Here is a 56,856-nt window from a genome sequence, read left to right on the forward strand (position 1 = left end):
GCGCACGCACCGAGCCGCTCCGCCCCGGCGCGAGGAACCGCTCCGCCGGCCTGCCATCCAGGTGCACCACCCGCCAGGGCCGCGCCTCGTGCGCCTCCGGCAATGCCAGCTCATACCCCTCCGCGCTGCGCCACAGCGCCCGCGACCAGGGCAAGCCCTCCACCTCCACCACCTGCCCCGCCTCCATCCGCGCCACGTAGTCCTCACGCGAGCGCGCCTGTCCCCCCGTCCCCTCCAGGTTGTCCGCCGCCACCTTGCGCCGCAGCACCTCCATCAGGTGCGCCCGCCCCGACTCCGGCGGCTCCCACATCAACAACCCATTCACCGCGTCCGTCCGGAACACCCGCGCCGCAAGCAGCGCCCCCAGCCGCAAGCCATGCACGAACACCGGCACCCCGGGGCTCGCCGCGCGCAGGTGCTCCAGGCCCGTGCGCACGTCCTCCTCCCAGCGCGGGAAGGTCATCTCATCGAAGCGGCCCGTGCTCTCCCCCGAGCCCCGGTAGTCCAATCGCAGCACCTCCACGCCCCGCTCCGCCAGGTAGCGGGCCCACCTCACCCACACCACGTAGCCATGCGCGCGCTCCAATCCCAACGGCCCCGCGAGCAACACCGCCGCGCGACGCTCCGCCCGGGCCCGATGGTGGACGTAATAGAGCGAGTCCTCCCCCTGGGTCAGGAACCCAGGTGACTCAGTCAAAGCCGGCATGTGAGTGGAGAGTCCCCCGCTGCGATATCCCCGGATGCTAGGAACGCGCCGCCAAGCGAGTCAAACGGTCCTTGTCCGCCCGCCCGCTCCAGCATTCCCAGACATGTCGCGCGCAGTCCCGGCGGACCCGTTGACACGCCGTAACACGTGCAAATCAGGAAGAAGAGGAGTCCTGTTGCTCGCGGCGGAAGCGCTCGGGGCTCTGGCCCCACCAGCGCTTGAAGGCGCGGTGGAAGGCGGCGGGCTCGGCGTAGCCCAGCAGGAAGGAGACCTCCGCGATGGACATGCGACGTCGCAGGTAGATGCCGGACAGCTCACGTCGCAGGGTGTCGACGATGCCCGCGTACGAGTGGCCCTCCTCGGCCAGACGACGCTGGAGGGTGCGGGGAGGCACGCGCAGCGCCCGGGCCACGGCCTGGAAGGACGCGTCCCCACCCGAGAGGGCCTGCCGCACCTGCTCGCGCACGCGATCCGCCGTGGTGCTCAGCGCCGGGAGCTTCTCCAGGGCGCGCTGGGCCAGCCGCTCGAACATGGCGTGCAGCAGCGTGTCCGCGTGGACGAAGGGGCGGCTGGCGTCCTCGTGGGAGAACTCGATGTCGCTGAAGGGCGCGTCGAACTCCAGCGGCGCCTGGAACAGGGCCTGGTGCTCGGACACGTCCTGGGGCGCCGGGTGGGCGAAGCGCACGCGCAGCGGGTGCACGTCCTCGCCGGTGAAGGCGCGCACGCCGGTGACGAACTGGCTCAGCGCGGCCTCCACCAGGTGCCGGTGCGCGGGCCGCCACGCGCCCACGGGCGTGAAGCGCATGCGCACGCCGCGCGCGGTGTCCTCCATCCGGAAGCGCTCGCCGTCGCCCCACACGCGCTGGTAGCGGACGCCGCGCTCCATCGAGTCGCGCAGCGTGGCGCTGGTGAGCACCACGAAGGTGGCCGGGTCGTCCAGGTCCACCATGTCCACGCGGGCGAGGTGCAGCCCCAGGTTGGCGTCGCCGGACAGGGACTCCATCTCTTCCAACAGGTCGTCGAGGACCGCGTAGGGGACGCGCAGCTCCGGGTCGTCCAGGTCCTCCAGGCTCAGGCCCACCGCGCGCCGCAGCAGCGTCTCCACGGGCAGCCCCATCCGACTCGCGATGCGCAGGGCCTGGCGCGCCAGTCGGGCGGAGAGTGACGGCACGCCACTGGAGGACGGCTTCGGCACACGGCGGACGGTAGTCGCCGGCTGGCGCGCGCGGCAAGCCGTTCTGGCGCGGGCTGTCACTGCGGCCGGGCGCTCGGGACGGCACCCTTGGCGCATGAACGACACCGTCACCGCTCGCGCATGCGTGCCCCGGCTGCACCTCTTCGAGTTCATCGACCAGGACTGGTTCCCCCACGCCCTGAGGGACCTGGCGACCGACTACCTGCACACCGTCAGCTCGCGCCTGGGCCTCTTCGACGGCGCCACGGAGGTGCTCGCGCGAGGCTTGAAGGCCTCTGGGAGCGACGCGCTCTTGGATCTGGGCTCGGGGGGACGCGGACCGCTGCCCCGGCTCAAGCGCCTGCTGGCGGAGAAGCACGGCGTGGAAGCGCGCGTGCTCCTGTCGGACAAGTATCCCAACGCGGAGGCCGCCGAGCGGGCGCGCGGCGAGGGCGTCACCTACCTGGAGCGCTCGGTGGACGCGCTCCAGGTGCCCTCGGACCTGCGCGGCATGCGGACGCTGTTCAACGCGCTCCACCACTTCCGTCCCGAAGAAGCCCGGCAGGTGCTGGCGGATGCACAGGCACGAGGTGTCCCCATCGCGGCGTTCGAGACGGTGCGCCGCACGCCGGTCGGGGTGCTGTCCATGCTGCTGGTGCCGGTGCTGGTGCTGCTCTTCACCCCGCTGGTGCGGCCCATGACGCCGCTGCGCCTGCTGCTCACGTACGGGGTGCCGGTGGCGCCGCTGCTCATCTTCTGGGACGGGCTGGTGTCCGCGCTGCGGGTGCACCATCCACGTGAGCTCGCCGCGATGACCGAGTCCCTCGCGAAGGAGGGCTACACCTGGGAGGTCGGCGAGGTGAAGGCGCCGGGCAAGGCGGCCATCTCCTACGTGCTGGGGATGCCCACGAAGTGAGTTCAGCGGATCTGCAGCAGGATCGCCAGGACGATGATGCCATTGAGGCCCAGGCCCACGGAGAAGTAGCCACCGCTGGCCATGGAGACGCCCGCGGCCATGTTGATGTGGCCGATGTCCTCCCAGGCGACCTTGGCCCCGGCCTCGCCGCCGACGTTCAGTGCGCTGCCCCCGGCCACCGAGCGGGCCCCCATCATCAACCGCGCGTAGGGGATGAGCCAGGGCGACACGTAGTGCTGGTAACCACCGAAGCCGTTGAGCTCGAACAGGTCGGGAGGGCCCAGCACGGTGTTGAACCCGAAGCCCAGGCGCCGGTGGTGGAAGGCCATGGGCTGCAGGTTGAAGGACAGCTCCGTCGCGGCGCCCGCCTCGGTCGTCACGCGCAGGGCGAAGACCACCTCCGTGGCCGGCTTGTTCAGCGCGAGGGCCTCGTGTCGGAAGTCCGACGCGAGCTGGAGGTCCCTGGGGCCGCCACGGGCCTCGTGCACCTCCGCCAGCGCGATGGCGGCGGACTCCTGGCCCGTGTCGTAGACCTTGCGCAGGGGGCGCTCGGCGCCGTTGTAGTCACCGGCCTCCTTGCGCAGCTCGCCCTCCGTCATGCATGCGGACAGGTCGCCTTCCTCACACGCCTTGGCGAAGGCCTCGGTGGCGCGATAGCGGTCGCCCTCGCGCAGGAGCTTCCGCCCCCACTCCGCGCAGGGCAGCAACGCCCCCGGCTCGCACGAGGGAGGCGCCGCAGGGGTCGTCGGTGTCGTCGCGCACGCCGTCGCCCCGAAGAGACACATCACCAGCAGTCGCCACCGCGTCATTGTCTGGAACATAACGAATATTCCGATGGCGCGGTATGGCCTCCGAGCGCGTGGGGGGCTGTCGATTTCCTGCAACGGTGTCTCGCGGCCTGTCTCCTCTCGACAAGAGGGGGCGCTGCCGCCCCCGTGACTCCTCGGGAGGACGACATGAAGGCGACGGCGAAGTACCTGGTGCTTCTCTCCATGCTGGTGGTGGGTTGTGGGAGTGACTCGAAGGGGGACGATGGGAAGGAGGACGGCGGCAACACGTCCTTCCCGGAGACCGTCGAGTGTGGGGACACGCGCTGCAAGCGCGCCACGGAGTACTGCGGCACCATCGTCACAGCGACGACGAGCCACGTGTGTCTGAAGAAGGAGGCAAGCTGCCACAGCTGCGAGTGCGTGAACCTGGACGCGGACCTCATCTCGCAGACGGGGCGCCGGGACTGCGCCGACAGGCCCGACGTCAACGTGTACTTCACCTGCGCGTATTACGACGACGTGGACTTCATCAAGACCTCGTGCACGGTGCGCTCGCGCTGAGCACCTTCGACGGCCCTGGCCCCGGACGGTAGGCTTCGCGGCCATGAGCGCTGGGAGCCGCGAGCACGCCGACGAACAGGATGAGTGGTCCCACGGCCTCCGGCCCTATGTGCCGCTGTGCACGCTCAAGCCGGTGGCGGAGGGGCTCTGGTGCGTGGACGGGCCCGTCATCGAGATGAAGGTGGGGCCCATCACCCTGCCCTTCCCCACGCGCATGGTCATCATCCGCCTGCGCTCGGGGGGACTGTGGCTGTGGTCCCCCATCGCGCCCACGCCCGAGCTGTTCGCGGAGGTCGACGCGCTCGGCCCCGTCGAGCACCTGGTCTCACCCAACCGGCTGCACTACGTCTCCATCGCCGCGTGGAAGGCGCGCTACCCCGCCGCGACGGCCTGGGCGTCTCCGGGAGTGCGTGAGCGCGCGCGCTCGCAGAAGCTCGAGGCGCCGTTCGACGCGGACCTCGCCGACGGCGCGCCGGGGGTCTGGGCGGGGGACCTGGACCAGCTCATCTTCCGAGGCAGCCGCTTCATCGAAGAGGTCGTGTTCTTCCATCGGGACTCGTCGACATTGCTGGTCGCGGACATGGTCATCGCGCTGGAGCACGAGCGCGTCCAGCCGCGCTTCCGCTGGATGCTCACGCTCGGCGGGGCGATGTGGCCGGGACAGACGCCCAGGGAGGTCCGGCTCACGGCCTGGGGACGCAAGGCCGCCGCGCGCGCCTGCTACCAGCGGATGCTCGCGTGGAGGCCCCAGCGCGTCGTCGTGGGCCATGGGCGCAGCTACCTCGACGATGCCCTGCCCCGGTTGGAGCGCGCCTTCGCCTGGGTGCGTTGAGCCGTCGCCCGGACGCCGCACACCTGCCCCGCGGTACGAGGCGACCGAAGATATCGGACAAGCGCCGTCTCCTCAGGGGTCGACCCGCCGTCGCCGTGGGACAACGACGGTCCGGATCGAGCCCAGGCCGTGGGGGGACACATGAGAACGATGCTCGTGGCGCTGTTCGTCGGAGTCTGCTGTGGGGCCGGAGCCGCCATGGCGGCCGAGGACGCGCCTCCACGGGTCGAGGTCGAGCAGATGGAGCGGCTCGCGGCCGCGTGCTGCGATGACTGCGACGGGACCTTCGGCACCTGCTGGGACGCCTGCGAGGGCGAGGCCGATTGCCAGGCGGTGTGCACGTCGCGCCTGCGCTCGTGTCGCCGCACCTGCTGCTGAGGACCTGTCCCCGGTCCCCTGCCCCGAGTCCCGGGAAGGAAGGTGGTGCCCTCCTGCCCGCATGCTCTCCGTCCCGGCGAGGAAGACAACCCCGCGTTTCGGGGGGGCTTGCCCCTGGCCAGTCGGAGGATCCGCACCGAACTTGAGGGGCACTCAGGAGGATTGGTGGATACCGTCGCTCGCCAGCTCGACTCGCTGCCCCGCGCCCCGCGCGCATCCCGGGAGGCCGTATGAAGGTGCCCGAGGTCCTGGAGCACCTGCCCGGCGTGGGCCCCCTGCTCGGCCGGATGGCCACCCCGATTGATGAGCCGCATCCGCGGAGGGACTCGACGCTCGTCCTGCCGACGCTCGATGCCCTCAAGCTGCCCGCCACGGAGCGCCAGCTCGGCGACGGGCGCGCCATCATCGTCCGTCACCCCGAGCCCCGCCCCGCCACGGGCCCGGGGCTCACGGTGATGACGTACAACATCCTGCTCGGGGGCCAGCGCCGCGCCGCGCTGCTGGCGTACTTCGACGAACTGGAGGCCGAGGGCCGCATGCCCGACGTCATCGGCCTGCAGGAGGCCAACGTCCCCATCTCCGTGCTGCTGGCGGCGCGCTACGGCTTCCACCTGGCGTACCACGGCAGCGACGGGCTCCACGGCACTCGGCTGGTCAACGGCAAGGCGTTCCTGACCCGGCATCCGCTCGCGGACGCGGCCCACTTCACCTACGTCATCTCCGACGCCGAGCGCGCCGCCGCCATCCAGCGTCGCGGCGGGGACCCGTGCGAGATTCCCGAGGACCGGGGCGCGCTCATGGTCCGGCTGGAGGTCGCGGGGCTGCCCGTCGTTCTCTACAACGTGCACCACACGCTGGGGGACTCCGGCATCAACGCGCACAACATGCGCCAGCTGAACCTGCTGGTGCGTCACCGGGAGGCCCCCCACGCGGTGGCGCTGGGTGACTTCAACGCCAACACCGCCATCAAGACGGGCGGCTCCTGGCTGATGGCGCACCTGAGGACGTACGACGACACGGACACGGTGGAGGAGTACGCCGTGCGCTACGGCGAGCCGAACACGAGCGTGGGCGACAAGGGCGTGGGCAACATCTCGGACCCGCGCCTGCGGCACGAGCTGCACATGTTGGAGCAGGGGCTGCCGGAGACGATTGCCCACGCGGCCGTGACGCGGGTGCGCCTGCCCGGCGGAGCGATGATGACGCCGAAGCAGGCCTGCGCGGAACTGCGCTCGGGCAAGGTGCAGCGCGGCAGCGAGCACTGGCTGCGATTGCAGGACATCGCGGACAGCGCGACGCTCACGTCCCTGCCGGACGAGTCCGGCGTGGTGCCGGCCACGGGCAAGCGCTTCGACAACTTCTACGCGAGCCCGGAGCTGGAGCCTGTCCTCTTCGAGGTGGACCGGAGCACGGAGTCCTCGGACCACCAGCCCGTCGTGGCGCACTACACGCCACGCCCGGCGAAGGGCCAGAACGGGAAGCCGGCATCCACGAAGGCGACGTGAGGGTTTCGGGACGGCGGATTCGAACCTCGGGGTTCGAGTCCGCCCTCACCGTCACTCATCATCAAGGACACCGCGGCCCGAAAATTCAGGAAGTCCCCAACGAAAATAACAACCCAGGCCCCCATCCCGTCTCCTGCTCGCGGAATTCACGCTGGGAGAGGTCAAAGCAATGGGTCGGATTGGCAGGAAGCTGCTGGGGTGCCTCACAACACTCGCGATGGGCTGTCAGGGTGAAGTCCTGGAAGAAGGGGCGGAGCTCAGCCTCGCCTCCCTCCAGCGGGAGCTCGCCTCCCCCAGGGAGGAGTCATGTCTGGACATCCAGCAGGCCCGGCCCTCGGCTCCGGATGGGGAGTACACGCTGTATGTGCTGGGGGACCCGGCCTGGCCATGGCGCGTCTACTGCCACGGGATGACAGGAGTACCCAAGGAGTACCTGCCCCTCCAGGAGCGCACCCTCTTCTCCAACTTCTCCCAATACACCGCGGGCGTCGCCTCACCGGGCACCACCGTGCGCAGCCGGTACTCCAGGCTCCGCATCAATCCCTACACCCTAGAGGTGGACACCTCCGACACGACCTTCGCGACCAGCACCGGTGAGCTTGCTCACGCCGGCCTGCCCGTCACCTCCATGCCCTTCGCCACGGCGATGTCCTGCGATTGGGCTGACTCCGGCCGGGCCAACATCGACCTGCGAGGCACGCCGTTCCGGGTCGCCCCGGAGGCGTTCGCCGTCACCGGCTGGGGACAGGTCGGCTCCCAGGTCTACAGCTTCGCCGACCAGGTCGTCTCGCTGAAGGGCGGCGGTTACTGCGGCTCGAACGCCCCGCTCAACGCCGACGGGCTCACCGGCGGGAAGCTGCCCCTGTTCTACACCCTGGCCGACAGCCCCTGGACGCCCGTCGCCCGCGTCTATCCCGTGGACGGCTCGGAGGCCACCGCGAAGCCGCTGCAGCCCGGCTACTACCTCACCCAGGACCTGAACCTGGGCCCCCAGGGCCTCGGCGCCGTCCATGTCCCACGAGGCTGGAGCGTCGTGCTCCATGCCGGCCCGGGCTTCACCGGCACCAGGCACTTCCTCGGCGGCGACGCCGAAATCGTCGGCAACCCATGGTACCGCCAGGCCCGCGGCATCGAGGTGAAGGCCGAGGTCACGCTCCACGCCGGCCACGGCTATCAAGGCGCCCGTCAGACGCTTCGCGCCGGCCGCTACGATCTGTCGCAGCTCACCATCGGCAACGACGCCCTGCGCTCAATCGAGGTGCCGGAGGGCTTCCAGGTCACCCTCTACTGGCATGGCGGCTTCCAGGGCGGTCGGCTCATCCTCACAGAGAACACCGACCTCGCGGGCCACGAGTTCGACGCGCAGACCTCCAGCATCATCGTCGAGTCCACCACCGCCCGGCACAACAACATCGTCCACGGCCGCTGGCTCTCCTCGGGAGGACAGGACAAGGGCAGCACTCGCAACCGCGCCTTCACCGTCGACTACACGGGCCGCCCCGATGTCGTGAGCTTCGAGCTGGAGGCCGGCGTCGACCCCTACCTCTACCTCCTGGATGCCAACGGGCAGGTGCTCCTGGAGGGCGGGGAGACGCTGGGAGACGGCCGCGCGCGCCTCGCGTACTTCCTGAGCCCGGGCACGTACAAGCTGGTGGCCGCCACCGCCCAGGCGGGGCGGACGGCGGACTTCACGGTCCGCTCGGACAAGGCGCGCCTGAGCTATCCCCAGAAGCTCTGGGTGAGGACGGTGAACACCTTCACGTGGGCCTACGACGACAGCGGCACGGGCTCCCATGACGATGTCTCCGTCTGGCGTCCCGACCTCAGCCAGCACCCCGGCTACTACTCGCTGGGCGACATCGCCATGCCCGGCCATGGACAGGCACCGCGGATGACGTTCGCGGTCTCCGGCGAGGGAGACCTGCTCGCCAGGCCGCTCTATTACAACCGGATCTGGGAGGACGGCGGCACGGGAGGCAACCACGATGCCGCCTTCTGGCAACCCGTGCCTCCCCCTGGCTACACCTGTCTGGGTTCCGTCGTGGAGCTGGGCTACAACGCGCCTCCCACGGACCGCATCCGCTGCGTCAAGGATGAGTACGTGCTGCCCGCGGGCGCCAGCTGGGTCTGGAACGACAAGGGCTCCGGCAAGGCGAGTGGAGACATCGCGCTGTGGCAGGCGGACCCCAGGGACCACCGCACGCTGGCGACGTCCACCTTCGTCGGCCAGGGGAACTACGACGGTCCGGATGGCTCGCGGTTCTGGGCCCTCAACAACAGCGCGCTCGCCAACCCGGAGCTGCAGGGCGGCTTCGTCGACGACCTCACGGTGCTCCGCTACGCCCCGCGCATCCGGCTCCACCCGAACGAGACGTACTTCCCCGCCGGGATGAATGACTTCGTGCCGAACATGGTGGACGACGGCACGCGGCTGAGGACCCGTGACGCGCTCGCCTGCCCCGAGTGCACGAACCTGCCGTTCCTCCAGGGCAAGCGCCCGGACCAGCACAGCGTCCCCGTCTACGCGCAGATCATCCCGCGCACCCAGGCGGGCCTGCCTACCAACACCACGGACGTCGTCTATTGGCTGTTCTATCCCTACAACCGTGGCAAGCCCATCTGCACACAGTGGCATCACCTCCTTCGTACCTGCATGCAATACACGACCTTCGACAACCACGTGGGGGATTGGGAGCACCTCACCCTGCGGTTCGTCGACGGCCGACCGACCCAGCTGGCCATGAGCCAGCGCGCGGGACGTCCGCCCACCCACTTCGCCAGCAAGGACCTGGCGCTGGTGGACCTCCACCCCGAGGTCTACGCGGCCCAGGGCTCCCATGGCCTGTATCCAGCCCCTGGCCGATACACCTACGCCCAGGCCAACTTCAGCGAGTACTACCACGATGACACGGGGCCAGGCCTCGCCTGGGACGGCTGGAGCAACGCCGTCATCTTCCCCTGGCAGCCGGCGGGGACGTACACCACGCCCGGGCTGGAGCGGTTCAACCTCACCGTGGACTGGGGCAATGACAAGGCCGGCTGCGGCAACCCGAACCTGATCTACGTGAGCGACTGCATCCTCAACCCGGGCCCCAAGGCCCCCATGGCCCGACCGTTCACCCAGCCGGGCAACCTGTCGATGCAATAGTCGCCGGAAATAACACGCGCTCCACCCCGCCGTCCTTTCGTCGAAGGAGACATCACTCCTTGGATGAAAGGACGGTCTTGCAAGAATGCCTCGGCGTCTTGGATGGAAGCAGTGGAGCGCCCTCGTCGTGCTCTGTATCGGTTGTCAGCCGGTGTCACCCGACGAGGTGACCCCGGAGGAGCCAGGGCCCGGAGAGCTGGACGCGCTGCAAGTGGTGGAGCAGCCGCTGGGGCCCGTGAGGGAGAAGTCCTGTCAGGAGATTCGCGCGGCCCGTCCCACCGCGGGAGATGGCGAGTACGCCCTGCACTTCATGGGAGACCCCGCGCGGCCGTGGATGGCCTGGTGCCATGACATGGCGGGGACGCCGCGTGAGTACCTCACGCCGCGTGAGAAGGGACAGCTCGCCAACTTCGCCCAGTACACCGCGGGAGGCGCGACCCCTGGCACCACGGTTCGCACCGTCTACTCGAGGCTGCGCATCAATCCGCACACCCTGCACGTGGACACGACGGACACGACCTTCGCGACCTCCACCGGACAGGTCTTCCATGGTGGCCAGCCCGTCACCTCCATGCCGTTCGCCAACGCGATGTCCTGCGATTGGGCGGACTCGGGCCGGGCCAACATCGACCTCCGGGGCACCGCGTTCAAGGTGGCCACCGAGGCCTTCGCGGTGAAGGGCTACGCCCAGCACGGCGCGAGCGTCTACTCCTGGGGAGACCAGGTCGTCGCGCTGCGGGGTGGTGGCTACTGCGGCTGGATCGGCCCCGCGGACTCCAACGGGTTCGACGGCGGAAGCCTCCCCCTGTTCTACGCTGGCGCCGCGACGGCATGGACGCCCACGGTCGGCGTCTACCCCGCGAGCACGTCCACCGCCCTGCCCCAGACGCTCCAGCCCGGGTTCTACGACGCCGCCGAGCTGTCGGTGGGCGAGGACGCCATCCACTCGGTGCGCGTGCCGCGAGGCTGGGTGCTCACGCTCTATCCGGACCGGGCCTTCAAGGGCACACCGGCCACCCTCACGTCGGACACGGACCTGACGGGCCAGGCGATCGACTTGAAGGCGTCGAGCCTCAAGGTGGAGGCGCCGGTCATCCTCTACACGGGCAATGGCTTCCAGGGGGCGCAGCAGACGCTGCTCGCGGGCCGCTACGACCTGAGCCAGTTGACCCTCGGCAACGACACGCTGCGCTCCATCCGCGTGCCCGAGGGCTACCGCGTCACCCTCTTCTGGCACGGCGGCTTCCAGGGCGAACAGCTCGTGCTCACCCAGGACACGGACCTCGCCGGACAGCCGTTCCAGGCGCAGACGTCCAGCATCATCGTCGAGTCCACCACCGAGCGGAATGACCACAACACCCTGCACGGACGCTGGACGCCGTCCGGCGGCCAGTTCCCGAGCAGCCTCGACAACCGCCAGTTCATCGTCGACTACACCGGAGCGCCGGACGTCGTGACGTTCGAGCTGGAGGCCAACGTCGGCCCCTATCTCTACCTGCTGGACACCAGCAACCGGGTGCTCGCGGAGGTCAACAACCGGGACGGGGGCCCTGTCGCGCGCATCTCGTATTACCTCAACCCCGGCACGTACAAGCTGGTCGCCGCGACGACGCTGGTGGGACGCCCGGGGGAGTTCACGCTCCGCTCCGACAAGGCGCGCCTGCGAGCCCCGCTCCGGCTCTGGGTCCAGGCGACCAGTGGGTTCGATTGGATCTACGACGACTTCGGGACCCACGCGGACAACGACGTCTCCGTCTGGCGTCCCAACCTCAGCCAGCTGCCCGGCTACTACTCCCTGGGCGATGTCGCCATGCCGGACCACAACCCGGCGCCGAGGATGACCTTCGTGGTCAAGGGCGAGGGGGACGTGCTGGCGCGTCCGGTCGACTACACGTTCGTCTGGAATGACCGTGGCACGGGCGGCAGCCACGACGTCGGCTTCTGGCACCCCGTGGCGCCCCCGGGCTACACGTGTCTGGGTTCAGTGGCCCAGCTGGGTTACGACAAGCCTTCCACCGACCTCATCCGCTGCGTCCGCTCGGAGTATGTCCTTCCGGGCACCTCGAGCTGGATCTGGAACGACCAGGGCTCGGGGGGACACAATGACGGCTCCGTCTTCCAGACGGGCGGCGTGGACCATCGCGCGCTGACAGTCCCCGTCATGGTGGGCCAGGGAGGCTACGGCGGCGCGGACGCCTCGCGCTTCTGGGCGCTCAACAAGAGCATGCTCGCCAATCCGGAGCTGCAAGGCGGGCTGGTCGACGAGCTGGCCGCGTTCCAGTACGCGCCGCGCATCTACCTCCACCCGGGGGAGTACTACATGCCCTCCTCGGTGGAGTTCTTCCTCGCGAACGTGCACGACACCGGGACCCACCTGAAGACGAACCAGTCGCTCGGGTGCCCGTCGTGTACGGACCCCGCGTTCCTCGACGGTCAGCGGCCGGACCAGACGCACGTGCCCGTCTACATCCAGAAGGTCCGCCGCACGTCGCTGGAGATGCCCACGAACGTCACCGACCTCATCTACTGGACGTTCTACCCGTACAACGCGGGCAAGGAGGTCTGCATCGGCTACGACACCGGAGGCGGCTGTCTGGGCGTGGGCAAGTCCACCTTCGGCAACCACGTGGGGGACTGGGAGCACCTCACCGTGCGGTTCATCGACGGGCGGCCCGCGTATGTCTACATGAGCCAGCACTCGCACGGCGGGCTCTTCGAGTTCGGGCACAAGGACATGGCGCTGTCGGGCTTCCGTCCCACGGCCTACGCGGCGCAGGGCTCCCACGCGCTCTACGCAACCCCGGGCAAGCACACGTACGAGTACCTCCCCAACAACGGCACGCTGGATGACATGACGGGCCATGGCGTGAGCTGGAACGCGTGGGACCGGCCGGTCATCTTCCACTGGCAGCCGATGGGGACTTTCACCGGCTCGCTGGCGTGGCTCAACATCACGTCGGACTGGGGCAATGACAAGGCGGGCTGCGACAACATCGTCTCGGAGCGCTCCGGCGAGTGCATCCTCAACGGAGGCCCCACCGCTCCGCTGAAGAAGGGCTTCGCGCACCCGAGCGCCATGACAATGGAGTAGCCAGCGCGCCGGCTCACCCGAAGAGCTTCGACCAGAAGGACTTCTTCTCCTTCGGCCGAGGCTCTTCGGCCGTGGGCCGGCGCCCCGCGTCGAAGTCGATGCGAGCCACCTGGAGGAGCCCCACCAGGCCGAGGCCGCCGTCCTCGTGCGCGAGGTTGAAGTCCCGCTGGCCGAACGCCACGGCATAACCGTGGGGCTCGTGCTCCCAGAGGGTCATCTCTCCCAGGCGCACGGCGGCGTTGCCGTGCAGACCGGAGCCCGGATACCGCGAGGGCACGCGGGTCTCGAACTGCTGCCCCGTGAGCGTCTGGAAGACGGCGGGGACCCACACGGCATCCATGGAGCTGCGCGGCCGCTCGAACTGGATGGAGGCGAGCTCGTTGTAGGGGATGTCCAGCACGGTGCCGGCCTGGAAGCATGGCAGGTGCGGTCCCGTCAGGTCATCTGAGTCGATCATATCGGTGAAGCGGACGCGGGCGCCGTTGGTGCGTGTCAGCGTTCCAGGGACCTTGGGTGCGGCGCCCGCGATGTCCTTCAGGACGCGGGCCGCGTCGGAGAAGTCGCCCTTCGCGTGGGAGACGGCGGCCTGGAGGTAGGCGCGGGAGAACGGCTGCGGCGCCTGCAGCGCGCCTCGCTCGTTGGCCAGGGCGGGGTCCTTCCTGCGCAGGGAGTGCAGGCGCTCCAGGTTGGCGCAGTGGCCCAGGAACGTCGCTCCATCGGAGATGCCAGGGTCCAGCTTCACCAGGGCGTCGAGGGCGCGCAGGGCTCCGTCGAAGTCCTCCAGGCGCACTCGCACGTTGAACGCCATCAGCCACCGGTCCGCGGATGGCGCGGAGGACAGCTCCGCGTCGATCAACTGGAGTGCCGCCTGGAAGTCACCCTTCGCGAGGTGTTGCTCGATCTGCGCCATGGCTCATGTCCCCCGTTCGCCGCGCGGCGACCATAGCGTGCGCGTCGAGGGCGTGGGAATGCGGGAGCCGGACTCAGACGCTCATCGAGCGCATGCCGTCCGAGGGCCTCATCATCGGCATGTCCGAGACGGGCATGGACTGCGTGCCGCTCGCGGGCTGCGTGCGGCCCATCAGCTTCTCCATCTCCTGGTTCGGCGGAGCGTCCTCGAAGGTGGACATCTCGTGGGTCATCGCCTGCTGCTTGCCGTACGGCGGCGTCTGCCCGGCGCGCTCGGCCGCGTCGTTCGCCTTCTTCTTGGCCTCCTCGGCGCGGCGCGTGGCCTCGGTCGTCTTGGCGGAGGCGGCCTGGAGCTGCTTCTTCGCGTCGGTCAGCGTCGCCTCGGCGGCCTTCTCCGCGGCCTGGGCTTCCTTCAGGGCCTGCCTCGACAGCTCCTGCTGCTCGGGCGTCTGTCCCGGCGCCTTCGCCTTCTTCTCCGCCTCCTCACGCGCGCGGGAGGCCTCCGCTTCGGCCTTCTGGGCAGCCTCGGCCTGGCGACGGGCCTGCTTCTCCGCCTCCTTCGCCGCGTTCGCCGCGCGAACCTCCGCCTCCGCCCGCTTGCGTGCTTCGTCCGCGCGCTGTGCGTCATCCGTCTTCGGGCCCTGCTGCTGCCGCACCGACGAGCGATTCTCCACCTTGCTCAGCATGTTCACGGGTCACTTCCTTCCGAGCGCAATGAGGGACAGACACCCCTTCTTCGCCAGAAGCGCCCACATGGTTACAGCGGGGATTTCCCGCGGATTTTCGGGCCACGTCCGGCCCCTCGCCCACCCGGCTCCCTGGGACGAGCGGCTCCCGCCTCGGGCTCGCGCGGTATAGGGTGCCCGGGTGCTGCTCAACGATGGCTATGTGTACCGCGAGAAGCTCGGGCGTCAGCCCGGCCGCAGCGCGCTCGCCCACCTCACGAACAAGTACCGGCACTCGACGGAGGAGGAGTGGCGCCGGCGCTTCGAGCGCGGCGAGGTGCGCCTCGATGACCGCGTCGCGGATGGCTCGGAGCCGCTGAAGGCGGGGCAGTGGCTGTGCTGGCACCGCCCGCCCTGGGAGGAGCCGGACGCGCCACAGTCGTTCGACGTGGTGCACGAGGACGCGGAGCTGGTCATCGTGGTGAAGCCGAGCGGACTGCCGACGCTGCCCTCGGGCGGGTTCCTCAAGAACACCCTGCTCTCCCGCGTCCAGGAGCGCTGGCCCGAGGCGGTCCCCATGCACCGGCTGGGACGCGCGACGTCGGGCCTGGTGCTCTTCACCCGGACGCGCGACGCCGCGGTGCGCCTGTCGAGCGACTGGCGCGAGGGCCGCGTGAACAAGCGCTATCGCGCGCTCGCGCAAGGCCTCGCCGTCGAGGAGACCTACGACATCCGCGCGCCCATCGGGCTGGTGCCGCACCCCAGACTGGGAGAGGTGCACGGCGCCTGTGCGACGGGGAAGCCCTCACACAGCACGGCAAGGGTGCTGGAGCGACGCGCGGAGGACACGCTCTTCGAGGTCGACATCCACACGGGGCGCTCGGAGCAGATCCGCATCCACCTGGCCTTCATCGGCCACCCGCTCGTGGGAGACCCGCTCTTCGTCGCGGGAGGACTTCCGCACGCGGAGCACCCGGGCCTGCCCGGAGACGGCGGATACCTGCTGCACGCCGAGTCCCTCGCCTTCACGCATCCGGGCTCGGGCGAGCGACTCCAGTTCCAGGCGACGTTGCCGCCCGCGCTGCGGCTCGGCGGGTGACGCGCGGCTGTCCGGGGGCGTGCTTCCACCCGGACAGCCGTGACAGCGGACCGCTAGTCGATGGACTTGACCTTGTCGTCCTGGTCGAACGTCACGCGCACCTTGGCGAGCGACGACTTCCAGTAGGTCCAGGTGGTGGAGTTGAAGGACGCCGTCTCGTGCGGAGGCGGCGGGCCCCAGGCCATGCGCACGGCGGCGCGCGACATCCCAATCACCACCTCCGACGCGGAGACCTTCTTGCGGTCCTCCGGCGACAGCTCGGCGAGCTTGCCGGCCTGGTCCTCGGCGGCGAACGAGGCCTGGAACAGCGCCCACGTGTCCGCGCCGGAGCGCGAGTCGTTCTCGAACACGAACTCCTTGCCCGTCTCCACGACCTTGAACTTCACCTTCGAGCTGCCCTTGTCCAGCACCTCCACCTTCGTGTTGAACGGGAGGATGGGGCCCTTGAGGTAGTTCACCCACGACACCGTGTCGTCCTGGAAGTGGAAGTTCGCCGTCGCGTGGAAGAACTTCGGCGCCGGCGCGGGAGCCGGCTCGGCGGCCGGCGCGGGCTCGGGCTCACCGCCGTACGAGACGACCTTGCCGTCCGCGTCGAAGATGACCTCGAAGGTGGAGAACTTCGAGCTCCAGTAGGTCCACTTCGTGCTCTCGAGCGACAGCGTCCGGTGCGGCGGCGGCGGGCCCACCGTCAGCAGCACCGCGTCCCGCGACATGCCCTTGGCGAGCGTGCCCGCCTTGACCTGCTTCTGCTCCTCGGGCGTGAGCGCCGCGATGCGCGCCGCGGGGTCCTTGGCGGAGAAGAAGCCGGGGAACAGCGCCAGCGCCGTCTTGCCCAGGCTCTTGTGCGAGACGAACCGGAACTCGGCGCCGGAGTCGACCACGCGGCAGCGGACCTCGTCGTCATCCCGCTCGAGGACCTGCACCTTCGTGCCCACCGGAAGCGACAGCCCCTTGCCCCGGTAGTTCACCGCGGAGAGCTGGTTCTTGTTGAGCAGGAGGTTGGCCTGGGCGAACACCACCTCGGCGTGAGCGGTCAGGGTGGTCAGCAGTCCCAGCGCGAGCAGGGTGCCGAGCGCGTTCTTTCGATTCATACGGTGGGTGTGCCTCGTCGTGAATGAGGGGCGTGCTTCTAGGCGCCCTTCAGGGGGTTTTCCAGTACCCCCGGGCCGCTTCCGACGAGACCCGGCCCACCGCATTCACAGACGTGGGCTCAACTCTCCTTCTTGGAATCTGAATCGAGCTTCGGGAGCCCGACGCTCCGGGAGAGGTGCTTGAAGGCGGTGAGCCACATCTCCACCTCGCGCCGGGACAGCGCCGCGCGGGTGAGCGAGTGCATCATCTCCGCGAGCAGCGCGTCCGGGGCCTGCGTGTTGAGGAAGCCCACCTTCAGGAGGACCTGTCGCATCCAGGCCTGGAGGGCCTGCACCAGCCGCAGCGGGGCACCTTCCACGGCGCCGGGCGTGGTCTGCTCCACCTGCTCTCGCGCGCAGAGGTAGAGCAGGACGGCGGCCGCCTGGGCCAGGTTCATGGAGGGCTGCTCGGGCCGGGTGGGGATGACCAGGGCCTGCTGGCAGTGGCTCAGGTCCTCGTCGGACATGCCGCGCTTCTCGCCGCCGAGCACCAGGGCCACCTTGCCCCGCTGCGCGTGCAGCGACAGCAGCGCCACGGCGTCCTCAGGGGAGAGGGTCGACATGCCGCGCAGGTTCTGGCGCGAGGTGGTGCCCATGGCGAAGACCACGTCCTCGAGGGCCTCGGGGAGCGTGGGGTAGATGCGCGCGGACTCGAGGATGTGGCCGGCGTGCACGGCCATGCGGCGCGCGCCGTCCATCTCCTGGAGCTGGGGGTCGGAGAGCACCAGTTCCGCCACACCGAAGTTCGCGGCCAGGCGCGCCACGGCGCCGAGGTTGTCCGGGCCCTGGGTCTGGTGCAGCACGACGCGCAGGTGGGAGGTGAGAGCCATGCGGCCACCTTACCCGCCACGTGTGGACCCGTCGCGGACATCCGCACGGGCGCGTTCCCAGGTCTATTTCTTCCAGCCTGGTCCCACGGACATCTCGTAGTCGAGACGAACGGCTTGCCCGGACTCGACGCTGAAGTCCGTGCAGCGCTCGAAGCTCGTGCAGATGACGTAGTCCCCCGAGGCCAGCTCGGCCTCGTAGAACCCGTCGCCGTCCGACTTCACCGAGGTCACCAGCTCACGGTCCGGCTGCGTGCGAATGCTCAACTCCATCGACCGCGGCTCGGGGTCGCAGGAAGAGGAGCACACGTCGTCGACATACTCGGTGAGCCCGTAGACACCCTGGGAGATGGTCCGGGCCGATTCGGGGTCGAACTCGCCACAGGCCACACCGCAGGCGACGACCGCGGTGAGTGCAGCCTTCTGGAGAAGAGAGGACGATGTCATGAGCGAGACCCTAGCGCAGGTGCCTTTACGCTGTCCGAGGAAGACCGGGCCAGCCACAGCGCGCTCGCGACGAACGCGGAGATGGCTGTCCAGTAATAGAAGCGGTACTCGGCGCTCACGCTGACGGGGAGATACGCCAACGCATAGCAGGCGCCCGAGGCGGCCACGCAGAACATCAACCCACCATCCAACGCGCGACGACGCCAGCCCACGACCGCCAGCGCCAGCGTCAACGCCAGCCACGGTGCGCCACTGGCCGCGACCCACGGGAACTCCTCGCGCATCGCCGACAGGGCCCGATGGACCGCGGTGTGGGTTCGCAGCGTCAAGCCCAGGTCGTTGGGATCGATGACGCGGTGGAAGCTCCCGATGTCCCGATAGTAGCTGTCGGAGGAGTCTCCCAGGCCGAGGCTCGCGGAGTACGTCGACAAGCGATGCCGCAGATACGCGCCTGGATGCGTGCGCACGACCCGGAGCCACTCGCGTGTCAGGGCATCCCTTGCTTCGAGCACCTGCGTCGTGGAGATGGAGCCACGCGCCGGTTCTCCCCATAGAAGCGGAGTGATGGACCGGGGGTCATACAGTCCGCCCAGCTGCTCCGGAGTCCATTGCCACCGCTCCACGAGCGGCGAGCCATCCATCGCCGAGGGCTCGCGCACGTAGACGCCCACCACGTCGAACACCAGCAGCGCGCCGGCGATCCACGACTTCTGCGCGCCCATGGCTCGCTCGACGAAGCCCGGGGCGCACGCCAGGATTCCGAGCAGGATGCCACCGGCGATGAACGGGCGAGCCCGCTCCTTCATCAGCGCGGGGACGCGCGCCACCACCATGGGCACCAGCAACACACTGGCGACGATGGCGTTGTGCCGCGTCAGGGTCGCGAAGACCAGGCAGGCGAAGGCCCAACCCGGACGCCCTCGGGTGAGCAGCACCACCGTCCCCAGCAGCATTACCGCGTTGAACACGTCCTTCCAGAGCGTCACCCCGACGGCCCAGGTGCTCGGCAGCAGGCAGTACACGACGAGCAGCGCGAGCGCCCCCAGCCCGCGTCTTCCGGAGACACGCCCGAGCAGGAGGACAGGGCCCAGCGACAGCACCAGGAGCTGGAGGGCCAGCACCGGCCAGGTCGACCCCGTCAGCGCGAAGGACTTCCCCAACACGAACGAGAAGAAGGGAGAGTGCCAATCCGAGTAGCGACCCGCACGCCCCTGCGCCAGCATGTCGAGCGAGTCGCTGGAGAGCAGCCCGGGCTGGAAGGCCACGAAGAGCAATACGCCCCAGACGCTCATCAGCGCCAGCCGCGCGCGCCAGCTCCCGAGCACCGCGAGCAGGCGGCTGCCGGCCGACATCGAGGCGGAGGGCGTCTGCTCGACCTCGGGCGCCGAACCCTTCGGAGCGGGCGTCGACGGTTCCACCTCCGGCAGGGGCCGGACTTCCATCCCCATGGGGGCCTGTCCTCCGCGTGGTTGAATCCATCCGAAGCCTGTCAGGCCAGGCCCATGGAGCCAAAGGGCTCATCACCTCGGGAGCGTCGCCCAAACGACATTCGCCGGGCCGATATCCATACGCCAAGCCCGCGCCCGAGCGACCGTACGCCTCCCACGAACTCCAAAGACTACACTGCCCGGCTCCTTTCCCAGGAGGCTTTATGAGCAAGCATTGGAGTGGAGTGACGGCCACTGTCGTGGCCACCCTGGTCCTGCTGGCGTGCGGTGGAGTGGCACCGGAGTCAGACGCGTCGACGGCCGACGGACCTGGCTCTACGAAGGCGGACTTCTACTACCAGTGCGGCGACGGGAGCTGTGATGGGAACGAACCCACCACCTGTCCCGCGGACTGCGCAGGACTGTGCGGAGACGGCTACTGCGCACCCTACGAGAATACGTCGACGTGTCCGAGCGACTGCTGGTCTGGTCCTATCTGTGGCAACGGCGTCTGCGAGTCGGGAGAGCACCCCGGCAACTGCTCGTTCGATTGCTGGCTGTCACCGACCTCCTGCGGAGATGGCATCTGCGACGCGGGCGAGAACAGCAACATGTGTCCCCAAGATTGTGGCTCGTGTCCCATGTCCTCATCGCCGACGCGCGAGGTCCCTCCGGATGGGGCGTTCTACTACCAGTGCGGCGACGGGAGCTGCGACGGGAATGAACGCGTCACCTGCCCCGCGGACTGCTGTGCGTAGCAGGGACGGATGAACTCCTGAGCGTTCCGGTCGAAACGGAGGAGCACGAAGATCGCGAACAGCGCTCGGAGCCCTTCGTGGGCCTGAATCGGCACCTTGCGAGGAGGCGCCTCCTCGCCGAGCATCCGTTCGTGTCTTCGCGCTCCTCCAGGTCATCGCACCGCGCGCAGTTCGTGGACAAGTCCACGGTGAGCGCCAACGTCCCGACTCGTCACGTCCTGACGGACATGTTCGTCCGGACACGAACCCACGAGGTCGCGGTCATCCTCGGCGCGGCGCTCTGCACGGCGTTGTTCGCGCAGGTCGCCATCTCGGTGCCGGGTTCACCGGTGCCCGTCACGGGACAGACGCTCGCCGTCGTTCTCACCGCCGCCGCGCTCGGGCCTCGACGCGGGCTGCTGGGACAGCTCGCCTATCTGCTGCTGGGGGCGGTGGGCCTGCCCTTCTTCGCCAAGGCGTCGAGCGGCTGGGGTGCCCTGCTCGGACCAACGGGCGGCTATCTGGTGGGCTTCATCCCCACGGCCTTCCTCGTGGGACTCGCGGCCCAGCGTGGTTACGACCGGCGACTGTGGACGGCGGTGCCCCTGTTCCTCGCGGGACAGCTGCTCGTCCTGGTCATCGGGATGTGCTGGCTGAGCGTGGCGAAGTCGCTCGACCTCGCGACGGCCTTCCAGAAGGGCTTCGTGCCCTTCCTCCCCGGCGGGCTGCTCAAGGCGCTCATCGCCGGGGTGCTCACGCACTTCGCCTGGCGGTTCGCCCGCGCTCGCGAAGTCTGACATCCGTCACACCACGACGAAGTCCACGTTCTTGAAGCCCCGGGTACGCGCGCAGACCTCGTAGCCCTCGTGCGCGCCTTCGTCGTTGGTGTTCGCCTCGATGGTCTGGAACGTCTCCTCATCCACCTCGGTGACGATGCCCGAGTGGGACCAGTCCCCCGGCGTGCGCCTTCGCAAGAACAGACTCCCGGGCCGGATTCGCGCGCGGTCCGGCGGAGCGCTCAGGCTTGACACGAAGCGCTCGCGCGCCCTGCCCTGCGCCGCCAGCAGGTCACTGGAGAACGTGCGCTCCAACGGCATCGGCGTCCCCAGCGTCCTCGCGGCCTGGTTCAGACAGAAGGTCGCGAACCCCGCGGACCAGCAGAAGGACGCACCCTCGTTCCCATCCAGGTACAGCCGCACCCACGGCCCCCGGTTGCGTCCGCCCACCTCGCGCGGCAGTTGCCGCAGGTGCTGCGCCGCGTACGCCACCGTCAGCGCCCCCAACGTGCGCCCCGCCGGCGGAATCGTGGCCAGCGCCGCGCGCAGCGGCCCCGTCAGCCGCTCGAACGTCGCCGCATCCGCGACGCCCGAGACGGGCAGCCCCACCTTCGCCTGGAAGCGCTTGAGCGCGGCCTCCGTCGCCGGACCGAAGTCCCCGTCGATGGCGACCGCGAACCCGCTCAACGTCAGCCATTCCTGGATGCGCCGCACACCGGAGGACTCCTCACCCCGGCGCAACACCTTGCCCAACTCGACTTCGCTCATGGGACACCCGCGCGCCAGCTCGTGGCCGCGGGGCACATCCTGTCACCCCGCGAAGCCATGACGCCACCGAGCCTCCCGCAACGTCAGCGAGCAGGCGTTTCGGCGGGCAGCTCGTGGTCTTCCAGCGAACGTTCCCGCGCGTCCGGAGTCTCTTCCACCTCACCCGCCTCGCCGGCGCCGCCCATGCCTTCCTTGAAGCCCTGCGAGGCCTCCTCGGCGGCCGTCTTCATGTCCTTCGCCGCCTCGCGCGTGCCCTCGCGCACGTCCTTCGCGGCCTTGCCCACCTCACGCCCCACCTGCCGCGAGTTCTCGCGCACCTCCCCGTCCTCGCACCCCGCGAAGGCCACCAGGGACGTCCCCAAGCCCAGCAGCGTGAGCCACTTCCATCGTGTCCGTGCCATCTCGCCTCCCGTGCTCGTCGCGTTCGTTTCTTCCGCCGACCAAGCTAGGCACCCCCACCCCTGACAGCGGGCACTCAGCCGAGCCCCCTCCCCCTCGTCCCAGGGGCAATCCATCACCATGACGCAGTGCGCCCGCGCGCAAGCACATCCATCCCCGACACGGCTTCTTCCTGGAACTCGACAGAACAGCGGCCCTAGGCTCCCGCCATGGACCTCATCGTCGAGAACGGACTCGTGTTCGATGGTCTGGGCAACCCACCCCGCAAGCTCCACGTGGGCATCCAGGCAGGCAAGGTGGCGCGCCTCTCCGAGGGCCCCATCGAGCGCGGCCCGGGCACCCGGGTCATCGACGCCGCGGGGCACTGGGTGACGCCGGGCTTCATCGACTTCCACACCCACTACGACGCCGAAGTCGAGCTGGCCCCGTCGCTCTCCGAGTCCGTGCGCCACGGCGTCACCACCGTCGTCGTGGGCAGCTGCTCGCTGAGCCTCGCGGTGGGCAAGCCCGAGGACCTGGCGGACATGTTCTGCCGCGTCGAGGCCATCCCCTACGACACCGTCCGCTCGCTGCTCGAGGAGCGCAAGTCCTGGGACACGCTGGGCGGCTACATGGAGCACCTGGACCAGCTCCCGCTGGGTCCCCATGTCGCGTCCTTCCTGGGACACTCCGCGCTGCGCGCCCACGCCATGGGACTGCACCGCAGCCTGGACTCCACGGTGCGCCCCAGCGAGGACGAGCTGCGCCGCATGGAGTCGCTCGTGCGCGACGGCTTGGACCTGGGCTACCTGGGCCTGTCCATCATGACGCTCAAGTGGGACAAGATGGGCGGCTCGCGAGACATCCGCAGCCGCCCCCTGCCCTCCACCTACGCGCGTTGGAGCGAGTACCGTCGGCTCACGAAGCTCTTGCGCGAGCGCGGCCGCGTCTTCCAGGGCGTGCCCAACATCAGCACCAAGGTGAACGTGGTGCTGTTCCTGCTGGAGAGCATGGGCCTGTGGCGCAAGACGCTGAAGACCACGGTCATCTCGATGATGGACCCGCGCGCCAGCCGAGGCATCCACCGCCTCATCGGCGTGCTCTCGCGCGCGGCCAACACGCTCTTGGGCGCCAACTTCCGCTGGCAGGCCCTGCCCGAGATCTTCGACCTGTGGGCGGACGGCATCGACCTGGTCGTCTTCGAGGAGTTCGGCGCGGGCGCCGCGGCGCTGCACCTGCAGGACGCCACTTCCCGCGCGGGCCTGCTCAAGGACCCCGTCTACCGCGCGCAATTCCGAAGCCAGTGGACCAACCGCTTCCTGCCGCGCGCCTTCCACCGCGACTTCAATCAATCGCAGATCCTCGAGTGCCCGGACAAAAGCGTGGTGGGCAAGTCCTTCGCGCAGGTGGCGAAGGAGCAGGACCGCGACGCGGTGGACGTGTTCCTGGACCTCATCGCCACGCACGGGGACGCGCTGCGCTGGTACACGGTGATGGCGAACGACCGGTTGCAGGAGCTGGAGTACATCTGCAAGCACCCGGACATCCTCATCGGCTTCTCGGACGCGGGCGCGCACCTGCGCAACATGGCGCACTACAACTTCCCGCTGCGCCTGCTCCGACTGGTGCGCGAGGCCGACAAGCGCGGCGAGCCGTTCATGACGGTGGAGCGCGCGGTGCACCGGCTCACGGGTGAGATTGGCGAGTGGCTGGGCATGGACGCGGGTGTGCTCGCCGAGGGCAAGCGCGCGGACCTGGTCATCGTCAATCCCGAGGGCCTGGACGCGAAGCTCGACGCCATCGCGGAGGCGCCCATGGAGAACTTCGGCGGCTTCGTGCGCCTGGTGCGCCGCAACGACGCCGCCGTGAAGAGCGTGCTCATCTCCGGCCGCGAGGCGGTGAGTGACGGCGCGGTGTCCCCGGCGCTCGGCCGCGAGCGGGGCTTCGGCGGCGTGCTGCGCGCCAACGCCTGACGGCGGAAAATGCCGCGGGAATATCCGCGCGAAGGTCCGTTCCAGCCAGCGACACCGGGATTGAACCCCCGGCGAAGCACTCGACTGGAAAGGCACTGAATCATGACGCGTGGAACGAACCTGCTGTGGACCCTGCCGCTCACCCTGCTCGCCGTGGCCTGCGGCGAGGGCATGGAGGTGGCGCAGACGCCGGAGAACACCCCGGCGATGGAGGAACTGGGCGAGGCGAAGCAGGGCCTCGTCGTCACCGGACGCTGGGGCTGGGGCACGCCGGGCAACAGCGGCCCGGACCTGGACCTGGGTCCCTCCAACACCCAGACGTGCTTCCTCACGGGCGTGCGCGGAAACCTCAAGGGCCAGTCCGCCCACCCCTACAACCCCATCTCCAGCGTCGGCGTGTACGAGGAGGGCGGCCGCTGGAAGCTCAAGACGCGCGACGGCATCGGCACGGGCGTGGTGGGCGAGGCGACCTGTATCGCCAACACCGCCAACCGCGTGTCCATGAGCTGGTCGGAGTGCACGTCCTTCAGCTGTGCCTTCCCCTACGTGCCGGTGAACACGAATCGCCGCTGCTTCATCACCAGCATCTGGTCGCGCGCCGGCATGACGTTCCACTACCAGGGTGACTCCAAGCCGGGTCTGCTCGTCAGCAAGCAGACCATCTTCCCGCCCAACGGCGGCGCGTCCTACGACGCGTGGGTGCTCAAGGGCTGGTCGTCCGACGACGCGAGCGAGCCGGCCAACATGGGCGGCACCGCGCACTGCGTGGACTTCCCCGGCGGCGGCGTGGCGGATGGCTCGTGGGAGGGCAACGCCACCGTGCAGATGTGCAACGGCGCCTCCACCGTGGGCCTGCTGCGCGGCGTCTTCGGTGACTTCACCGGCGGCTACGCGGACGGCGTGACGCTCACCAAGAACGACGCCACCGGCTGGACGGACCTCAAGGTCACCAACGGCAAGACGGGCTACGTCAGCTGCGTCTGGTGAGCGGCGACCAACGCCACCACCTCCTCCGCGCAACCCCACGAAAGCGTGACGCCCGCGCCTCCGTGTCCGTAGTCATGCACCACCCAGCGCCCCGCGATCACCTCCGCCTCCAGCCTCACGGTGGGTCGTCCGGGGCGCAGCCCCACCTTGTGCTCCACCACGTCGAACACCGCGCCCGGCGGCAACAGCGGCGCGTTGCGAGCCAGGATGCCGCCCGCCGCGGCCGGGTCCGGAGTGAGTGAGCCGTTCCCCTCCTCCACCGTGCCGCCGAGGATGCAGTCGGCCGAGCGAGGAATCACGTAGGCGATGCCGCCCTCGTGCTCGTCGTCGAAGAGGAAGCGGTCCGTGGGCGGCGGCGACACGCGCAGCACCTCGCCCCGCACCGGATAGAGCGTCGAGTCCCCCACCACCTCGCGCGCTCCCAGCCCCGTGCAGTTGACCACCAGCGACGCGCGCGCCCAGGCCTCGTCGAGCGAGCGCACCTCGCGCTGGACAATCCTTCCGCCCAGCGCGCGCAGCCGTGACATCAGGAACGGCAGGTAGCGCGGCATCTCGATGACCGGCGCGGTGAAGTGATAACCCTCCAACAATCCTGGCGGCAGCTCCTCCGGCCTCGCGCGGCGGAAGTCGGGCACGCTGTCGCGCCACCACGGGTCCTCCACGTGGCGACGGAACAGCTCGACGCCGGAGACTTGCAGGATGCCCGCCTCGGGGTGCTCGTGCGCGAGCGAGGCCAGCACGGTGTATGTCCTCCTGGCCCAGGCGTTGACGCGCTCCTGCGGCCAGGCGCGGTAGGGATACCAGACGGCCGCCGCGACATCCGACGTCGTGTGCGGTGACACCTCCCGCGCCCACACCTCGACGGTGTGCCCCGCCTCCAGCAAGCGGATGCCGCAGGTCAGACCTGACACACCACCACCCAGGACGACGATGAACATGGGACCGCAGCCTACCGCGCGCGGCACGTCAGGGTTGACCCGCAGCGTCATCCGCGAGGCGGTGTGCGATTCGCGCCTCTATTTTCCACGGTTTGTCGACATCCGCGTCTTTGGCTTAAGACACACGAACGCAGTGCTGGCTTCGCGCCCCGGGACGCGAAGTGACGGGGAGGGTCCAGCGGATGGCCGCCGAGCTGGATGCACCAGGGAAGTCCACTCGAGGGCGACGCGCCCCTCGCCTGCGTGCGTGGCACCTCATCCCGCTGCTCGTGTTCCCGGCCATCCTCATCGCCCGCTCGGGGCCGCTGGCCCACCGCCGCCAGGAATTGCTCTGGCTGACCGACGCACGCACCCGGCCGCTGGAAGCGCGCCTCTCCGTCCCCGCCGCGGATGTGCACCGTCCCTACTCGCGTCCCCGCGAGGAGCGCGCCTCGGTCGCCGTGCCACTGCGAGAGCTGGCGCGGCTGGAGGAGCAGGCAGACCGCGCCGGCATCGCCGCGTCCTATCTGGTGCATGGCGACCCGCAGCAGGGGCTCGCGCACCTGCAGCACGCACAGCCGTCCCTGAACCGGGACAATGACCAGGCCGTGGCGCTGCTCCTGCTCGGGCGGCATGACGACGCGCTGGAGCGACTCGACACGCTGCTGGAGGCATCCGGGCGCCATCCCCAGGCCCTGTGGAACCGGGCGCTCGTCCTGCGGGAGATGGGGCTGCACCTGGTGTCGGCCTCGGTCTTCGACGAGGTGGCCGCGCTGGGCGAGGCGGGCTGGAGCAAGGAGGCCCGCGAGCAGGCGGCCGCGCTGCGGCGCTCCGTGACGCAGCGGATGGAGTCCTGGAAGCGCACCCACGCGGCCATGACGCGGCTGAGCACGGACGCACGCGCGCCCGTGCCGCTGGAGGAGGCTCGCCAGCATCCCGGCATCGCGCGCGGGCTGTTCTATGACGCCGTCCGCACCGCCCCTTCCTCCGCGCGGGTGACGGCGCTGCTGCCCCTGGCCGAGCTGCTCGACGGCATCCACGGCGGCACGGCGCTGGCCGAGTACACGCGCGCCACCGCCGCGCGGGACTTCACCCGTCGCGCGCCGCTGGCCGCCGAGTACACCAGGCTCCTCGAGACGCGTGCTGCCGCCTCCGCGGACCTCCTCACGCGGCTGCGAGCCTCGGGGGAGGCCGATCTGCTGCTCGGCGCGAAGCTGCGTTCCCCCGACGCGCCGAGCCCTCCCGACGAATGGGAGTCGCTGGCCCGGAAGTGGAATGACCCCTGGGTGGAGCTGCTCGTCCAGGACGCGCTCGCGATGCAGGAGGGACTCGCGGGTGAGGCGTGGCAGGCGGACCAGCGGCTCAAGGCCGCGCTCACGCTGTGCCGGGAGAAGCGGCTGCGCCCGCGCTGCGCGGACCTCTTGCGCAAGGTGAGCCACCGGGCCACGTCCGCCAATCGCCTGCTGGAGGCCGACGAGACGGCGCGCGCGAGCTGGCGCGAGGCGCAGTCCATGGGCGAGTGGGAGCTGGAGTCCGCCGCGCTGCGCGCGCTCTCGCAGGCCGCGCGCTTCCAGTTCCGCGTGGCCGCCGCTCGCGCCTACCTCGCCGAGTACCTGGCCCGGGCGCCCGACACCTGTGACGTAAAGAACTACGTCCACCGCAACGTGGCGGCCCTGGAGCTGATGCGGCTGCGGCCCCAGGAGGCGCGCCGAGCCCTGGTGCGCGCTCAGGAGTGTGGACCCACCGTCGGGCTCGTCGGCGCGTGGACGCTCACGGACCTGATGCGGCTGGACCGCAAGCCCCAGGACGAACAGCAGATTCGCGCGGAGCTGGCCCGGGCCCTCGCGGCCCGCGAGACACCCGGGCGAAGGATGCTGGCCCGGCTCGTGGAGGCGCGCTTCGAGCTGCTCCTGAACCGGAGCGTCGGCAACCAGAAGCTCGCCGCCGTCATCCGCGACGCGGAGCCGTACCTCTCCACCGATGCGGACGCGCGCGACGCGGCGGCGGTGGCCTACCAGACGATGGCCGTCACCGCGGGTGAGGCCGGTGCCTTCAATGAGGTGCCGGACGTGGTGGCCAGGCAGCTCGGCGTGACACGGCCCCAGCAGTGCGCGCTCATCGCCGCGATGGAGGCCGAACGCACGGTGGCGGTGGCGCTGGGGCCCCGGGGTCAGGTGCTGGGACACCTGGATGCCTCGCGCAAGGAGCCGCTGGGCGAGGACCTTTCGGGGCTCGTGCCGGAGTCGCTCCTGGCCCTGCTGAGGCCCTGTCCCCAGGTGGACGTGCTCGCCGCGCCGCCGCTCGACAGCCGCGCCGGGTTGCTGCCGCCCGAGATGGCGTGGAGCTACCGCGTGGCGACGCGGACCGCCACCGCGCCCGACAGGAAGCCCGCGGCTCCGCTGCACGTGGTGGTGGCCAACGTGGAGACCCCCGCGGGGCTGGGGCTCGCGCGCCTGTCCTCGTGGGAGTCGACGCCCGCGCCCGTCGGTCAGTCGATGGAGCTGTCGGGCGCGCAGGCCACGCCCTCGCGCGTGCTGGAGGCCATGGCGCGCGCCACCGACATCGAGTTCCACGCTCACGGCGTGGTGGACCGCAGCCTGTCCGAGGCACCGGTCATCGCGCTGGCCCCCGAGTACGACGGGCGCTACGCGCTCACCTCGGAGGCGCTGCGGCAGGTGAAGCTGGAGGGCTCGCCGGTGGTGCTGCTGGGCGCGTGCAGCGCGGCGCGACTGCCCCCCTTGCTGCATCAGACGTCGTCGCTGCCCCAGGCCTTCGTGGGCGCCGGAGCGCGCGCGGTGTTCGCGGCGACGGTGGACATCCCGGACTCCGCGGGGCGCTTCTTCCAGGGAGTGCGAGAGCGCATCCACGGCGGCGCCACGCCGGCGGTGGCCTTGCGCGCGGAGCGGCTGCGCTGGCTGCGCGAGGTCAAGGGCGCGCCCTGGGTGAGCCAGGTCTTGCTGTACGAGTAGCGCCACCCACGGCCTTCGGGGAGGCCGCGGGTGCTGGTGAAGCAGAGCCGTGCCCGGGAGCACGCGCGAGGGGGAGGTGGACATGCACCACGCGGAACCGCTGGCCATCTACAGCCTGCACTTCGACCGAGGTGACGCGGACAGTGGCACGATTCCACTCTGGAATCCCGTCACGGACACCCGCTTGGGCGAGCTGCCGGAGTGGATTCGCGACCATCGCGCCGAGCCCGTCGCGTACGTGCGAGGCGCGCGCCCCTCCGTCCGGGTGTCCCTGCTCGCCAACCACTTCGTCCCCTCCTCCTTCGAGCTGAGCGCCTTCGGCCCCGCCCTCTCCACGCCGGGCAGTCCGGGCACGCGCATCCGCTGGCTCGGTCCCCATCCGGTGAGCCTGGAGCGCACGGCGGGCTGGAGCACGCTCGCGGAGCCGGTGCCCTTCAACCGGCCGCTGCCCAACCACATCGGGACCCACGCGCTGGAGCTCCAATGGGTGGCGGAGTGGACGGACGCGGACGGCAGCCCGCGCACCCTCTTCCTCGGGGACAGCCAGCACGAGCTCTTCACCACGGGCGCGCCGATGCGCCACGGAGAGACAGGGGCGCCCGTCTCGGGGGCCTACGCGCCGCTGGTGCGCTGGTCCTCGCGCTGGTGCGCGGGGCTGGAGTCGCGCAAGGACATCTGCGACGCCGTGCTCCGGGGGCTCCCGGAGACGGGGCTGCGCTACGGCGTGCCGGCGTGGACGGTGCGGCACATGCTGGCGGTCGGCGGCGGCATGTGCGGCGGCTGGTATCAGCTGCTCCAGCAACTGGCCAACATCCAGGGCGTCAGGCTGGAGGGGCGCACGCTGCACCTGAGGCCTCGCGAGGACGCGCGCACGGACGAGGTGCGCTGGGAGGCGATGGTGGCGGTGGCGCCGGGCATCAACCAACCCGAGCCCAGCCGGCTGACGCGGTTGCACGGCCGCTTCCAGGACTGCGCGCACTACCCCTTCGCGCCGGACGAGCCGGTGGAGCTGCTGGGCCGCGTGGAGTCCCGCTATGCCTTCATGGCGGGCTGGGATGACGGCCACTGCCTGAACTTCCTGGAGGACTCCGGCCGGCTCTACCTCTACGACGCCTGCTTCCGCAGCGAGCCGGTGGAGCTGGACATGCCGCTGCCTCCCGCGGACGGCAGGCCCGTCCGACTGGGGAAGGACTCCTCGCTGCGTCGTCGCTACCTGCACCCCACCCTGCCGTTCCTCATGGGAACGCTGCGAGCCCAGGGGCGACTCTGGGAGGTGGACCTGGAGCGCAACGCGTTCGGCATCACCGTCGGGACGGAGCAGGTCCCAGAGATAGACATCATGTGGACACGCTAGGAGTTGTCATGCCGACGATACGCGAGCAGCTCAGGCGGATGGTGACGGAGCGCGACGTCCCGCCGCGAGGCTTCGCCTGGGCAGAGCTGATGGAGGCCTTGGAGGAGTTGGAGGACGCCGCGAAGCCCCTCGCGGCGGCGCCCCTGGAGGGCGAGGACGTGAGCGCGCTGGTGGAGTTGCTGAACCAGAAGGGCCGACTGCCCATGCGGGGACAGACACCGGCGACGCACTCGATGCCACCGGAGGAGCTGCTCCAGCTCAAGGCGCTGAAGATCCTCGAGCAGGCGGGACGCATCGACCGTGCCCAGGACGTGCTGGAGCGGCTCGACCGCGAGCCCGGCTCCCCCGCCCTGAAGGCGATGGCGCGACGGCTGCTCAACCGGGGCGGCGGAGAGGAGCCGGCGTAGGCTCACGGGACTCCGGCCGGGGAGTCCACGACACGTCGGGCCCGGGCACGGCGAAGGACTCGTGGACCGTGGCGGCACCGCCCTCCGGGGAGTGATGGGTGAACCACCAGCCCACGGGAAGGAGCAGCAGCTCACCGGGCAGGAGCTCCACCTCCAGACGCGGCACCCCTTCCGGCACCGACCTGGCGCCCCACACGCGGTGCAACGCATACGCGGGGAGCAACTCCAGACATGCGCGACCCTGGACCTGACACAGCAAGGTGTTGCGGCGCACGGGCGTCAACGCGCGCGCGGCGCCCGGCGCGTCCCGCCACTCGACCGAGGGGGACTCCGGGGCCACCAGTCCCACGGATGAGCGCGTCACCACGGGGAGGTTCTGGAAGTAGTAGCGCTCGAAGAAGTCCTCGGGCGACAGGTGCTCGTGTCGATCGATGCGCGCGTGTCCCTCCGATTGTCGATGGAGGTCTCCATAGAGGTCGAGCAGTCCCTCCAGCTTGCGCTGCATGGCCACGGCCCGCGCGGCGCCCTGGAAACATGGGTCCTCCGCCTCCGCGTGCACCGCGGCGCGCGCGAGCTCCGGGTCGACTCCGGCGCGCGAGAGCACGGCCACCAGGTCCTCGACCTCGGAGCCTCGCAGCAGGTTCTCCACCACCCAGCGTCGCCACTCCGGCGCGAGCACGTCCGGCTTGTCTGCCTCCGTCATCGGGGAGCCCTCTCCGGCCTGGGGCCGATCCAGTAGTCGCGCCACTCCACGTTGCGCTGGGGTCTGTCGAAGCTGACGAACGTCACCGACATGCTCACGTCCAGCGCCTCCACCGCGTGCCACCAGCCCACCGGAATCAGCAGCGTGTCTCCCGGCCCCACCACACACGAATGCAGTGTGGCGCGCGCGAAGCCGGGGTAGCGCGTCAGGTCCGGGGCGCGGATGTCCACCGCGCTGTAGAGCCCCCGGTCGTTGTAGAGGCGGGGCGTCTCGCAGGGCGGCAGGAGCCAGAAGCGCTTGCGCCCCAGCACCTGGCAGAACAGGACGTTGAGGTGGTCGTGGTGGAGGTTGGACACCGTGCCCGCGGGACCGAACCACAGGTGCACGCTGTCCGGCGCGCTCAGGTCCGGATGGATGTAGCCCGCGGGAGGACGCAGGTCCTGGAGCAACGGCCGGAACGCGGGGCGCAGGAGCAGGCTGTTGCGCGCCACCAGGTAGACGTCGTCGGAGCCTCGCGTCCCGCGCACGTGCGTCACCAGCTCTCGCAGGAGCCACGTGCGGCGCAGGCGCTCGGCGTGGAAGTCCGGGTCCGCCTCCGCGTCCCGGCCCGCCATCACCTCGACCGGCTCGTCACCGAAGCGCTCCTCCAACCACTCCGGCGTCCACCGCGTCCGTGCGGGCCAGTCGTCCAGGAGCCCCTCGATGACGACGGGCTGGTTGCGCGCGTAGTAGCGCTCGAAGAAGTCCTCGGCCGGAAGCCCGTGACACCGCTCCACCGCCGCGGGCGTGGGCCCCGGGTGGCGCTGGGCGTGCAGCGCGGCGCGCGCCGTCAACAAGGCCTCCAGCTCGTCGCGCAGGGGCGCGGAGCGCTGCCCGTGACGCACCGCGGGGTGCTCGGCGATGGTGCGCACGGCCTCGTGGGCCCGGGGCTCGGACAGCCCCAGCGTGAGCAGCACCTCGACGAGCCGGGCGGGCCCCACCCCCGCGGTCAAGTTTTCCGCGAGCCAGGAACGCAGGGACGCCGGCAGGGTCTCGCTGTCGTCACGAGTCATGTTTCGCGCGGTGCGATATACCACCCACGAAGGCAACCACGTTGCACTGGGGATGGCATGACGACGTCCAAGGAACCTGCTCCAAGAATCGTTCCGAATCCTCCGCCCAACCCGGCCACGCGGCAGGCGCCGCGCATCGTCCCCAACCCGGGAGGGCATTCCGCTCCCTCCGTGGAGAGGACGACGCCCACCGAGCCGCCGACCACGCCGCCGCTGAAGAAGTGACGACGCCCGCGGGCCTCATCCGAGCCTCCACCACGTGTTGCCTCCCGGGACGTCGAACTCCTGGAAGGTGACGGACACGCTGACGTCGAGCGCGTGCACCCAGTGCCACCAGCCCGCGGGAATCAGGAGCATGTCACCGGGCTCCACCACGACCTCGAGCACGTCGGCCTCGCGATACAGGGGGAAGCGCGTGAGGTCGGGGTGCTCGGCGTCGACCTGGCTCCACACCTCCAGGTGGCTGTAGACGTGGTGGGTGTGGAACGAGGGGATGAGGCGGAAGCGCTTGCGTCCATGCACCTGTCCGAACAGGACGGTGCCCAGGTCGTGATGCAGCTGCGTCAGCGTGCCGGCGGGGCCCACCCAGAGCTTCACCGCGCCCGGCCGGTCGGAGGCGCGCAGGAGGCCTGACGGGTAGCGCACGTCGTCGAGCAGGCCGCGCAGCTCCTCGCGCTCCAGCGCGAAGTTGCGCGCCGTGAGGTAGAGGTCGTTCGACGGCCCGCCCTCCTCCAGGCGACGGAGGAACTCCTCGAAGCGCATCACCGCGCGGCACGCGTCCGGGTCCAGGTCGTGGTCCACGCGCGCCTCCCGGCCGGCCATGACCTCCACGTCCACGTGGCCGTAGCGCCGGGCCAGGGACGATGGGCGCCAGTGCTCCATCAGGGGCCAGTCGCGCATGAAGCCCTGGAGGTGCACGGGCTCGTGGGCCAGGTAGTGGCGCTCCATCAGCGCCGGGATGGAGAGGTCCGTGTGACGCGCCAGGTGGCGGTGTCGACCGGATTGACGATGGAGCGCGACGCGGGTGTCGAGGAGCGAGAGGACGTCTTCGTGTCGGGTGAGGTGGCCACGTCCCATCGACACGGCGGGATGCTGCTGGACGGCCTCGACGTGAGCGTGCGCCTCGGACAGCGGCACTCCCGCGGACACCAGCGTGTCCACCAGTCGCGTCGGGGCCACGCCTCGCACGACGTTCTCGGCGAGCCACGCTCGCCACTCCGGATCCAGGCTGGATGAAGCGACGTCCACCATGCCCCCATCGCTGTCGCGTGCGCGGGCCACTCTACCGAATCCGCGTCTGCGTGCGTGGCGCGTGGCGCCCCGTCGCTCGCACCGTCCTGGAGCGGCCGGGAGGCACGGTGGGACAGCACGACGCGCGCACTCCCTAGATTGAGGGCCGAGAGGACACGCGATGACACCAGCCCACTGCCGGTTCCGTTTCGTCCGCACGCTCGCTGGCCTGGGTGGCCTGACAGCGTGGCTGCTCACCCTCGCGCCCACGAGCGTGCTGGCACAGGACGACGATGATGACGAGGAGGCGGTGGCGCCCCAGGTCGCCTGCTACACGGCCGCGAGCCAGGGCGGGCTGACGGACGACTTCGCGGCCACCCAGCTGTGTCGCGGCGCGCGCTCCTCCGCGCCGGCGAAGTGCTTCCTGCGCGTGCAGGAACAGGGCTCGCTGACGCAGGCGCAGGCGCTCCAGCTCTGCCAGTTCGCCACCGATGAGGACGACCCGGCCGCGTGCTATCTCCAGGCGCGAGGCAAGAGCTTCGGCGACGACGCGCGCCTGCTCCAGCTCTGCCAACCTCCGGTGACGGAGTTCCTGCGCTACTGCCCCGTGCCCGTGCAGTAGGCCGCCGCGCTGCGGTCCGTGTACCGTGTCGCACCTGACAGGTCGGGTGGACTCGCCGACAATTCCGGCGGGCCCTGGGCTCCGTGACACTCGCGTCCATCCCCTGGCGCGAGGCGCCCTTCCCGGAGCTGGCTCATGTTCCTTTCCATTCGACACGTCGCGAGGCTCGCGCTCGTTGTGGGGCTGGGGGTGTTGGCGCCTCGCACCGCGCTGGCCGACGAAGGGCCACTGGTGACGTGCGTGGGGGTGGAGCAGTCGACCTATTCGCCAGGCCTGTTGTTGTTGACGCCGCGCGACGTCCTCTTCGAGGGGCGCATCGACTACACGAGCTGCCCCGTGTCGGATGGCGTCGTCACCTCGGCCGTCTACGTGGAGAGCGTCGTGCTGAAGAACGCCACATGCACGGCCGCGCCGAGCCTGAGCACCGCCACGGTGGCCTGGTCCAACCAGGAGGTGTCGACCCTGTCCATTCTGGGGGTCGAGGCCAACGTGGTGGGCAACCTCCAGGTGTACACGTCCGTCGGCACCGTCACCTCGGGGCGGTATTCGGGCAAACTCGTCAACCTCGTCGTCGCCATCCCCATCCTCGACCAGCTCGCGGCCTGTTTGTCTCCCCAGGGGCTGACGACACTCAATGGCCTGTCCACGCTGACGGTCCTCGGCCTGTAGAGGCGGCTGGCCGTGTCGCGCGTCACCAGCAGCCCCGATACGGGCTAGGGTGGCGTCATGACGGTGCAGCCGCCCTCCGAGGATGAGCTTCCCACGGCCCGTGAGCTGGAGCAGGACGAGGCCAGCACCACGCCCACGTCTCGCCTGCTGCTTCCCCTCGGCAACGAGCCGCTCGCCATGCTCGCGCGCCGAGGCTTCCAGGCCACCGTCGCGCCGCTCGACCTGCCCTTCCCCGCCGACCTGGACCCGAGCCGCGCGGAGCGGCTGGTGGAGCGCCTGGGCCACTACGCGTTCCGACTCTTCCTGCGCGGCGCCATCCTCCGTCGCGGCAGCTTCACGCCCCAGGAGGCCACCCGCTACCTCGAGGAGGACCGCGCCACCGCCTTCGCCGAGGACCTGGTGTCCATGGACCTCGCCACGCGCGAGGAGGCCGGCCGCTACCGCCTCACCCACCCCGCCCTGAGCTTTGGCGGCACGCTGGAGTGGTACGTCGCGCACGAGCTGCGCGAGCGATTGCGCTTCGACGTGGCCGCGGGCGTGAAGTTCCACGCGCCCGACGTCGGCGGAGACCTGGACGTCGTGGCGACCGCGGAGGGCCACCTCGTCTACCTGGAGATGAAGTCCTCGCCGCCCAAGCACCTGGCACCGGACGAGGTCGGCGCGTTCTTCCGCCGCGTCCGCGCCCTGCGCCCCCACGTCAGCGTCTTCGTCATGGACACCGCGCTGCGGCTCTCCGACAAGGTGCTGCCGCTGCTGCAAGCGGAGCTGAGCGTCCAGCCGCCTCCCCCACCCCGGCGCATCGTCCGCGAGGTGTGGGCGCTCACGCCGCACCTGTACGTCGTCAACGCGCGACAGGACTTGATGGGGAACATCGGGCTGGCGCTGGCGGAGGGCTTCCGCGCGCTCGCGCCGCCCGCTCCGTGAGCCCGCCTCTCCGGGGCGAGCTCACGAAGCCGACTTCAGACGGACTCAGTGCCGGGGGGCACGGGCCTCGCGGCCCCGGGCACGCGCGGCCTTGGAGAGCGCATCCGCGCCCTGCTCGTCCCCGCGCATCCACTCCTTCATCGCCGGGACGACCTGCTTGCTCCACGTCTTGCCGACGCGGACCTTGAGGAAGTCGTTCACCAGCGCGTCCACCATCGCGGAGAGCTGCTCGGTGAGGAACAGCCGCTCGCTGAGCTGGTCATCCTCCTCCTCGCTCATCAGCGCGGGCAGCTTCGCGGCGCGGATGTCGAGGAACTCCGAGTCGATGGTGGCCTCGTACTCCTTCTCGCCATGGGTGAAGCGGATGCGCGCCTGGGCCACCAGCAGGCCCTTGTCCAGCGCGTGCTTCACCTGCTCCGAGTACGGCGCCAGCGTGCCCTTCGCGCTCAGCTCCGTGACGTCGCCCGCCACGCCGCGCAGGATGATGCGACCCATGAAGAGCACGTTGACGCCCGTGCCCTCCAGCTCCACCAGCGCGTCACCCGACTCCGAGCGCCAGAGCATCCACGTCAAGAGCTCGCGGCCCAGGTACGCGCGGCCTCGCAGGAGCTGCTCGCGCGCCTGCCCCTTCTCCACCTCGGCGACGTCCTTCGTCTCCTCCGTGGAGGCGCCGTCGACCCCAATGTCTCCTCGCGCGAAGGCGGCATCCGCCCGCGCCTGCTCACGCCTCGCCATGCACCACCTCCGCCCCGGCACCCGCCGGCAGGTCCATCCCGATGAGCTCCGCGGTGGGCCCCAGGGCCCCCTCGTCGATGCCCGACGCCTGCGCGATGGCCGCCGGCGTCAGCGCGACGAGCTTCAGCCCGAGCGCATTCTCCAGCGCGATGAGGATCTCCTCCACCACCTTGCGCGACGCGGCCCAGATCTGCAGCTGCTGGGTGTTCTGGTTCCAGCTCACGTCCAGCACGTTGGTGCGGGGCGTGGTGCGCGTGCGCAGCATCTGCTTGATCTGCGCCTTGGCCTGCGTCTTCTCCGCGCGCGACGCGGGGCGGTCGTTCTCCGCCTCGAACTGGGTGGTCCACTTCGCCAGCTCCGCCTTCATCGCGGCGGCGGGGACCTTCAGCGAGTCGATGCGGAACGAGAACAGCGCGTACTCGCCATAGAAGACGCGCCCGACGGAGAAGTCGACGGCGTCCGCGTTCTCCAGCTCCACGAAGCCCGCGGCCCGGTCATCCTCGGAGCGGCGGTCGATGGGCTCGAACGCGTTCGCCTTGAGGCCCCGCGGGAGCGAACGCTTGATGTCGGAAGGCGCTTCCTTCGACGGTTCGACCCGGAAGCGCGAGAAGGTGACTGCACCACGTAGGACTGGCATGGGGCGCGGCAGGATGGGGGGCGCGGGCGACCTCGTCAAGGCACTCCTGGTGCTCTCCTCGGACGGACCCTCTCCGGGATTCTCATGCTTTCTAGAATTTTCTGATGAAGCCCGCGTCTGCGGGCTGTCACCCCTGTCCGGGCGTGACAGCCCCAACGCGTGGACGGCGCCTGGCGGTCCACGCCACCCCACAGGACACACATGCCACAGCAATCCCGCCCCGCCCCAAGGTGGATGGCCCTGGGCTGTCTATTGTCTCTCGCCGCCACGAGCGCACACGCGGACCCCGCCTCGCTCGCGCTGCTGCCACCGCGAGTCGAGAGCACCACCCAGTCCGCCGAGCAGGTCCCGTCGCGAGGCACGTCGGTGCTCGGCGTGACGGCGAGCGACCCACAGGGCTCGCCGCTCACCTTCACGTGGACCTCCACGGAGGGGGCCCTGGCGCCGCCCGTCCACGGCGCCACCACGAGCGAGGTCACCTGGACCGCGCCGGACTGCCTTCCTCCGAGCAGCGCGCCGGTGAAGGTGGCCATCACCAACGGCCACGGCCTCACGTCCGAGGTGGCCTTCACCTTCAACGTCGGCGGTGACCTGTACCTCGACTACCAGAAGCCCTTCGCCGCCTCGCAGTTCAGTCACCTGAACGGCGTCACCCTCTCCGAGAACGGCTCGCTGCGACTCGCGCTGCCTCACGGGCCGATGAACGCGGAGCGCATCATCTTCGAGGAGCCGGTGTTCCTGTCGCTCCAGATGGTGCGCAAGAGCGCCGTCGCCAGCCACACGCTCGGGTGGATGTATCACGACGAGCTCGTGGCGCGCGGCTACGTCGGAGCCAATGACACGCTGCTCGACACGAACGGCAATGGCATCGCCGACCTGCACGAGGACCTCTACAACGTCGCGCCGCACAGCGGTCCCCAGGCGCGGCCCTACATCGGCGTGAATCCCCGGTGCCCGCGCAGTTTCGTCTCGGGGGGCTTCACGTACAGCGAGCCGGACCTCGCGATGAGGTCCACCTGTCTTTCGACCTTCCGGCGTCAGCCGCTGGCGGATCCCCGTCCGGGACAGGGGAACACCGCCTACACCACGGACGTCGTGGGTCAGTGGACCGTCGACACCCACCCGAACGGCTACTCGGACCGGGGGCGCTTCGCGCGCATCCCCAACCTGCTCGAGCCCGCGCTGCCGGACAACGACTTCAAGGGGCTGGGCCGGCTCGCCGTCCTCCTCACGGACGACGACGAGGACGCGACCACCTACAATCAGATGGGGCCCGTCCAGGACGGCCGGCTGGCCTTGCCGGATGGCATCCCCGACTACGACGTCTCCGCGTACACGGCCCAGGGCCTGCCGAATCCCCAGAACCCCGACCCCGGCATCACGCCGCGCGACCGGAAGGTGACCCTGGGCACCATCGACAGTCACCGGGAGATCGTCTTCTTCCTCGTCACCTACTACGAGAGCAAGCACGCGCCCGCCGACACGGGCATCACGTTCCCCTGCTTGAAGAAGTCGCCGGATGGCAGGTGCGCCCTGTTCCTCCAGTCCCCCGTCTCCGTGTTCTTCTCCAAGGCCGCCTGGAACCTGGACATGGACACGCGAGGCACCAGCCCCGCGGCCGAGTTCAACCAGGGCTGCACCTATCGCGACACCTGCGACCGCGTGCACCCCACGACGCCCACCGCGTGCGCCCTGCCGGGCAACGGGCGGCCGATGTGTGGCTGGCTGGATGACCTGGGCATGCACACGCTGCGCAGGCCCGAGTACGGCGCCATGATGCTCCCCTCGGAGCGGCTGGTCGTCCCCGCCGCGTCGAACGGCGCCATGCCGCACCTGGCCCTGGCCTCGACACCCGCGTACCCGCGGCGCTGGTTGATGGGCTGGGAGGACCTCAATGGCGGCGGCGACCGGGACTTCGCCAACGTCGTGTTCCAGTTGCAGGCCGAGCCCTCGGGGCTCGCGCGCACTGCCTCGCTCGGGGCCCTGCCCCAGGACCTGGACCCGCGCTGCTTCGTCTCGCGCGTGAGGGTGGGGAAGTCGGACGCGTTCGGCCCCTACTGCGCCTCCACGAGCGAGGTCTACGCCTCCTACGCCATCTCCCCCGACTGCAGGGTGTGCTCGGCGGGCACCTGCATGCCCAACCCGACGCCCACCTGGCTGCATGCGCCCCTGGCCGCGGGCGTGTCGGAGACGGTGATGGATGTCTCGACCTTCCAGGGCCAGAGCCTGTGCTGGCAGGCGTCGCTCGGCACGCGTGACTTCATGTGCCAGCCGGAGGTCCTCAACGTCGACATCGGATACGAGCTGACGCGCACGCCATGACGGGAGCGTGAAGCAGGGGCCGGGAGTCGTGACGCCTCGCGGGTCCGGCTCCCACCCCCTCTCCCAGGCACCGCATCGCGTCCGCGACGAACGCAGACGCGTACCATTGCGACGCGCGATGGCGCATCGACGGGGTCGTCCTCCCGAGCCCCCGCGTGCACCGGGACAACCGGGCACGGTGGCTGCAATCGCCGTCGGGATGGACAACCCCACACGCCCCAACATCCTGCTGCTGACGGTGGACCAGCTCATGTTCCCGCGCTTCGCCTATGGCGCGGGGGGAGGATTCCTTCCCGGCATCAAGGACCTCCTGGGGTTCATCGACGAGGGGGGCGAGGACAATCCCTATCGGAAGTTCTTCCCGGGCTTCGCGGCGCTGCGGCGCAACGCGTCCATCTTCCGCAACCACACCATCGCCGCCTCGGCCTGCATCCCCAGTCGCGCCGCCATCTACACGGGCCAGTACGGCACGCGCACGGGCGTCACCCAGACGGACGGCCTCTTCAAGAGCGGCGACGCGGCGGCCTTTCCGTGGCTCGTGCCGGAGGGGATTCCCACCATCGGCCACTGGTTCCAGATGGCCGGCTATCACACGCACTACTTCGGCAAGTGTCACTTCGCCAATCCGCCCGAGCACTCGCTGAAGCGGCTCGGCTTCGACGACTGGGAGCTGTCCTATCCGGAGCCCCACGGGTCCTCGGTCAACAACCTGGGCACCTTCCGGGACGTGGGCTTCGCGGACCTCGCGTGCACCTTCCTGCGCAGGATGGGCCTGGGGCAGCCCTACAACCGCGCGCTGGCCGAGCAGGCCTATGCGGCGCCCCGCGCCGACGGACCGTCGACGACGCCGCAGCCGTGGTTCGCCGTCGCGTCGTTCACCAACCCGCACGACATCGCGACGTATCCCATCCTCCCCAGGCAGATGGACCCGGACGCGCGTCCCGTGGGCCCCCTGCTCGTGCCCGGTCAGCACAGCCAGTCGGCGACGCCCGTCGCGGGCAGTTGGACGCTCCCGCTCAACCCGATGGGCTTCCCGCAGGAGAACTCGCACCTGCCGCCCAACGTGCATGACTCGCTGGCCAACAAGCCCACCTGTCAGCGCGACTACGCGTACAAGATGGGGCTCGCGCTCGCGGCGAAGACGGGGCTCGCGATGCACCAGGCGAAGGAGTCCATCGACCCCGTCGCCGTCACGCTCAACTCGGGCATCCCCTTCCAGCTCACCGCCGCCCCGGACGAGTCCACGCTGCGCTTCAACCAGTACTACACCTGGCTCATCCACCTGGTGGACGGACACATCGAGCGCGTGCTGCGCACGCTCGATGAATGTGGCCTCGCGAAGAACACCATCGTCGTCTTCCTCTCGGACCACGGTGAGTACGCCGGCTCCCACGGCTACATGATGGAGAAGTGGCACACCGCCTATCAGGAGGCGCTGCACGTGCCGCTCGTGGTGCGGATGCCGCTGGAGAAGGAACGTCCCCAGACGCGTCAGCACGAGGCGCTCACCAGCCACGTGGACGTGCTGCCCACGCTGCTGGGGCTCGCGGGCCTGTCATCGGGAGAGGTCGACGCCATCCGCACGGACCTGCGCCTGCATCACCCCGTGCCGCCGTTCGTCGGCGCAGACCTGAGCCCGCTGGTGCAGGGCACCGCGGACACGGTGAAGGAGCAGGACGGGACGGCCCGTCAGGGCGTGCTCTTCATCACGGACGACGAAATCACCGAGCCCCTGCCGCGCACCGGCGACCCGCACCAGATTCACGACGAGGCCATCTACTCGGTGTTCGTGCGCTCGGTGGAGGCGCTTCGCGAAGGCACCACGCGCGCGGGGCATCTGCCGTGGCTCGCGCCGGGGCCGGTGTGCCAGCCCAACCACGTGCGCTGCGTGCGCACGCCGCGCTGGAAGCTGTCGCGGACGTTCGACCCGTCGGGCGAGCACGCGGACCAGTGGGAGCTGTATGACTTGCAGAATGACGCGCTGGAGCTGGAGAACCTGCTCGTCTTCGACGGCCCGTTCCCTACCCTCGTCCCCAAGCTGCCCCCCGGGCTCTCACCCGGGGAGGTCGAGTCCGCCGCGCGCGAGACGCACGCGCTGCTCCTGAAGTACGAGGCGGAGAAGCTGTCGCCCTGGCCCGCCTCGTAGTCACTCGGACGCGGCGGCGGCGCCCACCGGCTCGAGCTCGGAGTAGACGCCGTCCTCGAGCCGGTGGCGGGTGCCCCCCTTCGTCGACTGCTCGGCGCCGGACGCGTCCGCCCGACAGGTCACCGGGCCGGGTCGGATACCGGACGGCCGGGGTGCCGCAGCGACCCGCGGGGCCCGTCGCGCCACATGACACCCCAGGTCGTGGGCGTTAGCGTGGCGCCCGTGATGAGCCGCGCCCTCTCCTTCTGTCTCGTCCTGGCCGCCGCCGCCCTGCCCGTCGGCTGCCGTCACACCCGACATCCCGCGACGCCCACCGTGAGCTCGGTGGCGAGCTCGCTCTTCGCCACGCTGGAGGACGAGGGTGCGCTGGCGAGCGCCTTCGTGCTGGACGCGACGACGGGCGAGCCGCTGTATGCCCACCGCGAGCACGTGCGGCTGCTGCCCGCGTCGACGATGAAGGTCGTCTCCACCGCGTCCGTCCTCTCCGCCCTGGGCGCGGACTATCGCTTCCAGACGCCGGTGACGCTGGAGGGCACGCTGACCGATGGGCTGTTCCTCGGAGACCTCGTGGTGGACTCGTCGGGAGACCCGTCCCTGGGCTCGTGGCGCTTCCCCGAGACAGCGCTCGCCTGTGAGCAGGTGGCCGACGCGCTCCAGGCGAAGGGCGTGCGGCAGTGGAAGGGACAGGTGCGCGTGCGCGGCATCGACGACGACGTTCCCTTCGGCCCCGGCTGGGCCTGGGATGATGTCGCGTACGCCTACAGCGCGGCGCCCACGCCCTTCGTCTTCCGCGAGAACGTGGTGGACCTCGCGCTCTCCCGTCCCGAGGGCGCGGACTGCGCGCAGCCGCCCCACGTCCAACTCACGCCCGCCTTCGCCACGCTCTCCACCGTCGTGCGCGTGGACCCGAACGCGGAGCGCGCCAACCTCTCCTGCACCCGTCAGCGCGGCGCTCCGGGCGTTCGCTGCGTGTGGCGCTCGCCCGTCAACCAGTGTCCGCGCACGGCCAACGTGAGGCTCTCCGTGGACGAGCCCCAGGAGCTCTTCGCCGCGTGTGTCGAGGAGGCCCTGCTCAAGCGAGGCGTGCCGCGCCTGCCCTTCACGCTGGAGGCCCCCGCCCCCTTGCGTCCGCCCGTGCCCGAGCCGCTCGTCACGCTGGCCAGCCCGCCCCTGTCCGAGCTGGTGAAGGTCACCAACAAGGAATCGCTCAACCTCTACGCGGAGCGGCTGGGCCTGCGCTTCGCCCGTGAGCGCGGCGGCGTGGAGGGCTACGCGAACCTGCGCACCGCGCTCGCCGAGGAGCTCACCCGCCGAGGCATCCCCGCCCGCGACCTGCGCCCCGTCGATGGCAGCGGCCTGTCGCGCTACAACCTGGCCACCGCGCGGGGTTTGGCGCGCGTGCTCTTCACCAGCCTGCGCGAGCCGTACGGCGCGGCGCTGGTGGACAGCCTGCCCGTGGCGGGCGTGGACGGCACGCTCGCCAACCGCCCGGTGACGCCCGTCACCGCAGGCCGCATCCGCGCGAAGACGGGCACCCTGTCCGGACAGAAGTGCTTCGCGGGCGTGGTGGAGCGCCCCGGGGACGCCGAGCACCCGCGCGTCGTCTTCGCGCTGATGCTGGGCAACATGGACGAGGCCACCGCGCTACCCGCCAACGAGGCGTTCGACCGCTTCGCCGCGGCCCTCGTGGAGCTGCCGCTGCGCGCGCCGTAGAAGGCGGGAACGGCCGGTATTCCCGGCGCGCTTGACGCGCCGCGCGCCTGGAGGCAATCCGAGGCAACACCCGGCCCCTCGCGGCATTCCCCTGGCGGGAACCCCCCCCTGGAGGTGGGAGGACATGGCAGGCTGCGGCCCGCCAAATCCCCCTTCCGAGGTGTGAACATGAAGCTGAGAACCGCGATGGCCGCGGCGGCGCTGATGCTGCCCTTGGCGTCCCTGGCCGCGGCCAAGGGCCCCTCCAAGCCGCCCGCCACGGAGAAGAAGGACGTCGTCGACACCTACCACGGCACGGAGGTCAAGGACCCGTACCAGTGGCTGGAGGCCAGCGACGACGCGAAGGTGAAGCAGTGGAACGACGCGCAGAACGCCCACACGCGCGCCATCCTCGACAAGCTGCCCGGCCGTGAGCCGCTGCGCCAGCGCATCTCCGAGCTGCTCGGGTGGAAGTCCCCGGGCTACGGCGCGCTGACCGAGGCGGGCGGCACGCTCTTCGTCATCAAGTTCCAGCCGCCGCGCCAGCAGCCGTACCTGGCGGTGCTCGGCTCCGTGGATGACCCGTCGAAGGAGCGCGTGCTCCTGGACCCGATGGTGCTGGACCCCAAGGGGCACACCACCATCGACTTCTTCGAGCCCACGCTGGACGGCAAGAAGCTGGCGGTGTCGCTGTCGAAGAACGGCACGGAGAGCGGCGACGTCTCCGTCTATGACGTGGCCACCGGCAAGCCGCTGCCCAACGAGGTGGTGCCGCGCGTGAACGGCGGCACGGCCGGCGGCGGGCTCGCGTGGAACGCGGACGGGACGGGCTTCTTCTACACGCGCTATCCGCGCGGCGAGGAGCGTCCGGCCGCGGACCGCGACTTCTTCCAGCAGGTCTACTTCCACAAGCTGGGCACGCCCACCGAGCAGGACACGTACGCGCTGGGCAAGGACTTCCCGCGCATCGCCATGACGGAGCTGGAGACGTCTCCGGACGGCAAGCACATCGCGGCCATGGTCGCCAACGGCGACGGCGGCGAGTACATGCTCTACCTGCACGGCCCCGACGGGAAGTGGGCGCAGGTGACGAAGTTCGCGGACAAGGTCATCCGCAGCCGCTTCGGCCACGACGGCGCCATCTACCTGCTCAGCCGCCAGGACGCGCCGCGCGGCAAGGTGCTGCGCCTGCCCCTGGCCACGCCGACGCTGGACAAGGCCACGGTGCTGGTGCCCGAGGGCGAGGCCAGCATCCAGGGCTTCTTCCCCGCGAAGACGCGCCTGTACATCAACGAGCAGCTGGGTGGCCCGTCGCAGGTCCGCATGGTGGACCTGAAGGGCAAGGACCTGGGCCTGGTGCCCACGCCGCCCGTGTCCTCCACCGGCGGCCTGGTGAGCGCCGGTGGTGACGACGTGTACTTCAGCAACGTCAGCTTCGTGCAGCCGCAGGCCTGGTACCGCTTCTCCGCCAAGGACGGCCAGGTGACGAAGACGGCGCTGGCGCGCACGGCGCCGCTGGACATGAGCGACGTGGAGGTGGTGCGCACCGAGGCCACGTCCAAGGACGGCACCAAGGTTCCGCTCTCCATCCTGAAGAAGAAGGGCACCAAGCTGGACGGGAAGAACCCGACGCTGCTCACCGGCTACGGCGGCTTCAACATCTCCATCTCCCCGGGCTTCAACGCGCTGGCGGGCCTGTGGCTGGAGCAGGGCGGCGTCTACGCGGTGGCCAACCTGCGCGGCGGCTCGGAGTTCGGCGAGAAGTGGCACGCCGAGGGCTCGCTGACGAAGAAGCAGAACGTGTTCGACGACTTCTACGCCTGCGCGAAGCTGCTGGTGGACCAGAAGTACACCCAGCCCAGGAAGCTGGCCATCCAGGGCGGCAGCAACGGCGGCCTGCTCATGGGCGCCGTCGTCACGCAGCACCCGGAGGCGTACGGCGCCGTGGTGGCCCGCGTGGGCCTCTACGACATGCTGCGCTCGGAGCGCACGTCCAACGGCCAGTTCAACGTCACGGAGTACGGCTCGGTGAAGGACCCCGAGCAGTTCAAGGCGCTCTTGGCCTACTCGCCCGTGCACAACGTGAAGGACGGCGCGAAGTACCCGTCCGTGCTCTTCACCTCCGGCGCCAATGACCCGCGCGTGGACCCGTTCCACTCGCGCAAGATGGTGGCGCGGATGCAGGCGGCCACGTCGACGAAGAACCCCATCCTGCTGCGCGCCGACGCGGAGACGGGCCACGGCGCCGGCACGCCGCTCAACGCGCGCATCGAGGAGGAGGTGGACGCGTACTCGTTCATCTTCAGCCAGCTGGGCGTGAAGTACCTGCCGCCCGCGAAGAAGGTGGCCGCGCCGAAGCCGCAGTAGTCACAGCGTCGTCGTGCACAGGGCCCGCCGCGGGTCCGGGACTGTTCTTCCGGACACGTGCGCGGGCCTCGTCATGTCCGGGGTGCACTGTCGCCTGGAGTGGCCACGGGCACGCGTGCCACCATGCGCGGCATGTCCCCCACCCCGCTCGACGCCCTCACCACGCCCGCCGCCCTCGTGGACCTGGACCGCGTGGAAGCCAACCTGCGCCGCGTGGCGGACTACACGCGCCAGCACAAGCTCCACTGGCGGCCGCACACGAAGACCCACAAGACGGCGGAGCTCACGCGGCTGCAGCTCGCCTCGGGGGCCGTGGGCGCCACGGTGGCCACCGTGCGCGAGGCCGAGGTCATGGCCACCGTCGCGGACGACGTGCTGCTCGCCTACCCACCCGTGGGCCCGGCGCGACTGTCGCGGCTGATGGCCCTGCCCTCGCGCACGCGCCTCACCGTGGCGCTCGACTCCGCCGAGGCGCTCGACGGGCTCGGCCGCGCGGCGCGAGAGGCCGGGCGCACCGTGGGCGTGCTGGTGGAGCTGGATCTGGGCATGCGGCGGGTGGGCGTGCAGACGCCGGCGGACGCGGTGACGCTGGCGCGCGCGGTGGCGGAGACGAAGTCCGTGGCGTATCGCGGCGTCATCTTCTATCCGGGCCAGGTGCGCGCACCGGTGGAGCAGCAGGACGCGGCGCTCGCGGACCAGCGCGCGCGACTGGGCGCCTTCCTGGACGCGCTCTCGGCCGAGGGGCTCGAGCCCGAGGTGGTGAGCGGCGGCTCGACGCCCATGCTGTGGCGCTCGCACGAGGTGCCGGGCCTGACGGAGATACGCCCCGGAATCAACGTGCTCAATGACCGCAACACGGCCTCGCTGGGCGCATGCGCCTGGAGCGACTGCGCCTTCTCCGTGCTCGCCACCGTGGTGAGCACCGCCGTGCCCGGACAGGTGGTGCTCGACGCGGGCTCCAAGGCCCTGGCCAAGGAGGAGGGCCTCGCGCCCTCGGGAGGCTATGGCGCGCTGCTGGACAGGCCGGAGCTGGTGGTGCGCAGCGTCTCCGAGGAGCACGGCCTGCTCGACGTCTCGTCCACGTCCTGGCGGCCGCGCGTGGGCGAGCGCGTGCGCGTGGTGCCCAACCACGTCTGCGCCGCCGTCAACCTGCACGAGCGGCTGCACGTCCTCCGCAAGGACACCGTGATGGAGACCTGGGAGGTCGCGGCACGCGGCTGGTGAATCAGCCCGGCACGCGCACGACGTCCAGCCGCTCCAGCTCCCGCGTCAGCAGCGTCTCCAACTCGCGGATGTTCCGGTAGACGATGCAGCGGTACGACGCGACGTCGAAGCGCAGCTCGCGCACGTCGCGCACCAGCAGCAGCGTGGGCCGCCCCTTGCCCCACGCGTAGCCGACCTCCAGGTACACGTTGGGGTTGGCCAGCGACAGGTCCGCGATGACGACCTTCGCCGTGTCGATGCGCTCCTTGATGCGCTGGATGATGGGCCCGTCGAACACGTCCTGGTCCACGCGCTCGCACAGCATGCCCGCGGCCTTCACCGGCCCCTGGATGCCGTAGTGGAACGTGTCCTCCAGCTCCGGCGTGAAGGGCATCGCCACGAAGGCGTGGGGCTTCGCGCTGGACACCGTGCCCGCGCTCGCCATGGGGGGCGCCTGCACGAAGCCGCGCTCGCGACGCACGCGGAAGCCCCCGCCGGGCAGCGGCTCCACGCCAGGCGTGCCCCCCAGCCCGCGCTCCAGCGCCCTGCGCAGTCGCAGCGCGCGCCGCTCGTCCACCTCCACCACCGTGAAGCGCTCCAGCTCCTTGGGCCCCGAGCCCCGCTGGAACGCCTCGATGAGCCCTCCCACGAAGGCGAGCACCGCCTCGTCCTCGTCCAGCCCGTAGTTGGGCCCGTGCACCGTGCTCGCCACGTGCTTGAGCCCGGGCCTGGACTCCATGGCCTTGAGCGCGCGCAGCGCGAACTGGCGGATCTCGTGGTAGCCGAACTCGCCCAGCCGCACCGTGCCCACGAAGAGCGCCAACGGTGAGCCCAGCGCGCCGTGCGTCTCCACGAAGCGGTGCTCCCCGGGCAGCACCGACACCTGCGTCGGTGGCACCCCCACCACCTCCAGCAGACGCACCGCCTTCCCGGCCGCGCCGTACAGCTTCTGTGCAAACTTGAACAAGACGACGTCGGCGGTCGCCTCGGTGACGTCCCCCACTTCCAGCACCACGTCGAGAGCCGCGCTCATCCCTCGGACTGTAGGGCTCCGGACGGGTTGGCCCAAGGTCCGACCCAACGGTCCATTCGCGAACGGGGCCCCCAAGACCCCCTTGGCTCTAAGACTCTGGGTATGTCCAATCTGAAGAACTCCATTCGCATTGTGATATGGAGCCCTGCACACCCCGGAACACCCGGGGAACCCCACATCCCCTGGGGGGGCCTTCCCGACCTCGAAGCTTCCGGCTCGGGAAAAGTGAAGGAGAGACAGATGGCGAGCATCGGTATCGTCGGCGCCGGCACTGCCGGTCTGCACCTGGGTCTGAAGCTTCTCTCGCAGGGCATCCCGGTCAGCATCTACGCGGAGCAGGAGCCGGACGCGCTGCGCTCGGGTCGCCTGATGAACACGGTGACGCACCACGCGCCCACGCGGACGCGCGAGCGGGAGCTGTGGGTGGACTTCTGGGGCGCGCCGGAGCTGGCGATGAACCGCTGCGCCATCCACGTCCACGGGCCGGAGCTCATCAGCCTGAGGGGACGGGTGGGCGAGCCCAGCCTGTGCGTGGACTACCGGCTGTACCAGCCGCGCCTGGCCGAGGCCTTCGTGGAGCGCGGGGGCCACCTGGAGGTCCGCCCGGTGGACGCCAAGGAGCTGGAGGTGCTGTCGCGCCGTCACACGCTGATGGTGGTGGCCACCGGCCGCAACGGCCTCAACGCGCTGTTCCCGCGCGTGCCGGAGCTGTCCCCGCACACGAAGCCGCCACGGGTGTTGTTCGCGGCCATCCTCAAGGGCCTGCGCATGCCGGAGCCGCTCGGCATGCACGTCAACCTGGTGCCCGGCCAGGGCGAGGTCTTCGAGTCGCAGATGATCACCCGCCAGGGCCGCGTGCCCAGCACGCTCATCGAGGCGATTCCCGGCACGGAGCTGGCGGCGCTGATCTCCCGCAAGCGGGACGACGACCCGGCCGCGTTCGACGCGGGCCTGCTGGACATCTTCCGCCGCTTCGCGCCCGCGACGTACGAGCGCATCGACCCGACGGAGTTCGGCGTGCGCGGTCCGCTGGACTTCCTGCAGGGCGGCTTCGCGCCGACGGTGCGCCGCGCGTGGGCCGAGCTGGGCGAGGGGCGCTATGCGATGGCGGTGGGCGACACGCACGTGACGAACGACCCCATCGCGGGCCAGGGCGCGAACGCGGCGTCCGCGTCCGCCTTCACGCTGGCGGTGGCCATCCACGACACGCTGTTGTCGGAGCGCCCCTTCGACGAGACGTTCTGCCGCGACACCGAGGCCCGGATGTGGGCCGCCGTGGCGCCGGCCACCACGTGGACCAACGCGCTGCTCGAGCCGCCTCCTGCGCACGTCATCGACCTGCTGGTGGCGGGCAGCCGCGACAGCCGGGTGGCGGACGCCATCGTCAGCGCGTTCATGATTCCCGAGCGCATCCTGGGCGCGTGCGCCTCTCCCGAGGCCACCGCGGAGTTCGTGATGAACGCGAGCCGCCCGAGCGCGGAGGTGCTGGCGGCCACGGGCGTGCTGGGCTGGGACACCGGCACGCGCATCCGGCCGCTCGCGGGCTGACCGGCGCCCTGAAAGCGTCGTGGCGCGGGCGCGAGCCTTCGCTATCCTCCCGGACCATGCGATTCGCCATCGTCGGTTCGGGAGGAGTGGGCGGCTACTACGGCGCGCGGTTGGTTCGCGCGGGTCATGAGGTGGGCTTCCTCGCCAGGGGTGCGCACCTGGCCGCCCTGCGGAAGAAGGGCCTCACCATCCTCAGCCCGGAGGGGGACTTCACCGTCCCCGTGCGCGCCGAGGAGGACGCCGCCCTGCTGGGCCCCGTGGACGTCGTCATCCTGGGCGTGAAGAACTACGACGTCGCCAGCGTGCTTCCCCAGGTGAAGACGCTGCTGGCCGCCTCCAGGGAGCCCGCGCTGGGCGGGACCACCGCGGTGGTCGTCACGCTGCAGAACGGCGTGGACAGTCCGTCCGAGGTCGCCGCGGCCGTGGGCGAGGCGGCGGTCATCGGCGGCACCACGTACATCTCCACCGCCATCAGCGAGCCGGGCGTCATCAAGCAGACGGGCACGCAGCACCGCATCGTGCTGGGCGAGGCCTTCGGTGACACCTCGCGCGTCTCGCGGCGGGTGCAGGTCGTGCGGGACGTGCTCGCGCAGGCGGGGCTCAACGCGGAGGCGGTGGCGGACGTCCGCGCTCCGCTGTGGGAGAAGCTCGCCTTCCTGGCCCCCATGGCGGGCTTCTGCACCGCCGCGAGGACCCCGGTGGGGCCGCTGCGGGAAGGCCCCTTCTTCCGGGAGACGTTCCGGGAGGCCGCGGCCGAGGTGCTCCGGGTCGCCGCCGCCGAGGGCGTCACCACCACCACGCGGGCGGACGACGTGATGAACTACATGGACGGCGTCCCCGCGGAGGTGCGCCCCTCGATGATGGTGGACTTCGACGCGGGCAAGCCGCTGGAGGTCGAGTACCTCCAGGGCACTGTGGCGCGGCGCGGCCACGCGCTCGGCGTCCCCACGCCCGTGATGAGCACGCTGTACTCCGTGCTGCTGCCGCACGCGAAGGGCGCGCGCCAGAAGTGACGTCCCGGCAGGCCTCCGGGCGAGCAGGCGCGCGGTCCGGTCCGGATGCAATGATTCGCCCTTTCGCGCATAGAGGAGAGCGATGAGCGAGCCGACCCCCCGTCTTCCGCCCGGTGCCCCGTCGTCCGCCCCCCTGGGGCGCGTGGCGCTCCACGCCGTCGCCGCGGGGCTCACGCCCCTCATCCCGGTGCCGTTCCTGGATGACTACGCGCTCTACCAGGTGCGCGAGCAGCTGGTGCGCTCGCTCCTGGAGGAGCGCGGCCTGCGCGCCTCGACCCAGGCGGTGGAGGCGCTGGCGGGCTCCAGCCTGGGGAGGACCTTGGGCGGACGGCTGGCCAGCTACCTCAAGGGGTTGATGCTGCTGCCGGTGAAGAAGGTGTTCCGCAAGGTCTTCTTCGTGTTGTGGGTGAAGGACTGCGTGGACGTGGCCTCGGTGTCCCTGCACCACGGCTACCTGCTGCACCACGCGCTGGAGCGAGGCGACCTGGACGCGCTGAGCCTGCAGGGCGACAAGCCCGCGGCGGTGCACGCGGCCATCGTCGCGGCCTGCGCGGAGGTGGACGCCCGGCCCATCAACCAGGCCCTGCGCCGGCTCTTCGCGAGCAGCCGCGTGCTGATGGCCGAGGCCACGCGCGTGTTCCGGAACCCGGGCAACGTCGGTCCCCGCACGCCGGAGCCCGGCGAGGGCACCGAGGTGAAGTCGCTGTCGGAGCGCCTGCTCGCCCTCCTCTGGGAGGAGCGCGGCTACTTCACGACGCTGGAGACGCACTACGCGCGCCACCTGACGACGCCCGCCCCACCCCCGGAGATGAAGGCCGCCTCAGGGGCTTGAGGTCGTCGCGCGGGCCGCGCCCTCGCGGATGCGCTGCGAGAAGTCGGCCTGCCCCGCGGCCTCCAGGGCACGCGCGTTGATGAGGTGCCGGGCGCGCACGTCGGCCAGGGGCGCGTCGCGGTCGATGAGGTCCAGCTCGTACGCGAGCTCGTCGGAGAAGGCCGGCAGGAGCGTGCGGTGGTCGTACGGCACCTTCAGCGCGCTCACCTTCTCGAAGTGACGCACCAGGTTGGTGGTGCAGTTGTTGTAGACGGAGTTGTAGAACTCCGGGTGCTCGTGCAGCGCGTTCATCCGCGCCACCATGTCCAGGAAGAAGTCGGAGATGCGCTCCTTCGACGCGTTCACCGGGTAGAGATACACGTCGTCGCGGCGGTGGTTTGCGCGCAGCTGGACCAAGTCCCGTTCGTCACCCACCACGTAGACCAGCTCGAACTGGCGGAACAGCCCGCCCACGGCGGAGAACGTCTCGCCCTTCTCGCGGCGCACCTCCACGGAGAAGACGACGTAGCGCCCGTCCGAGAAGCCGAAGCTCACCATGGTGTGCGCGGCGCCGTAGAAGCCGGAGAACGGCTCGACGATGAACCAGGCCCCCGTCAGCTCCTTCGCGTCGTAGGTGGCCGTGTACCAGGAGGCATCCCAGTCCGTCGTGCTGCGGTAGCGGAAGTCGCGCACGTCGTGAATCGTCACGCGCGAGCCTTCCACATCGGCCCGGGCCATCCGCGCCAGGTCCGGCGCCCATTCCCGCTGGTTGGACGGCGCGTGGGAGAAGGCCCAGAAGTGCAGGCCCGCGCCCGCCGCCACCACCACGCCCACCGCGCCCAGCTTCGAGCCCTTCTTCCAGACGAAGACGGCCAGCCCCGCCACCAGCAGCGCGCCCAGGGCCCGCACCCAGTGCGGCCCCTCCGGCCCCGCTCCCGTCAGCGCGAGCGCGAGCGCGGCCCAGCCGGTGCCGCCCAGGACGACGAGCCCGGTGATGACATTGGAAGCCCCCGAGGAGAATCGCATGTCCCCAGTATTCCTTGCCCCGCCGTCCACCGCCACCCCGCCCGTCGGGCCCGCCCGGTTCTCCGGAGAAGCCGCCTGCCCCCGGGTATCACTTCGCGCGGCGATGACATATGAGAGCCGGGAGGGCTCGGTTATCAGAGCCCTCCGGGTCTCCTGGAGCCGTCGTGTCATTGCTCGCCCTGCTCTTCAAGAAGTCGAAGCTGCCCATCATCCTCGCCGCGTTGCTGGGCATCCTCACGGGCGCCTGTAGCGCGGCGCTCGTCGCGGCGATGAATCAGGCCCTGACGTCCCGGACGGTGGCGGACGCGATGCCGCTGATGCCCGTCTTCGTGGGGCTGGCGGTGGCCGTGCTGGTGCTGCGAATCATCTCCCAGCTCCAGCTGGCTTCCATGCAGCAGGAGGCGCTGCTGGACCTGCGGCTGTCGCTGTGTCGACGCATCCTCGAGGCGCCCCTGCGCAAGCTGGAGGAGGCCGGGCCGCACAAGCTGCTCGCCGCGCTGACCGAGGACATCAGCGTCATCAACAGCACCATCGCCGTCATCCCCGGCGTCATCATCTGTCTGGCGACGCTGGTCGGCTGTCTCGTGTATCTGGCGTGGCTGTCCGGTCCCCTCCTGGGGCTCATCCTGGGCGTCATCGCGGTGGTGATGGCGAGCGTGGCGCTGCCCAACCGCTATGCCTACGCGCAGTTCTTCAAGCGGCGTGAAACCCATGACGCGATGTACAGCGGCTTTCGCACGCTCATCGACGGCTCGAAGGAGCTGCAGCTCCACCACGCGCGCAGCGAGGACTTCTTCAACCGGGACTTGAAGCCGACGGCGGAGGAGGTCTCACGCATCTCCCTGACGACGAGCAAGCTCTTCATCATCACCGGCAGCTGGGGCGGCTTCATGGTGATGGCCGTCATCGGCTTCATCCTCTTCGGCGTGCCGCGCTTCCAGGACGTGGAGATGTCCACGCTGGCGGCGTACGCGCTGGTGGTGCTGTACCTGCAGCAGCCGCTCGACGGGCTGATGAACCAGTGGCCCAACCTGTCGCGCAGCCACGTGGCGATGAAGAAGCTGGAGAAGCTGGGCCTGTCGCTGGAGGACCCCGAGCCCTCCGCGTCCGACGACGGCATGCCGCGCGACTTCCAGCGCATCGAGCTGGTCGGCCTCGGCCACACCTACCGACGGGAGCTGGACGGCGCCAGCTTCACGCTGGGCCCCATCGACGCGACGCTGCGGCGCGGGGAGCTGGTGTTCCTGGTGGGTGGCAACGGCAGCGGCAAGACGACGCTGGCCAAGCTGTTCACGGGCCTCTACGCCCCCGAGCAGGGCGAGCTGCGCGTGGACGGCGTCCCCGTCACCGCCGCCACCCGGCGCGCCTACCGTCAGCTGTTCTCCGCCGTCTTCTTCGACTTCCACCTCTTCGAGCGGATGCTCGGCCTGGACCACCCTGGCATGGAGGACAAGGCCCGCCAGTACCTCACCCGCCTGCAGCTCGAGAAGAAGGTCCGGGTGGAGGACGGCAAGCTGTCCACCGTGGCGCTGTCCCAGGGGCAGCGCAAGCGCCTGGCCCTGCTCACCTCGTTCCTGGAGGACCGCCCCATCTACGTCTTCGACGAGTGGGCCGCGGACCAGGACCCGGTGTTCCGCGAGCTCTTCTACCGCGAGATGCTCCCGGCGCTCAGGGACCAGGGCAAGCTCGTCTTCGTCATCAGCCATGACGACCGCTACTTCCACCTGGCGGACCGGGTGCTCAAGCTCGAGGCCGGGCAGCTGGTGCCCTCCTCCACGCCCCTGGTGGCGGCCGTGCCCGCATGAAGACAGGGTGATACAGACTCCGACACATCACTCGGATACCTGAGTGTCACGCTTTCAGTGGCAATCCGTGATAATGGTTTTTGTAACGGAGTGACCGCCTGACACGTGCACCGGACTGAGCGCGGTTCGCTCAGGTCCCCTGAATCGAGGTTCTGCGAGTGGTGCTCACGAACGTGGAGCATGCGGAGCTGTATGTGGGCGACGCGGTCCTCTCCGCCTACTACTTCTGCCATGCGCTGGGCTTCCGGATGGTGGCGAGCGGCGGGCCGGAGTCGGGGCTCGCGGGACAGCGCTCCTTCGTGTTGGAGCAAGGCGCAGCCCGGCTCGTCGTCACCTCGGCGCTGGGTGCCGAAGGTGAGGTCGCGGAGTATGTCCGTGCACACGGTGACAGCGTGCGGGACATCGCGCTGGGCACGCCCGACGTCGTCGCCGCGTTCGACCAGGCGGTGCGCCGGGGCGCGCGTCCGGTGGCACGGCCCGCGGTCTTCGAGGCGGCAGGCCAGCGCGTGGTGAAGGCCACGCTCGCCGGGCCCGGAGGCTGGGTGCACTCACTCATCCAGCGGGACACGCCCGGGGGCGCGTTCCTTCCGGGCGTCTACCTGCCCGTGGACACGGGGCCGTCCGGAGGCGCGTCACTGTTTCGCGACGTGGACCACCTCGCCTTCGCGCTGCGGGCGGGCACGCTGCTGGACACGGTGGCCTTCTACGTGGACGTGCTCGGCTTCGAAGAGACCCACCAGGAGGACGTGCGCACCGAGTACAGCGGCATGAGCTCGCGCGTGGTGCAGGCGGCGGGCGGACGCATCTGCTTCCCGCTGCAGGAGCCCGTCTCCGGCACGCGTCGGGGACAGCTGGAGGACTTCGTGGACGCCCACGGTGGCGCGGGGGTGCAGCACCTGGCCTTCCTGGCGGACGACATCGTCCGCGCGGTGGACTCGCTGGGGCAGCGCGGCGTGGGCCTGCTCGACGCGCCTCGGGGCTACTACGAGGCGCTGGAGGCGCGGCTCGGCTCGCTGGGGCCGTTCCCCCGTGAGCAACTCCAGTCGCGCAACATCCTGATGGACCGCGATGCGTGGGGGGTGCTGCTCCAGGTCTTCACCCGCTCGCAGCACGCGCGGCGCACGCTGTTCTTCGAGGTCATCCAGCGCCACCAGGCGCGCGGCTTCGGCGGCGCCAACATCCAGGCGCTCTACGCCGCCAAGGAGCAGGACGCCACGCGCGCCGTGGGTTGAGCCGCGCGCGGCCGCTGCTTCGAGGCGCTTCAGCCGCGCCGCTCCGGGCGCATGGGCATGCCGCCCTTGGGCAACAGGGCGATGCCCGGGTAGATGTCCACGCGCCGGCCGGGGATGGCGTGGAAGCGGTAGCGCTGGGAGACCATGGCCAGCACCAGCGCGCCGAACATCAGCGCCAGGTTGTTGCCGATGCAGATGTGCTGGCCCGCGCCGAACGGCAGGTAGGCGAACTTGTGCCGCGCGGCCTTCTGCTCCGGCGTGAAGCGCTCCGGGTCGAACACGTCCGGACGCGGCCAGAACTCCGGATGCCGGTGGAAGACGTAGGGCACGGCGAGCACGGACGCGCCCGGCTCCACGGTGTACCCCCCCAGCGTGTCCGCGTCCTTCGCCGTGCGAAGCAGCCGCCACGCGGGGGGATACAGGCGGAGGGTCTCCTCGAACACCTGCGTCGCGTAGCGCAGCCGGGGCAGGTCCTCGAGCGTCGGGGCGCGGCCACCGAGCACCGCGGCGCACTCCGACGCGAGCCGCGCCTCGATGTCCGGGTGCCGCGACAGGAGGTGCCAGGCCCAGGAGAGCGCCACACCCGGCCCCTCGTGGCCGGAGAACAGGTTCATGAACTCGTCACGCAGCTCCTTGTCCGTCATCGACTCGCCGGTGTCGCGGTCCTTCGCCGCCACCAGCATCGCCATGATGTCGTCCTGGGGGCCGCCGGCCTTGCGCTGGGCGATGACCTCCTTCGCCTTGACGTTGAGCATCCGGAGGGTGCCGAAGAAGTCCGCCCACTTCTTCTTGTAGATGGGCAGCCGCTCCAGCCGCAGCAGCCGCGACATGAACGTCCCCCGGTCGTTCATGATCCACATCATCCGCCCGACGGCCGCCGCCGCCGCCGCGTCCGGCTCCTCCGAGTACAGCGCGCGCGTGGTCATCCGCAGCGACAGGCTCCCCATCTCCGCGGCCATGTCGAACGGCCGCGCGGTGGCGTCCGCCTCCCACGCGGTGAGCGTCCGCTGGACCAGGTCCACCATGCCCGCCAGCAGGCCCGCCAGGCGGTCCCGGTGGAACGAGGGCTGGACGAGCCGGCGCTGGCGCCGCCAGTAGTTCCCCTCGCTTACAAACAGCCCGTTGCCCAGGAAGGGGTCCTCGGACAGCTCCTGCTTCGAGTAGTTGGGCGCGTTCTCGGTGAGGAAGTACCGGATCTGATCCGGATGACTCACCATGTAGGTCGCCGAGGCGCC

At 70.3% G+C, this 56,856-nt stretch carries 50 protein-coding genes (2 of these 50 only partly in view); 29 read left to right on the forward strand and 21 right to left on the reverse strand.

The features are described from left to right. Window positions 1-706, reverse strand: partial view of a serine aminopeptidase domain-containing protein gene (locus OWM54_RS01720; RefSeq protein WP_267696447.1) — the 5' portion only. It extends 116 nt beyond the left edge of the window; only the first 706 of its 822 coding nucleotides appear in the window; its start codon is at window positions 704-706; the stop codon falls past the left edge of the window. 154 nt (window positions 707-860) lie between these two features. Continuing rightward, window positions 861-1,877 (reverse strand): AraC family transcriptional regulator, encoded by a 1,017-nt coding sequence (locus tag OWM54_RS01725; protein WP_223751080.1) that lies wholly within the window; start codon window positions 1,875-1,877, stop codon window positions 861-863. 118 nt (window positions 1,878-1,995) lie between these two features. Between OWM54_RS01725 and OWM54_RS01730 the strand changes: the two genes are divergently transcribed. Then, complete coding sequence (locus tag OWM54_RS01730) at window positions 1,996-2,796, forward strand: hypothetical protein (protein WP_267696448.1); 801 nt, start codon at window positions 1,996-1,998, stop codon at window positions 2,794-2,796. 2 nt (window positions 2,797-2,798) lie between these two features. Here the strand turns inward: OWM54_RS01730 and OWM54_RS01735 are convergent, their stop codons facing one another. Then, window positions 2,799-3,617 carry a hypothetical protein gene (locus OWM54_RS01735; RefSeq protein ID WP_223751078.1) on the reverse strand — a complete coding sequence of 273 codons (819 nt, stop codon included), beginning with the start codon at window positions 3,615-3,617 and terminating at the stop codon, window positions 2,799-2,801. 135 nt (window positions 3,618-3,752) lie between these two features. Here OWM54_RS01735 and OWM54_RS01740 point away from each other — a divergent pair, with 135 nt between their 5' ends. The 6 genes from OWM54_RS01740 to OWM54_RS01765 all read left to right on the forward strand — a co-directional run bounded on the left by OWM54_RS01740 (window position 3,753) and on the right by OWM54_RS01765 (window position 13,081). Beyond that, window positions 3,753-4,127 (forward strand): hypothetical protein, encoded by a 375-nt coding sequence (locus OWM54_RS01740; protein WP_267696449.1) that lies wholly within the window; start codon window positions 3,753-3,755, stop codon window positions 4,125-4,127. A gap of 43 nt (window positions 4,128-4,170) precedes the next feature. After that, window positions 4,171-4,959 (forward strand): DUF4336 domain-containing protein, encoded by a 789-nt coding sequence (locus OWM54_RS01745; RefSeq protein WP_267696450.1) that lies wholly within the window; start codon window positions 4,171-4,173, stop codon window positions 4,957-4,959. 141 nt (window positions 4,960-5,100) lie between these two features. After that, window positions 5,101-5,337 (forward strand): hypothetical protein, encoded by a 237-nt coding sequence (locus OWM54_RS01750; RefSeq protein WP_267696451.1) that lies wholly within the window; start codon window positions 5,101-5,103, stop codon window positions 5,335-5,337. A gap of 230 nt (window positions 5,338-5,567) precedes the next feature. Further along, the gene (locus tag OWM54_RS01755) at window positions 5,568-6,842 is read left to right on the forward strand and encodes an endonuclease/exonuclease/phosphatase family protein (protein WP_267696452.1); all 1,275 of its coding nucleotides are present in this window, start codon (window positions 5,568-5,570) and stop codon (window positions 6,840-6,842) included. Between the two features lie 169 nt (window positions 6,843-7,011). After that, window positions 7,012-9,990 (forward strand): Vps62-related protein, encoded by a 2,979-nt coding sequence (locus tag OWM54_RS01760; RefSeq protein WP_267696453.1) that lies wholly within the window; start codon window positions 7,012-7,014, stop codon window positions 9,988-9,990. Between the two features lie 85 nt (window positions 9,991-10,075). Beyond that, window positions 10,076-13,081, forward strand: coding sequence for a Vps62-related protein (locus tag OWM54_RS01765; RefSeq protein ID WP_267696454.1), 3,006 nt, complete (start codon window positions 10,076-10,078; stop codon window positions 13,079-13,081). Between the two features lie 13 nt (window positions 13,082-13,094). Here OWM54_RS01765 and OWM54_RS01770 read toward each other — a convergent pair whose 3' ends face one another. Together OWM54_RS01770 and OWM54_RS01775 are read right to left on the reverse strand one after the other, a co-directional pair. Further along, the gene (locus OWM54_RS01770) at window positions 13,095-13,991 is read right to left on the reverse strand and encodes a type VI secretion system accessory protein TagJ (RefSeq protein WP_223751071.1); all 897 of its coding nucleotides are present in this window, start codon (window positions 13,989-13,991) and stop codon (window positions 13,095-13,097) included. A 73-nt stretch (window positions 13,992-14,064) separates the two neighbouring features. Further along, a complete protein-coding gene (locus OWM54_RS01775) occupies window positions 14,065-14,682 on the reverse strand; it encodes a hypothetical protein (protein ID WP_267696455.1) in 618 nt (205 codons plus the stop codon). 175 nt (window positions 14,683-14,857) lie between these two features. Between OWM54_RS01775 and OWM54_RS01780 the strand changes: the two genes are divergently transcribed. Continuing rightward, a complete protein-coding gene (locus OWM54_RS01780) occupies window positions 14,858-15,754 on the forward strand; it encodes an RluA family pseudouridine synthase (RefSeq protein WP_267696456.1) in 897 nt (298 codons plus the stop codon). A 53-nt stretch (window positions 15,755-15,807) separates the two neighbouring features. On the opposite strand, the gene OWM54_RS01785 is transcribed toward OWM54_RS01780, so the two are convergent. From OWM54_RS01785 to OWM54_RS01800, 4 genes are all read right to left on the reverse strand, one after another. Beyond that, entirely contained in the window at window positions 15,808-16,845 is a 1,038-nt protein-coding gene (locus OWM54_RS01785) for a hypothetical protein (RefSeq protein WP_267696457.1), read from the reverse strand. Window positions 16,846-16,964: 119 nt separating this feature from the next. Continuing rightward, window positions 16,965-17,714 (reverse strand): RNA methyltransferase, encoded by a 750-nt coding sequence (locus OWM54_RS01790; RefSeq protein ID WP_223751067.1) that lies wholly within the window; start codon window positions 17,712-17,714, stop codon window positions 16,965-16,967. Window positions 17,715-17,777: 63 nt separating this feature from the next. After that, complete coding sequence (locus OWM54_RS01795) at window positions 17,778-18,158, reverse strand: hypothetical protein (protein ID WP_223784325.1); 381 nt, start codon at window positions 18,156-18,158, stop codon at window positions 17,778-17,780. Then, on the reverse strand, window positions 18,155-19,606 hold the full coding sequence (locus OWM54_RS01800) for a hypothetical protein (protein ID WP_267696458.1): 1,452 nt from the start codon (window positions 19,604-19,606) through the stop codon (window positions 18,155-18,157). The genes OWM54_RS01795 and OWM54_RS01800 overlap by 4 nt, the downstream gene beginning before the upstream one ends. 203 nt (window positions 19,607-19,809) lie before the next feature. Between OWM54_RS01800 and OWM54_RS01805 the strand changes: the two genes are divergently transcribed. Together OWM54_RS01805 and OWM54_RS01810 are read left to right on the forward strand one after the other, a co-directional pair. Beyond that, entirely contained in the window at window positions 19,810-20,343 is a 534-nt protein-coding gene (locus tag OWM54_RS01805; protein ID WP_267696459.1) for a tenascin-X, read from the forward strand. A 131-nt stretch (window positions 20,344-20,474) separates the two neighbouring features. After that, entirely contained in the window at window positions 20,475-21,119 is a 645-nt protein-coding gene (locus OWM54_RS01810) for a biotin transporter BioY (protein ID WP_267696460.1), read from the forward strand. 6 nt (window positions 21,120-21,125) lie between these two features. Here OWM54_RS01810 and OWM54_RS01815 read toward each other — a convergent pair whose 3' ends face one another. Both OWM54_RS01815 and OWM54_RS01820 read right to left on the reverse strand, forming a co-directional pair. After that, window positions 21,126-21,866 carry a peptidoglycan-binding domain-containing protein gene (locus OWM54_RS01815; RefSeq protein WP_223751063.1) on the reverse strand — a complete coding sequence of 247 codons (741 nt, stop codon included), beginning with the start codon at window positions 21,864-21,866 and terminating at the stop codon, window positions 21,126-21,128. An 83-nt stretch (window positions 21,867-21,949) separates the two neighbouring features. Then, window positions 21,950-22,267 carry a hypothetical protein gene (locus tag OWM54_RS01820; RefSeq protein WP_223751062.1) on the reverse strand — a complete coding sequence of 106 codons (318 nt, stop codon included), beginning with the start codon at window positions 22,265-22,267 and terminating at the stop codon, window positions 21,950-21,952. 207 nt (window positions 22,268-22,474) lie between these two features. Between OWM54_RS01820 and OWM54_RS01825 the strand changes: the two genes are divergently transcribed. Together OWM54_RS01825 and OWM54_RS01830 are read left to right on the forward strand one after the other, a co-directional pair. After that, window positions 22,475-24,217 (forward strand): N-acyl-D-amino-acid deacylase family protein, encoded by a 1,743-nt coding sequence (locus OWM54_RS01825; protein WP_267696461.1) that lies wholly within the window; start codon window positions 22,475-22,477, stop codon window positions 24,215-24,217. A 102-nt stretch (window positions 24,218-24,319) separates the two neighbouring features. Next, window positions 24,320-25,204: a hypothetical protein gene (locus OWM54_RS01830; protein ID WP_267696462.1), complete on the forward strand. Its 885-nt coding sequence runs from the start codon at window positions 24,320-24,322 to the stop codon at window positions 25,202-25,204. Here OWM54_RS01830 and OWM54_RS01835 read toward each other — a convergent pair. Then, complete coding sequence (locus tag OWM54_RS01835; RefSeq protein WP_267696463.1) at window positions 25,183-26,142, reverse strand: FAD-dependent oxidoreductase; 960 nt, start codon at window positions 26,140-26,142, stop codon at window positions 25,183-25,185. The two genes, OWM54_RS01830 and OWM54_RS01835, sit on opposite strands and share 22 nt — an antisense overlap. A 182-nt stretch (window positions 26,143-26,324) precedes the next feature. Here OWM54_RS01835 and OWM54_RS01840 point away from each other — a divergent pair, with 182 nt between their 5' ends. From OWM54_RS01840 to OWM54_RS01850, 3 genes are all read left to right on the forward strand, one after another. Further along, the gene (locus OWM54_RS01840; RefSeq protein WP_267696464.1) at window positions 26,325-29,090 is read left to right on the forward strand and encodes a hypothetical protein; all 2,766 of its coding nucleotides are present in this window, start codon (window positions 26,325-26,327) and stop codon (window positions 29,088-29,090) included. 82 nt (window positions 29,091-29,172) lie between these two features. Next, entirely contained in the window at window positions 29,173-30,444 is a 1,272-nt protein-coding gene (locus OWM54_RS01845; protein ID WP_267696465.1) for a hypothetical protein, read from the forward strand. Between the two features lie 8 nt (window positions 30,445-30,452). Further along, a complete protein-coding gene (locus OWM54_RS01850) occupies window positions 30,453-30,851 on the forward strand; it encodes a hypothetical protein (RefSeq protein WP_141322857.1) in 399 nt (132 codons plus the stop codon). Here the strand turns inward: OWM54_RS01850 and OWM54_RS01855 are convergent. Both OWM54_RS01855 and OWM54_RS01860 read right to left on the reverse strand, forming a co-directional pair. Further along, the gene (locus OWM54_RS01855; RefSeq protein ID WP_267696466.1) at window positions 30,820-31,554 is read right to left on the reverse strand and encodes a hypothetical protein; all 735 of its coding nucleotides are present in this window, start codon (window positions 31,552-31,554) and stop codon (window positions 30,820-30,822) included. The genes OWM54_RS01850 and OWM54_RS01855 overlap by 32 nt on opposite strands. Then, entirely contained in the window at window positions 31,551-32,546 is a 996-nt protein-coding gene (locus OWM54_RS01860) for a cupin-like domain-containing protein (RefSeq protein ID WP_267696467.1), read from the reverse strand. Before OWM54_RS01860 ends, OWM54_RS01855 begins: the two co-directional genes overlap by 4 nt. 117 nt (window positions 32,547-32,663) lie before the next feature. Here OWM54_RS01860 and OWM54_RS01865 point away from each other — a divergent pair, with 117 nt between their 5' ends. Then, window positions 32,664-32,831: a hypothetical protein gene (locus OWM54_RS01865; protein WP_223751048.1), complete on the forward strand. Its 168-nt coding sequence runs from the start codon at window positions 32,664-32,666 to the stop codon at window positions 32,829-32,831. 15 nt (window positions 32,832-32,846) lie between these two features. Here the strand turns inward: OWM54_RS01865 and OWM54_RS01870 are convergent, their stop codons facing one another. Next, a complete protein-coding gene (locus OWM54_RS01870; protein WP_267696468.1) occupies window positions 32,847-33,887 on the reverse strand; it encodes a cupin-like domain-containing protein in 1,041 nt (346 codons plus the stop codon). A 130-nt stretch (window positions 33,888-34,017) separates the two neighbouring features. Here OWM54_RS01870 and OWM54_RS01875 point away from each other — a divergent pair, with 130 nt between their 5' ends. The 3 genes from OWM54_RS01875 (at window position 34,018) to OWM54_RS01885 (ending at window position 36,051) form a co-directional block, all read left to right on the forward strand. After that, window positions 34,018-34,458 (forward strand): hypothetical protein, encoded by a 441-nt coding sequence (locus OWM54_RS01875; protein ID WP_267696469.1) that lies wholly within the window; start codon window positions 34,018-34,020, stop codon window positions 34,456-34,458. Window positions 34,459-34,593: 135 nt separating this feature from the next. Beyond that, complete coding sequence (locus tag OWM54_RS01880) at window positions 34,594-35,127, forward strand: hypothetical protein (RefSeq protein WP_267696470.1); 534 nt, start codon at window positions 34,594-34,596, stop codon at window positions 35,125-35,127. A gap of 57 nt (window positions 35,128-35,184) precedes the next feature. Then, window positions 35,185-36,051, forward strand: coding sequence for a hypothetical protein (locus tag OWM54_RS01885; RefSeq protein WP_267696471.1), 867 nt, complete (start codon window positions 35,185-35,187; stop codon window positions 36,049-36,051). A gap of 45 nt (window positions 36,052-36,096) precedes the next feature. Here OWM54_RS01885 and OWM54_RS01890 read toward each other — a convergent pair whose 3' ends face one another. Together OWM54_RS01890 and rdgC are read right to left on the reverse strand one after the other, a co-directional pair. Continuing rightward, on the reverse strand, window positions 36,097-36,786 hold the full coding sequence (locus OWM54_RS01890; protein ID WP_141322863.1) for a hypothetical protein: 690 nt from the start codon (window positions 36,784-36,786) through the stop codon (window positions 36,097-36,099). Further along, the gene (gene rdgC, locus OWM54_RS01895; RefSeq protein WP_141322884.1) at window positions 36,773-37,423 is read right to left on the reverse strand and encodes a recombination-associated protein RdgC; all 651 of its coding nucleotides are present in this window, start codon (window positions 37,421-37,423) and stop codon (window positions 36,773-36,775) included. Before rdgC ends, OWM54_RS01890 begins: the two co-directional genes overlap by 14 nt. A 201-nt stretch (window positions 37,424-37,624) precedes the next feature. Between rdgC and OWM54_RS01900 the strand changes: the two genes are divergently transcribed. Further along, window positions 37,625-39,745 carry a DUF4114 domain-containing protein gene (locus OWM54_RS01900; RefSeq protein WP_267696472.1) on the forward strand — a complete coding sequence of 707 codons (2,121 nt, stop codon included), beginning with the start codon at window positions 37,625-37,627 and terminating at the stop codon, window positions 39,743-39,745. A gap of 178 nt (window positions 39,746-39,923) precedes the next feature. After that, a complete protein-coding gene (locus tag OWM54_RS01905) occupies window positions 39,924-41,891 on the forward strand; it encodes a sulfatase-like hydrolase/transferase (protein WP_267696473.1) in 1,968 nt (655 codons plus the stop codon). Here OWM54_RS01905 and OWM54_RS01910 read toward each other — a convergent pair whose 3' ends face one another. Then, window positions 41,892-42,014: a hypothetical protein gene (locus tag OWM54_RS01910; protein ID WP_267696474.1), complete on the reverse strand. Its 123-nt coding sequence runs from the start codon at window positions 42,012-42,014 to the stop codon at window positions 41,892-41,894. 102 nt (window positions 42,015-42,116) lie between these two features. Between OWM54_RS01910 and dacB the strand changes: the two genes are divergently transcribed. The 3 genes from dacB to OWM54_RS01925 all read left to right on the forward strand — a co-directional run bounded on the left by dacB (window position 42,117) and on the right by OWM54_RS01925 (window position 47,174). After that, the gene (dacB, locus tag OWM54_RS01915; protein ID WP_267696475.1) at window positions 42,117-43,604 is read left to right on the forward strand and encodes a D-alanyl-D-alanine carboxypeptidase/D-alanyl-D-alanine-endopeptidase; all 1,488 of its coding nucleotides are present in this window, start codon (window positions 42,117-42,119) and stop codon (window positions 43,602-43,604) included. A gap of 168 nt (window positions 43,605-43,772) precedes the next feature. Next, window positions 43,773-45,950, forward strand: a complete 2,178-nt coding sequence (locus OWM54_RS01920; protein WP_267696476.1) for a prolyl oligopeptidase family serine peptidase — start codon at window positions 43,773-43,775, stop codon at window positions 45,948-45,950. A gap of 123 nt (window positions 45,951-46,073) precedes the next feature. Continuing rightward, entirely contained in the window at window positions 46,074-47,174 is a 1,101-nt protein-coding gene (locus OWM54_RS01925; protein WP_267696477.1) for a D-TA family PLP-dependent enzyme, read from the forward strand. Window position 47,175: 1 nt separating this feature from the next. Here OWM54_RS01925 and OWM54_RS01930 read toward each other — a convergent pair whose 3' ends face one another. Next, window positions 47,176-48,186, reverse strand: coding sequence for a hypothetical protein (locus OWM54_RS01930; RefSeq protein ID WP_267696478.1), 1,011 nt, complete (start codon window positions 48,184-48,186; stop codon window positions 47,176-47,178). 240 nt (window positions 48,187-48,426) lie between these two features. On the opposite strand from OWM54_RS01930, the gene OWM54_RS01935 reads away from it, so the two are divergent. The 3 genes from OWM54_RS01935 to OWM54_RS01945 all read left to right on the forward strand — a co-directional run bounded on the left by OWM54_RS01935 (window position 48,427) and on the right by OWM54_RS01945 (window position 51,579). Beyond that, window positions 48,427-49,734 carry a styrene monooxygenase/indole monooxygenase family protein gene (locus OWM54_RS01935; RefSeq protein ID WP_267696479.1) on the forward strand — a complete coding sequence of 436 codons (1,308 nt, stop codon included), beginning with the start codon at window positions 48,427-48,429 and terminating at the stop codon, window positions 49,732-49,734. 56 nt (window positions 49,735-49,790) lie between these two features. Continuing rightward, a complete protein-coding gene (locus OWM54_RS01940; protein WP_267696480.1) occupies window positions 49,791-50,747 on the forward strand; it encodes a ketopantoate reductase family protein in 957 nt (318 codons plus the stop codon). Between the two features lie 82 nt (window positions 50,748-50,829). Next, window positions 50,830-51,579 carry a hypothetical protein gene (locus OWM54_RS01945; RefSeq protein ID WP_267696481.1) on the forward strand — a complete coding sequence of 250 codons (750 nt, stop codon included), beginning with the start codon at window positions 50,830-50,832 and terminating at the stop codon, window positions 51,577-51,579. On the opposite strand, the gene OWM54_RS01950 is transcribed toward OWM54_RS01945, so the two are convergent. Further along, window positions 51,568-52,584 carry a DUF4105 domain-containing protein gene (locus OWM54_RS01950; protein ID WP_267696482.1) on the reverse strand — a complete coding sequence of 339 codons (1,017 nt, stop codon included), beginning with the start codon at window positions 52,582-52,584 and terminating at the stop codon, window positions 51,568-51,570. The genes OWM54_RS01945 and OWM54_RS01950 overlap by 12 nt on opposite strands. A gap of 164 nt (window positions 52,585-52,748) precedes the next feature. Here OWM54_RS01950 and OWM54_RS01955 point away from each other — a divergent pair, with 164 nt between their 5' ends. Continuing rightward, window positions 52,749-54,389, forward strand: a complete 1,641-nt coding sequence (locus tag OWM54_RS01955) for a cyclic peptide export ABC transporter (RefSeq protein ID WP_141322873.1) — start codon at window positions 52,749-52,751, stop codon at window positions 54,387-54,389. Window positions 54,390-54,547: 158 nt separating this feature from the next. Continuing rightward, window positions 54,548-55,621, forward strand: coding sequence for a 4-hydroxyphenylpyruvate dioxygenase (gene hppD / locus OWM54_RS01960; protein ID WP_223751034.1), 1,074 nt, complete (start codon window positions 54,548-54,550; stop codon window positions 55,619-55,621). 29 nt (window positions 55,622-55,650) lie between these two features. Here the strand turns inward: hppD and OWM54_RS01965 are convergent, their stop codons facing one another. Next, on the reverse strand, window positions 55,651-56,856 hold the 3' portion of the coding sequence (locus OWM54_RS01965; protein ID WP_223751033.1) for a cytochrome P450. The gene runs 144 nt beyond the window's last position; 1,206 of the gene's 1,350 nt are visible here — the last part of the coding sequence; its start codon lies off the right edge, out of view; it ends in the stop codon at window positions 55,651-55,653.

The sequence above is a fragment of the Myxococcus sp. MISCRS1 genome (assembly GCF_026626605.1).
Taxonomy (GTDB): Bacteria; Myxococcota; Myxococcia; order Myxococcales; family Myxococcaceae; genus Myxococcus; species Myxococcus fulvus.

Coding starts and splice junctions, on each gene's coding strand:
- OWM54_RS01735 (WP_223751078.1), bottom strand. CDS start 3,617: ATGTTCCAGACAATGACGCGGTGGCGACTGCTGGTGATGTGTCTCTTC.
- OWM54_RS01920 (WP_267696476.1), top strand. CDS start 43,773: ATGAAGCTGAGAACCGCGATGGCCGCGGCGGCGCTGATGCTGCCCTTG.
- OWM54_RS01800 (WP_267696458.1), bottom strand. CDS start 19,606: ATGGGGATGGAAGTCCGGCCCCTGCCGGAGGTGGAACCGTCGACGCCC.
- OWM54_RS01845 (WP_267696465.1), top strand. CDS start 29,173: ATGCACCACGCGGAACCGCTGGCCATCTACAGCCTGCACTTCGACCGA.
- OWM54_RS01900 (WP_267696472.1), top strand. CDS start 37,625: ATGCCACAGCAATCCCGCCCCGCCCCAAGGTGGATGGCCCTGGGCTGT.
- rdgC (WP_141322884.1), bottom strand. CDS start 37,423: ATGCCAGTCCTACGTGGTGCAGTCACCTTCTCGCGCTTCCGGGTCGAA.
- OWM54_RS01940 (WP_267696480.1), top strand. CDS start 49,791: ATGCGATTCGCCATCGTCGGTTCGGGAGGAGTGGGCGGCTACTACGGC.
- OWM54_RS01755 (WP_267696452.1), top strand. CDS start 5,568: ATGAAGGTGCCCGAGGTCCTGGAGCACCTGCCCGGCGTGGGCCCCCTG.
- OWM54_RS01890 (WP_141322863.1), bottom strand. CDS start 36,786: ATGGCGAGGCGTGAGCAGGCGCGGGCGGATGCCGCCTTCGCGCGAGGA.
- OWM54_RS01745 (WP_267696450.1), top strand. CDS start 4,171: ATGAGCGCTGGGAGCCGCGAGCACGCCGACGAACAGGATGAGTGGTCC.
- OWM54_RS01850 (WP_141322857.1), top strand. CDS start 30,453: ATGCCGACGATACGCGAGCAGCTCAGGCGGATGGTGACGGAGCGCGAC.
- OWM54_RS01950 (WP_267696482.1), bottom strand. CDS start 52,584: ATGCGATTCTCCTCGGGGGCTTCCAATGTCATCACCGGGCTCGTCGTC.
- OWM54_RS01740 (WP_267696449.1), top strand. CDS start 3,753: ATGAAGGCGACGGCGAAGTACCTGGTGCTTCTCTCCATGCTGGTGGTG.
- OWM54_RS01925 (WP_267696477.1), top strand. CDS start 46,074: ATGCGCGGCATGTCCCCCACCCCGCTCGACGCCCTCACCACGCCCGCC.
- OWM54_RS01885 (WP_267696471.1), top strand. CDS start 35,185: ATGACGGTGCAGCCGCCCTCCGAGGATGAGCTTCCCACGGCCCGTGAG.
- OWM54_RS01935 (WP_267696479.1), top strand. CDS start 48,427: ATGGCGAGCATCGGTATCGTCGGCGCCGGCACTGCCGGTCTGCACCTG.
- OWM54_RS01790 (WP_223751067.1), bottom strand. CDS start 17,714: ATGGCTCTCACCTCCCACCTGCGCGTCGTGCTGCACCAGACCCAGGGC.
- OWM54_RS01865 (WP_223751048.1), top strand. CDS start 32,664: ATGACGACGTCCAAGGAACCTGCTCCAAGAATCGTTCCGAATCCTCCG.
- OWM54_RS01770 (WP_223751071.1), bottom strand. CDS start 13,991: ATGGCGCAGATCGAGCAACACCTCGCGAAGGGTGACTTCCAGGCGGCA.
- OWM54_RS01855 (WP_267696466.1), bottom strand. CDS start 31,554: ATGACGGAGGCAGACAAGCCGGACGTGCTCGCGCCGGAGTGGCGACGC.
- OWM54_RS01750 (WP_267696451.1), top strand. CDS start 5,101: ATGAGAACGATGCTCGTGGCGCTGTTCGTCGGAGTCTGCTGTGGGGCC.
- OWM54_RS01815 (WP_223751063.1), bottom strand. CDS start 21,866: ATGAGCGAAGTCGAGTTGGGCAAGGTGTTGCGCCGGGGTGAGGAGTCC.
- OWM54_RS01930 (WP_267696478.1), bottom strand. CDS start 48,186: ATGAGCGCGGCTCTCGACGTGGTGCTGGAAGTGGGGGACGTCACCGAG.
- OWM54_RS01825 (WP_267696461.1), top strand. CDS start 22,475: ATGGACCTCATCGTCGAGAACGGACTCGTGTTCGATGGTCTGGGCAAC.
- OWM54_RS01840 (WP_267696464.1), top strand. CDS start 26,325: ATGGCCGCCGAGCTGGATGCACCAGGGAAGTCCACTCGAGGGCGACGC.
- OWM54_RS01805 (WP_267696459.1), top strand. CDS start 19,810: ATGAGCAAGCATTGGAGTGGAGTGACGGCCACTGTCGTGGCCACCCTG.
- OWM54_RS01875 (WP_267696469.1), top strand. CDS start 34,018: ATGACACCAGCCCACTGCCGGTTCCGTTTCGTCCGCACGCTCGCTGGC.
- OWM54_RS01785 (WP_267696457.1), bottom strand. CDS start 16,845: ATGAATCGAAAGAACGCGCTCGGCACCCTGCTCGCGCTGGGACTGCTG.
- OWM54_RS01760 (WP_267696453.1), top strand. CDS start 7,012: ATGGGTCGGATTGGCAGGAAGCTGCTGGGGTGCCTCACAACACTCGCG.
- OWM54_RS01945 (WP_267696481.1), top strand. CDS start 50,830: ATGAGCGAGCCGACCCCCCGTCTTCCGCCCGGTGCCCCGTCGTCCGCC.
- OWM54_RS01835 (WP_267696463.1), bottom strand. CDS start 26,142: ATGTTCATCGTCGTCCTGGGTGGTGGTGTGTCAGGTCTGACCTGCGGC.
- OWM54_RS01730 (WP_267696448.1), top strand. CDS start 1,996: ATGAACGACACCGTCACCGCTCGCGCATGCGTGCCCCGGCTGCACCTC.
- OWM54_RS01820 (WP_223751062.1), bottom strand. CDS start 22,267: ATGGCACGGACACGATGGAAGTGGCTCACGCTGCTGGGCTTGGGGACG.
- OWM54_RS01795 (WP_223784325.1), bottom strand. CDS start 18,158: ATGACATCGTCCTCTCTTCTCCAGAAGGCTGCACTCACCGCGGTCGTC.
- dacB (WP_267696475.1), top strand. CDS start 42,117: ATGAGCCGCGCCCTCTCCTTCTGTCTCGTCCTGGCCGCCGCCGCCCTG.
- OWM54_RS01765 (WP_267696454.1), top strand. CDS start 10,076: ATGCCTCGGCGTCTTGGATGGAAGCAGTGGAGCGCCCTCGTCGTGCTC.
- OWM54_RS01830 (WP_267696462.1), top strand. CDS start 24,320: ATGACGCGTGGAACGAACCTGCTGTGGACCCTGCCGCTCACCCTGCTC.
- OWM54_RS01880 (WP_267696470.1), top strand. CDS start 34,594: ATGTTCCTTTCCATTCGACACGTCGCGAGGCTCGCGCTCGTTGTGGGG.